At 36.7% G+C, this 57,671-nt stretch carries 44 protein-coding genes and 2 pseudogenes (1 of these 46 cut by a window edge); 11 read left to right on the forward strand and 35 right to left on the reverse strand.

The genetic code is table 11. The annotated features are described in order from the left end of the window. The 3 genes from BN1082_RS00635 to BN1082_RS00645 all read right to left on the reverse strand — a co-directional run. On the reverse strand, nucleotides 1-1,160 hold the 5' portion of the coding sequence (locus BN1082_RS00635) for an APC family permease (RefSeq protein ID WP_090629492.1). 196 nt of this gene lie to the left of the window's left edge; only the first 1,160 of its 1,356 coding nucleotides appear in the window; its start codon is at nucleotides 1,158-1,160; the stop codon falls past the left edge of the window. Between the two features lie 150 nt (nucleotides 1,161-1,310). Continuing rightward, nucleotides 1,311-3,290, reverse strand: a complete 1,980-nt coding sequence (locus tag BN1082_RS00640) for a hydantoinase B/oxoprolinase family protein (protein WP_090629495.1) — start codon at nucleotides 3,288-3,290, stop codon at nucleotides 1,311-1,313. Between the two features lie 19 nt (nucleotides 3,291-3,309). After that, complete coding sequence (locus BN1082_RS00645; protein ID WP_090629499.1) at nucleotides 3,310-5,337, reverse strand: hydantoinase/oxoprolinase family protein; 2,028 nt, start codon at nucleotides 5,335-5,337, stop codon at nucleotides 3,310-3,312. A gap of 204 nt (nucleotides 5,338-5,541) precedes the next feature. On the opposite strand from BN1082_RS00645, the gene BN1082_RS00650 reads away from it, so the two are divergent. After that, a complete protein-coding gene (locus tag BN1082_RS00650) occupies nucleotides 5,542-5,847 on the forward strand; it encodes a DUF3870 domain-containing protein (protein WP_090629502.1) in 306 nt (101 codons plus the stop codon). 23 nt (nucleotides 5,848-5,870) lie between these two features. Here BN1082_RS00650 and BN1082_RS00655 read toward each other — a convergent pair. From BN1082_RS00655 to BN1082_RS00670, 4 genes and pseudogenes are all read right to left on the reverse strand, one after another. Then, a pseudogene (locus tag BN1082_RS00655) lies at nucleotides 5,871-6,059 on the reverse strand (aminotransferase family protein); the annotation flags it as partial. Between the two features lie 378 nt (nucleotides 6,060-6,437). Beyond that, a complete protein-coding gene (locus BN1082_RS00660) occupies nucleotides 6,438-6,713 on the reverse strand; it encodes a hypothetical protein (protein ID WP_090629503.1) in 276 nt (91 codons plus the stop codon). Between the two features lie 280 nt (nucleotides 6,714-6,993). Beyond that, on the reverse strand, nucleotides 6,994-7,521 hold the full coding sequence (locus BN1082_RS00665; RefSeq protein ID WP_342666623.1) for a hypothetical protein: 528 nt from the start codon (nucleotides 7,519-7,521) through the stop codon (nucleotides 6,994-6,996). A gap of 220 nt (nucleotides 7,522-7,741) precedes the next feature. Continuing rightward, nucleotides 7,742-9,595 (reverse strand): sigma-54 interaction domain-containing protein, encoded by a 1,854-nt coding sequence (locus tag BN1082_RS00670; RefSeq protein ID WP_245640259.1) that lies wholly within the window; start codon nucleotides 9,593-9,595, stop codon nucleotides 7,742-7,744. 368 nt (nucleotides 9,596-9,963) lie between these two features. On the opposite strand from BN1082_RS00670, the gene BN1082_RS00675 reads away from it, so the two are divergent. After that, nucleotides 9,964-11,457 (forward strand): aldehyde dehydrogenase family protein, encoded by a 1,494-nt coding sequence (locus tag BN1082_RS00675; protein ID WP_245640260.1) that lies wholly within the window; start codon nucleotides 9,964-9,966, stop codon nucleotides 11,455-11,457. Between the two features lie 110 nt (nucleotides 11,458-11,567). After that, nucleotides 11,568-13,082 (forward strand): APC family permease, encoded by a 1,515-nt coding sequence (locus tag BN1082_RS00680; protein ID WP_090629511.1) that lies wholly within the window; start codon nucleotides 11,568-11,570, stop codon nucleotides 13,080-13,082. Between the two features lie 303 nt (nucleotides 13,083-13,385). Here the strand turns inward: BN1082_RS00680 and BN1082_RS00685 are convergent, their stop codons facing one another. The 17 genes from BN1082_RS00685 to BN1082_RS00765 form a co-directional block, all read right to left on the reverse strand. Then, complete coding sequence (locus BN1082_RS00685; protein WP_218055133.1) at nucleotides 13,386-14,594, reverse strand: C40 family peptidase; 1,209 nt, start codon at nucleotides 14,592-14,594, stop codon at nucleotides 13,386-13,388. Nucleotides 14,595-14,965: 371 nt separating this feature from the next. After that, complete coding sequence (locus tag BN1082_RS00690) at nucleotides 14,966-16,999, reverse strand: OmpL47-type beta-barrel domain-containing protein (RefSeq protein ID WP_176699604.1); 2,034 nt, start codon at nucleotides 16,997-16,999, stop codon at nucleotides 14,966-14,968. A gap of 80 nt (nucleotides 17,000-17,079) precedes the next feature. After that, complete coding sequence (locus BN1082_RS00695) at nucleotides 17,080-21,783, reverse strand: right-handed parallel beta-helix repeat-containing protein (RefSeq protein ID WP_176699605.1); 4,704 nt, start codon at nucleotides 21,781-21,783, stop codon at nucleotides 17,080-17,082. Nucleotides 21,784-21,910: 127 nt separating this feature from the next. Continuing rightward, complete coding sequence (kduD, locus tag BN1082_RS00700) at nucleotides 21,911-22,693, reverse strand: 2-dehydro-3-deoxy-D-gluconate 5-dehydrogenase KduD (protein WP_090629519.1); 783 nt, start codon at nucleotides 22,691-22,693, stop codon at nucleotides 21,911-21,913. Nucleotides 22,694-22,767: 74 nt separating this feature from the next. Then, nucleotides 22,768-23,598: a 5-dehydro-4-deoxy-D-glucuronate isomerase gene (gene kduI, locus BN1082_RS00705; RefSeq protein ID WP_090629522.1), complete on the reverse strand. Its 831-nt coding sequence runs from the start codon at nucleotides 23,596-23,598 to the stop codon at nucleotides 22,768-22,770. A gap of 29 nt (nucleotides 23,599-23,627) precedes the next feature. Beyond that, nucleotides 23,628-24,641 (reverse strand): sugar kinase, encoded by a 1,014-nt coding sequence (locus tag BN1082_RS00710; protein WP_090629525.1) that lies wholly within the window; start codon nucleotides 24,639-24,641, stop codon nucleotides 23,628-23,630. Then, nucleotides 24,638-25,291: a bifunctional 4-hydroxy-2-oxoglutarate aldolase/2-dehydro-3-deoxy-phosphogluconate aldolase gene (locus BN1082_RS00715; RefSeq protein ID WP_090629527.1), complete on the reverse strand. Its 654-nt coding sequence runs from the start codon at nucleotides 25,289-25,291 to the stop codon at nucleotides 24,638-24,640. Before BN1082_RS00715 ends, BN1082_RS00710 begins: the two co-directional genes overlap by 4 nt. Nucleotides 25,292-25,332: 41 nt before the next feature. After that, a complete protein-coding gene (locus BN1082_RS00720) occupies nucleotides 25,333-25,902 on the reverse strand; it encodes a YesL family protein (RefSeq protein ID WP_176699606.1) in 570 nt (189 codons plus the stop codon). 90 nt (nucleotides 25,903-25,992) lie between these two features. Next, complete coding sequence (locus BN1082_RS00725; protein WP_090629532.1) at nucleotides 25,993-26,895, reverse strand: fumarylacetoacetate hydrolase family protein; 903 nt, start codon at nucleotides 26,893-26,895, stop codon at nucleotides 25,993-25,995. Nucleotides 26,896-26,916: 21 nt separating this feature from the next. Further along, the gene (locus BN1082_RS00730) at nucleotides 26,917-27,690 is read right to left on the reverse strand and encodes an SDR family NAD(P)-dependent oxidoreductase (protein ID WP_090629535.1); all 774 of its coding nucleotides are present in this window, start codon (nucleotides 27,688-27,690) and stop codon (nucleotides 26,917-26,919) included. Between the two features lie 68 nt (nucleotides 27,691-27,758). Continuing rightward, on the reverse strand, nucleotides 27,759-28,952 hold the full coding sequence (locus BN1082_RS00735; protein WP_090629536.1) for a glycoside hydrolase family 88 protein: 1,194 nt from the start codon (nucleotides 28,950-28,952) through the stop codon (nucleotides 27,759-27,761). 38 nt (nucleotides 28,953-28,990) lie between these two features. Further along, a complete protein-coding gene (locus tag BN1082_RS00740) occupies nucleotides 28,991-29,818 on the reverse strand; it encodes an amidohydrolase family protein (protein WP_090629538.1) in 828 nt (275 codons plus the stop codon). Between the two features lie 59 nt (nucleotides 29,819-29,877). After that, the gene (locus tag BN1082_RS00745) at nucleotides 29,878-30,810 is read right to left on the reverse strand and encodes an aldo/keto reductase (protein WP_245640261.1); all 933 of its coding nucleotides are present in this window, start codon (nucleotides 30,808-30,810) and stop codon (nucleotides 29,878-29,880) included. Next, on the reverse strand, nucleotides 30,810-31,886 hold the full coding sequence (locus tag BN1082_RS00750; protein WP_090629543.1) for an enolase C-terminal domain-like protein: 1,077 nt from the start codon (nucleotides 31,884-31,886) through the stop codon (nucleotides 30,810-30,812). Before BN1082_RS00750 ends, BN1082_RS00745 begins: the two co-directional genes overlap by 1 nt. 130 nt (nucleotides 31,887-32,016) lie before the next feature. Next, complete coding sequence (locus tag BN1082_RS00755) at nucleotides 32,017-32,898, reverse strand: carbohydrate ABC transporter permease (RefSeq protein WP_090629546.1); 882 nt, start codon at nucleotides 32,896-32,898, stop codon at nucleotides 32,017-32,019. A 16-nt stretch (nucleotides 32,899-32,914) separates the two neighbouring features. Beyond that, nucleotides 32,915-33,823, reverse strand: coding sequence for an ABC transporter permease (locus BN1082_RS00760; RefSeq protein ID WP_245640262.1), 909 nt, complete (start codon nucleotides 33,821-33,823; stop codon nucleotides 32,915-32,917). 101 nt (nucleotides 33,824-33,924) lie between these two features. Further along, on the reverse strand, nucleotides 33,925-36,003 hold the full coding sequence (locus BN1082_RS00765; protein WP_090629551.1) for a hypothetical protein: 2,079 nt from the start codon (nucleotides 36,001-36,003) through the stop codon (nucleotides 33,925-33,927). Between the two features lie 413 nt (nucleotides 36,004-36,416). On the opposite strand from BN1082_RS00765, the gene BN1082_RS00770 reads away from it, so the two are divergent. Continuing rightward, a complete protein-coding gene (locus BN1082_RS00770) occupies nucleotides 36,417-37,922 on the forward strand; it encodes an ABC transporter substrate-binding protein (RefSeq protein ID WP_090629553.1) in 1,506 nt (501 codons plus the stop codon). A gap of 80 nt (nucleotides 37,923-38,002) precedes the next feature. Here the strand turns inward: BN1082_RS00770 and BN1082_RS00775 are convergent, their stop codons facing one another. From BN1082_RS00775 to BN1082_RS00785, 3 genes are all read right to left on the reverse strand, one after another. Continuing rightward, complete coding sequence (locus BN1082_RS00775; RefSeq protein ID WP_090629556.1) at nucleotides 38,003-40,336, reverse strand: helix-turn-helix domain-containing protein; 2,334 nt, start codon at nucleotides 40,334-40,336, stop codon at nucleotides 38,003-38,005. A 418-nt stretch (nucleotides 40,337-40,754) separates the two neighbouring features. Then, nucleotides 40,755-41,702, reverse strand: coding sequence for an aldose epimerase family protein (locus BN1082_RS00780; protein WP_090629558.1), 948 nt, complete (start codon nucleotides 41,700-41,702; stop codon nucleotides 40,755-40,757). A gap of 210 nt (nucleotides 41,703-41,912) precedes the next feature. After that, nucleotides 41,913-45,248, reverse strand: a complete 3,336-nt coding sequence (locus BN1082_RS00785; RefSeq protein ID WP_090633055.1) for a DUF5107 domain-containing protein — start codon at nucleotides 45,246-45,248, stop codon at nucleotides 41,913-41,915. A gap of 181 nt (nucleotides 45,249-45,429) precedes the next feature. Between BN1082_RS00785 and BN1082_RS00790 the strand changes: the two genes are divergently transcribed. Continuing rightward, nucleotides 45,430-46,317: an AraC family transcriptional regulator gene (locus BN1082_RS00790; protein ID WP_090629561.1), complete on the forward strand. Its 888-nt coding sequence runs from the start codon at nucleotides 45,430-45,432 to the stop codon at nucleotides 46,315-46,317. Nucleotides 46,318-46,542: 225 nt separating this feature from the next. On the opposite strand, the gene BN1082_RS00795 is transcribed toward BN1082_RS00790, so the two are convergent. The 8 genes from BN1082_RS00795 to BN1082_RS00830 form a co-directional block, all read right to left on the reverse strand. Further along, nucleotides 46,543-47,250 (reverse strand): M48 family metallopeptidase, encoded by a 708-nt coding sequence (locus tag BN1082_RS00795; protein ID WP_090629564.1) that lies wholly within the window; start codon nucleotides 47,248-47,250, stop codon nucleotides 46,543-46,545. A gap of 28 nt (nucleotides 47,251-47,278) precedes the next feature. Beyond that, entirely contained in the window at nucleotides 47,279-47,776 is a 498-nt protein-coding gene (locus BN1082_RS00800; RefSeq protein ID WP_090629567.1) for a YehS family protein, read from the reverse strand. A gap of 521 nt (nucleotides 47,777-48,297) precedes the next feature. Further along, nucleotides 48,298-49,125 (reverse strand): Cof-type HAD-IIB family hydrolase, encoded by an 828-nt coding sequence (locus BN1082_RS00805; protein ID WP_090629569.1) that lies wholly within the window; start codon nucleotides 49,123-49,125, stop codon nucleotides 48,298-48,300. A 1,161-nt stretch (nucleotides 49,126-50,286) separates the two neighbouring features. Next, nucleotides 50,287-51,063 carry a hypothetical protein gene (locus BN1082_RS00810; RefSeq protein ID WP_090629573.1) on the reverse strand — a complete coding sequence of 259 codons (777 nt, stop codon included), beginning with the start codon at nucleotides 51,061-51,063 and terminating at the stop codon, nucleotides 50,287-50,289. A 32-nt stretch (nucleotides 51,064-51,095) separates the two neighbouring features. Further along, nucleotides 51,096-51,761: a hypothetical protein gene (locus BN1082_RS00815; RefSeq protein WP_090629576.1), complete on the reverse strand. Its 666-nt coding sequence runs from the start codon at nucleotides 51,759-51,761 to the stop codon at nucleotides 51,096-51,098. A gap of 1,096 nt (nucleotides 51,762-52,857) precedes the next feature. Next, on the reverse strand, nucleotides 52,858-53,487 hold the full coding sequence (locus tag BN1082_RS00820; RefSeq protein ID WP_090629578.1) for a replication-relaxation family protein: 630 nt from the start codon (nucleotides 53,485-53,487) through the stop codon (nucleotides 52,858-52,860). Then, nucleotides 53,447-54,313, reverse strand: a complete 867-nt coding sequence (locus tag BN1082_RS00825) for an FtsK/SpoIIIE domain-containing protein (RefSeq protein ID WP_176699607.1) — start codon at nucleotides 54,311-54,313, stop codon at nucleotides 53,447-53,449. Before BN1082_RS00825 ends, BN1082_RS00820 begins: the two co-directional genes overlap by 41 nt. A 194-nt stretch (nucleotides 54,314-54,507) precedes the next feature. Further along, nucleotides 54,508-54,690 (reverse strand): hypothetical protein, encoded by a 183-nt coding sequence (locus tag BN1082_RS00830; RefSeq protein WP_090629586.1) that lies wholly within the window; start codon nucleotides 54,688-54,690, stop codon nucleotides 54,508-54,510. A gap of 154 nt (nucleotides 54,691-54,844) precedes the next feature. Between BN1082_RS00830 and BN1082_RS00835 the strand changes: the two genes are divergently transcribed. From BN1082_RS00835 to BN1082_RS00860, 6 genes and pseudogenes are all read left to right on the forward strand, one after another. Further along, nucleotides 54,845-55,045 carry a helix-turn-helix transcriptional regulator gene (locus tag BN1082_RS00835; RefSeq protein ID WP_090629588.1) on the forward strand — a complete coding sequence of 67 codons (201 nt, stop codon included), beginning with the start codon at nucleotides 54,845-54,847 and terminating at the stop codon, nucleotides 55,043-55,045. Then, nucleotides 55,042-55,623 (forward strand): hypothetical protein, encoded by a 582-nt coding sequence (locus BN1082_RS00840; protein WP_090629591.1) that lies wholly within the window; start codon nucleotides 55,042-55,044, stop codon nucleotides 55,621-55,623. The genes BN1082_RS00835 and BN1082_RS00840 overlap by 4 nt, the downstream gene beginning before the upstream one ends. Before the next feature lie 19 nt (nucleotides 55,624-55,642). Further along, complete coding sequence (locus BN1082_RS00845) at nucleotides 55,643-55,897, forward strand: hypothetical protein (protein WP_090629593.1); 255 nt, start codon at nucleotides 55,643-55,645, stop codon at nucleotides 55,895-55,897. Between the two features lie 16 nt (nucleotides 55,898-55,913). Beyond that, a pseudogene (locus BN1082_RS28010) lies at nucleotides 55,914-56,051 on the forward strand (DUF4440 domain-containing protein); the annotation flags it as partial. Between the two features lie 106 nt (nucleotides 56,052-56,157). Then, on the forward strand, nucleotides 56,158-56,949 hold the full coding sequence (locus BN1082_RS00855; RefSeq protein ID WP_090629595.1) for an endonuclease/exonuclease/phosphatase family protein: 792 nt from the start codon (nucleotides 56,158-56,160) through the stop codon (nucleotides 56,947-56,949). After that, the gene (locus BN1082_RS00860) at nucleotides 56,950-57,366 is read left to right on the forward strand and encodes a hypothetical protein (protein ID WP_090629596.1); all 417 of its coding nucleotides are present in this window, start codon (nucleotides 56,950-56,952) and stop codon (nucleotides 57,364-57,366) included. The last annotated feature ends 305 nt before the right edge of the window (nucleotides 57,367-57,671 follow it).

Below are 57,671 nucleotides of genomic sequence, written 5' to 3' on the forward strand. Positions count from 1 at the left end.
ACCGTACCTTTAAACGACCTTTGTTTTCCTTTTATAAAATAATGGGCGATCACGCTTAGGTTAACAAACGTAAAGGCAATTAAGGCACCGAAATTTATAAATGATGTAACTGTAACAAGGTCTGTAAATAGGGATGCCAAGGCAATGACCCCAACAAGGATGATATTATTCACAGGTGTTCGAAACTTCGGATGGATATAAGCAAAAAATTTCTTTGGAATAACAGAATCTCTCCCCATCGCGTAAAGAATTCTAGAAACGCTTGCATGTGATGCCATAGCGGAAGTGAAACAGCATACAATCATAGCAGCAATGAAAAGGGCATTAAAAAATGTACCACCGATTATTTTTATTACCTCTATCGCTGCTGTATCAAGGTTTTGATAGGAAGTAAAATCCGGATGAACCAGATGCGAAATATAAGAAATAAGGATAAACGTTATGCCGGCAAAAAGTGTAACAAAGATGATGGCTTTGGGAATGGTTCTTTCAGGTTTAATCGTTTCTTCGGCAAAAGTTGTGAGGGCATCAAAGCCTAAAAAGGATAAACAAAGAATCGATGCTCCTGAAAAAATAGCGACTAAAGAAGTGTGTGAATTCATAAATGGGTTAATAGAAAAGATTGTTCCTTGACCGGTTCCATGAAGAAGAGCTTTTACACTTAAAATAATAAAGAAAATCAGCACGAGGTATTGAAATCCAAGAAGAATCATATTCATAGTCACGGTAACCTTCATTCCGATGACATTGAGAATCGTGACAATCAGAATCATGGCGATGATCCAAACGCTAAATGGAATGGATGGGAAATATTGTGTTAAATAGAGGCCCATAACAAGAAAATTAATCATAGGAATAAACATATAATCCATTAGTATGGCCCAGCCCACCATGAAACCAAGGTGTGAATTGATTGATTTTTGGGTATAAGAATAGGCTGAACCTGCAATCGGGTACGCTTTACCCATCCGGCCATAGCTATAAGCCGTAAACAGCATCGCGAAGAGTGCAAGTATGTAAACGGATGGTGTTACCCCCTTTGAAATCGATTCCACGATTCCAAATGTGGAAAAGACGGTTAATGGAGCCATATACGCCAGCCCCAATAAAACTAAATGAAAGAAATTTAAAGACCTTTGTAATTGAACTGGTTTTTCCATATATCACTTTCCTCTCATTATTTTTTAAAATAGAAATGCAATTTCTATGCTTACCAACAATACTGATTATTCAGAAAACAAAAAGAAGGCTGACTCACACAAAATACCATTTTAGATTTAAAAACAGTATTTTTGAGTCAGCCTCATAACTTACTCCCAAAAAGCAAGTGAACGTTTTCTCATAGATTCTCTATATTGTGCTGTCGAATTTAATAGTGCTTTATTGGTTCCATAATCTATAATCACGCCATACCGACGGATTACATCTAACTTATCGATTTCACCATTAAGGTATTTTTCTTCCACCACCATTGGATCAACCTCTAACCAATGCTTCCGTTCTCTTCTAATTTGATTCCTCTCTGCATTTGTTGCTTCGTAATCAATTTCAAATAGATCAAGGTCTCTGTCAATTTCTTTAATTATGACTCCGTAATCTTTCTTTGCTCTTTCGATCGAAACGTATTCATCAATCACATCTTCAAGGACTGCCTCTGGTTCTCTAACAAGAGGATCCCCTAAACCTCCACCTCCTGCTGAAGGTCTTGTAAACGAGTCACCACTCTTTACCTTTACGTTTGAAAAAATGGCCCCTAAATATCGTTCATTTTCTTGTCCAGGATTTAACCATGCTCCATGTGGTGAAGATGGTAGTCCTCCAAATATCCCCCAGGTTACAGAACGGGCACGATCACAGCAATAGGACATGACCGAGTTGTTTAATTTTGTTAGGACACCACCTTTTTCAACGCCACATCCGCCGCGGTATTTTCCGGGTCCGCCTGAATCAGTAATTATTTGATGCTTTGTGGTTATAACTGGCGACAGTCTTTCCTGTCCTTCACATGGCTGTACACTTAAGCCTACGCCAAACACCGGGGATGTTGCATTGGCTCCGTCTAATCCTGAACGGCCACCATGACCTCCTGCCATCCAGTCATACCACATAAAGTAATTTTTTTGTTCCGTTCTTTGATCCCATCCGCCGATTAATAAATACTCAAGATTAAAGGAACATGCTAATGCTCTTTCTGGAAAAATATAGGACCACAATTCGAAGCAAGCATTCATAATTTTTTCATATGCACCCGAACAAAAACCAGTTACAGCTATAGGAGCCGGAGCATTAACAACGGAATTTTCAGGCAATTTCACTTTGACCACTCGATAAAAACCTGAATTCAACGGAATTTCTGGGAAAAAGGTTTTAGTACCCGCATAGACAGCAGATAATGAGGCACCAAATCCAGCATTTAAGAAACAGCTAATATATTCATGTGAACCAGTCAAATCATACACAATTTCCTCATCAGAAATGGTCATTTTAACACGGATTGGAATAAGTCCGTCCCCTAGTTCTGGATCCATGTCAATGAAATCAACAGTCTCCCACGTCCTCTTATCTAAAGAAGCAATTTTCGCTTTTGCCAACCTTTCAACATAATTTTGCACTTCTTCAAATGCAATCAATGTAGTATCAATTCCATATTTATTGACGATATCCAGCAATTGAGTCTGCCCGACCTTGGCAGCCTCGACTTGGGCACATAAATCACCGACTCGTTCCTCTGGAACACGCATATTGGCAACCAATACATTTACTACATCTTTTAAATAGGTGCCCTTGCTATAAATCCTTACCGGCGGAATCCGAACTCCTTCACCAAAGTGTTCTTTTGCGGTAATATCGAAAGAACCCGGCGTTGATCCGCCCATATCTGCCCAGTGACCATTCGTTTGCATGAGTGCGATTAATTTTCCTTCATAAAATACAGGTAAGATAACTCGAGTATCATTAAAATGGGTTCCGCCACGGTACGGGTCATTGACAAGGAAGACATCCCCAGGGTGGATATCATCTTTAAAATCCTCTAAAACAGCCTTTGCTGTTAAATGCAATGTCCCCACATGTACAGAAATGTCCTGTGTTCCTTGCATCACCGTATTCCCGTCTGCATCACAAAGGGCACAGCTAAAATCTCTGCTGTAAATAACAAAGGAATAGCAAGTTCTTAAAATTTGTTCTGCCATTTGGTCTACAAGGTTAACAAATCCATTTTTTAAAACCTCAAATGTAACGGGATCTAACCGATTGGTTTGGACATGACTAGCCGTTTGAATTTTGCTCATGCTCTTTTTCACCTCTTCCTTATTTGTTAACAGTTATAATGATATTTTTATACTCATCAACAACAGCAGTAAACTCTGGTGGAATTACCGTTGTTGCATCAAGCTGTTCGACGATAGCAGGACCATGAATTTCAGAAGTAACAGGGATTCTTTCACGATCATAAACTTTAGTTGGAACGAATTCGTTATCAAAGTAAACTTCTCTTATCTCTTTAAGGGCATCCGCTAAACTGCCTGATGGCCCATATTTAGGAAACTCCGGCTTTGGAACAGTTCCGATCGCCGTTAATTGTAGGCCATAGATTTCAACAGACTGATTTCGATTAGAAAACGCATATTCACGTTCATGCTCCTGGTGGAAAGCTTCTAGTGTTTCGACTAATGAAGGAGCCTTTGAACTGATTGGGATCGCTAAAGATCTCCACTGACCGCTATATCTCATTTCGATATAACGCATAAGTGTGGAGTTTTCCTTTGCTACTCCTTCATCATCCAGCAGCTGATCTGCTTCTTTTTCCAATTCGGAAAATTCAATGTCTAATTCTTCTGATGACACCTGATCAAATTTTTTCACGTATGTCTTCGATAAATCGTGGCGTACATCCACTAGCAGACATCCCATCGCTGCAGCAACACCTGGGTGAGGAGGAACGATAACAGTCGGGATTTCCATTTCCTTCGCTAAATATGCACCATGTAATGGACCTGCCCCGCCGAAGGCAACTAGGGCAAATTCTCTTGGATCATAACCGCGTCTTACCGAAATTAATCTTATTGCATCACACATATTCGCATTGGCTAATTCGATAATTGCATTGGCTGCTTCAAGAGTTGAATAATTAAACTCTTTTGCGATTTTATTAACAGCTTGAAGGGCTCTCTCTTCATCCAACTGCATGCTTCCATCTAATAGATTTGCCCCAAGCCGTCCCAGAACTAAATTGGCATCAGAGTTAGTAGGTTCTTCACCGCCACGCATGTAACAAGCTGGCCCCGGGACAGCACCTGCACTTTGTGGACCATTACGCAGGGAACCTCCCTCATCCTTCCAAGCTATACTACCGCCGCCAGCACCAATCGTTAAGATTTCAATACTTGGAAAACCAATTGGGTAGCCATATTCGATAAACCAATCCTTCGTGATTCTTATATCCCCATCGTACATGAGAGAAATATCAGTACTTGTCCCTCCCATATCAAGACCGATGGCGTTATTAAAACCGCATAGCTTTGCAATATGCTTACTGGCAATTGCACCGGCTGCAATGCCGGAGCTCGCAATCCTTGCTGCATAACGGGGAACAGTGCTTGAAGTCATAACTCCACCGCCGGAATGGAGCACAAGAATATCATCCATATAACCTTTTTGTTCCATCTCTCCTTCTAATGTACTAATATATTTACTAATAATAGGTCCTAAAACTGCATTTACAATCGTTGTACTCATCCGCTCATGTTCAAAGATTTCTGGTAAAACTTCACTAGAGGCACAAACATAAACATTTGGCAATTCTTCTTGAAGGATCTCTTTCACTAATTTTTCATTTTCACAATTTACATAGGAATTCATGAAGCAAACAGCAATAGATTCAGTTCCGCGCTTTTTTAATTTTTGGGCAAGCAGACGAACTTCCTCAGGGTCAACCGCTATTAAAACATTCCCGTTAAAATCAATCCTTTCATTAATTTCAAAACGATCCCGGCGTTGAATATATGGTTTTGCAGTATCCTTATAAGCATCCCATAAATCTAGTTTTGTTCCTCGGCGGATCTCTGGGACATCTCGGAACCCTTTTGTTGTAACTAGAGCAGTCTTAGGAAGTTTTCTTTCAATTAAAGCGTTGGTACCAACTGTGGTCCCATGAGAAAAGACCTTTATGTTTTCGCATTTTACTTGGGCTTTTTCAATACCATCTAATATTCCCTGTTCCGGATTGGATGGGGTAGAAGAAGTTTTAGTGACTGAAATATTCCTTGTATTTTCATCAAAAACAAATACGTCTGTGAATGTTCCACCAACATCAATGGCAAGTCTAATCTGTTTCAATGTCGTTACCTCCCTAATTTCAATAATTATGTAGAATATAAATATGAATTAGCATTTTGTTTGTTAATCCTGTTTTCCAAAAATCACTGCAACCGTTTCCAATAGTTTTAACTTAAATGATAGTTTTCTTTAAAGACTTACTATTTTACATCACCTCCTTATTGTATTATTCTAAAAATAAAAACTATTCGGGAGATAGATAAGATGAATACCATATTTATCGCCGGTCATGCTAAGCTGCCAACAGGTATGGCTGCCAGTAATGTTTTTGAAACTTTAACAATTACTGCAGAAATTGATAAACAATATGGAGTAATTGTGGATGCTTCCTGTACATTAGCTACTGAACATGGCAGGGATTATATCTCCAGGGTCCTAAAAGGGTATAGCTTACGCAATGGAATCGAAATCCCTCTTGATCAGTTAAAAAATTACTATTTAGGTAAGGCAAATAATGCGCTGATTGCTGCATTAAAAGATTTATATAGGCAATATGAATCTCTTACATAATGAATAATCAGTTCCAAGTCATAGCCTTTTAATTTCCTATAATACCTTACTAGTTTGTATGTGGTGTCATTGGATTTAGTGCCGCCAGAAGTAAAGAAAACAGCATTTAGGTCACCCGGTGTGATTTTTGCTAGTTTTGAAGCAAGAAGAATTGCCGGTTCGTTACCTAAGGATGAAAAGGAGTTAGTAAAAGCTAGCTTTTGCATTTGCTCACCCCTGATTCATGCTGTGGCTTCAATGAGGAAGTAGGATGGATAAAGTTTTTTAATCTAAATAAATTAAAGTGTCCATAAGTTCGGTAAACATAAAAAGCCAGCCCAAATACACACAAAAGTGGTATGGACTGGCTTTACGATTCCATTTGAACCAACCGGCTAAGGCTGGGAGTGGAAAATTAACAGTCAAATTTAATTTGATTTTTAAAAGATATCTTCACTACCTTCCACCGAAAAGGCGAATAGGATGAAGTTAAGATTTATTTTATAAGAATCTTCTGAATTGTTCAAGGGTTTTTGTAAAAAAATACATTAACACGTTCAAAATAATGAAATAGAAAACATTTTTGTTAACTAAAATGTTAATAAAATCTCCTAATTCGTTTTTTTTAACATATTCTCTATTTTCTTTAACTCTGTTTCGATATAAGATCTAGTATGGTCAAACCCAATAATGGCCAAAACTTTTCCGTTATGATCCATTAAGGGAGCAAAACTCGTTTTCCATTCTCCGTAAATATCTTTATATAAAGGGGTTACTCCTGCTTCTCCATTCATAGCCTCAAATGCTACTTCCACCATTTCAAGCGGTCCTTCATATAAATTTCCAGTTGGAATCACGAATTCATCACTTGCTACAATTGTCAGCATTTTGTTATTATCTAAAGCTTTAAAAATGTAGACCCACTCAAACTTTTTTTCTTTTTAAAAGAAACCGGAAAGGTCCCCAGTTTTATTTCATAAGGCTGTGTTAAACTTGTCTGTTGATTTGCGCTCCAGGCGCTTCGCTTTCCGCGGGCGTTCCGGGGAGCCTCCTCGTCGCTTATGCGCCTGTGGGGTCTCCCCTGCCCCGTACTCCCGCAGGAGTCTCGCGCCTTCCGCTCCAATCAACATTGTTTCAAAAATCAACAATGACCTTTAACACAGCTTTTCATAAAAGGTTCTTTCTGGTAAATCCAGTAATAAACAAACAGGTCACAAATGCCACAACCGTTACTATTATTGAGAAAAATAATCCAATTGCTCCCATAAAAGTATCGTCACCTGGATAAGATGGTTTCAGTGTCACTAACCTATAGACAAAAATTAGTGTTAAGAATAGATAAAAGCCGCTTCCAATAGCCCCCATTTTCAAACGATTTCTTTTCGTACCTTGCCAAGCCCTATTGATGATTATCCAGGTAAAAATACTGCCAATTACTGCAATAAACATCACAATTAAATGAACGAATGGAATAAAGAAATACATCAATACATAGAGGACAAGAACTGTTAAAAAAAATAAAACAGCATTTATAACGAATAGGAATGCTCCAGAAAACCAAGGATTTTGAAACCATTTGGCATTTCTTAGTTTAATAATAAGGTTATTATTTTCCCCGATCAAACCTATGATTGGGTTTTTAAATAATAGTACAAGGAATATTCCAAGCAGACCAATTAATAATATCAACGACATCGACATATTCCCCCCTTAAATATGAATTGTATGTTAAACAATACCCAAACAGCCAACCTGTAATATTAATAACAGGATACATTATCAGCTAAAACCTAAACAAGCATTGAACAGTATTGTAGAGATAAATGATTAACAACTGACTTAACAAGTCGCTTCCCTATACCCATACGTTAATAATCTTTTAAAATATAGATTGCATATAATTCCGAATCATCTCTTAATTCGTTTTTAACATATTCTCTATTTTCTTTAACTCTGTTTCGATATAAGATCTAGTATGGTCAAATCCAATAATGGCCAAAACTTTTCCGTTATGATCCATTAAGGGAGCAAAACTGGTTTTCCATTCTCCGTAAATATCTTTATATAAAGGGGTGACTCCTGCTTCTCCATTCATTGCCTCAAATGCTACTTCCATATTTTCAGGCGGACCTTCATATATATTCCCAGTTGGAATCACGAAATCATCACTTGCTACAATAGTAAGCATTTTGTTATTATCTAAAGCTTTAAAAATGTAGACCCACTCAATGATTCCTTCTTGTTCTCTTATTTTCGTTAATTTTTTCTGAAGCTTCTTAAAAGTTGGGTTGGATGGTGAAACAGGATGATTCACTAATTCAGAGATTTCTTCTGGATGAATGACAGCAGCTGTAACAATAGCCATTGATCGTAATTGTTTATTTAGATGTTGCTCCAAAATGTATCTTTTATATGAAGGAGAGAGAGTTTCTTGTTGAATTTTTTCACGAATTTTTTTATATTTTCTACTCATTGTAGGTTGACTTAGATCCAGTGCTTTTGATGCAAGTTTAACCGATTTATATTTTTCCATAGCCATTTTAATTAACTGTTCTTCAATCATATCAACTGCTTCTTGCAGCGGAATAATGTGATCAATAATAGGAGGTTCCTTAACAACATCCTTTTTCCATGGAATGTAATTGTAAACTAAGCTTGAGTCTACGTTCAATTCTCTACTAGTCACAACTATTCTTTCAATCGTATTCTCTAATTGCCGAACATTTCCCGGCCAATCGTAAATACAAAATAAATCAATAGCATCTGGTAAAATATTGATGTTTCTATTATACAACGTATTATACTTTGCTATGAAGTGATAGGTTAGGTACGGAATCTCTTCTACTCTTTCCCGTAACGAAGGGATTTCAATTGGTACTACATTTAAACGATAATATAAGTCTTCTCTGAATCGTCCATCTCTGACCATTTTTTCTAATGATTGATTCGTTGCAGCTATGATTTGGACGTCAATATGAATCCGTTTTGAACTACCTAAAGGGGTGACTTCTTTTTCCTGTAAAATCCGAAGTAACTTTACCTGCAAGTTCAGTGGCAATTCAGCAATTTCATCGAGGAAAATAATCCCTTTATTTGCTTGTTCAAATTTTCCGGGAGCACCATTTTTGTTTGCACCACTAAATGCTCCACCGACATAACCAAATAATTCACTTTCTAATAAATTTTCCGGAATTGCACCACAGTTAACTGCAATAAAAGATTTAGTCCTTCTTTTTCCTAATTGATGAATCGTTTTAGCAACCATTTCTTTTCCTACACCAGATTCCCCTAATAAAAGAACTGTTGTTGAAACTTTTGAAACCATATCTATTATGTTAAATACATCTTTCATTTTTTGACTATGTACCACCAGTGAAGGAGTGTGTTTTGTTTCCGTTTCATCGGGTATTTCTGTTGACTCTATTAAATGATTGGAAATACTTTTTAATCCCCATATCATTAATTCCTCACTATTTAATGGAAACACGGTTATTAGAATACTACTGCCATTCCAAGCCTTTAATTGAAGAGAATGTACCTCTCTATTTAATAATAGTAAAATGGGATCACCAAAGAATGCAATTTCCTCTAGTTCAGTAAACCTTCCTTTAAAAGAGGTAGAGTTTGTTGACCAAAAGTTTTTCAGTTCTCCACTTCGATGTAAAACAGTTCCCTGTGAATTTGTTACAATAATTTCGTCGTAAATAGATAGAATACTCGATTGATAAGCTTGAAGTAGTTGTTCATTAGATAAATTGTTGGACCCCACCCATATTACACTCCCTTATTCGTAGCTAAAACAATCAGACTAGTTAGAAAAATTATTTCATATTTGAATAGAAATTTCAATTTTGAAATTATAATTTAACAAAAATAAGTGAACATATTATGTTTTCAATATTGGATGGTTATTTTTTAAATGAAATATTCGCAATATAATATAAATTGAGAATATATAGAGAACAAACGACATTAAATTTGGCACAAGAATTGCATTAATATTTAGTGAAATAATATTATTTTTCAATTATTCATTCGAAAAATTATTTTAAAGTTCATAGATTCTATGGTCTGCTAATTAATGCATTGCGGCCCAATATAATATACTCAAATATAAAATAATAGGAGGCTATTCTTATGACAACAACCACTCAAGTATTAGAATTAAAGATGTTTATTAATGGTGAATGGAGACTTTCTACTAATCCAGAAACCAATAAGGTTATTAATCCGGCAAATGGTGAATTAATTGCCATAGCTCCTAGAGCAACAATTGAAGAAACAGAAGAAGCAATTAAAGCGGCTAAAGAAACCTTTGAAAGTGGTGTTTGGTCAAAGTTAAGTGCACAAGAACGTGCGAATTACCTTTTGAAAATTGCTGATAAAATTGATGAAAAACACGATGAACTAGTAGAACTTGAAGTAAAAGATAATGGAAAAATCAAAGCCGAGGCTGATATTGATATACACGATGCTGCATCTTGTTTCCGCTATTATGCAGGTCTAATTAGAACTCCAGATGGAGAAACATATCATGTTGCGGATCCAATGCAAGCAATGGTCGTACGTGAACCAATTGGCGTTACAGGGTTAATTGTTCCTTGGAATTTCCCATTCCTAATGAGTGTTTGGAAATTTGCTCCTGCATTAGCGGCCGGAAATACGATTGTGTATAAACCAGCTGAAGTAACTCCAATAACAGCGACGAAATTAGTTGAAATTATTGATGAAGTTGGTGTCCCAAAAGGCGTAGTGAATTTGGTATTAGGAAAAGGTTCAGTAATTGGTGATGTAATTGCAAGCAGCCATGAGGTAGATATGGTTTCTTTTACAGGGAGCACTGAGGTGGGAAGAAGCATTATGCGTAACGCTGCAGGCAATATGAAAAAAATCTCCCTTGAACTAGGTGGAAAGTCCCCAAATATTATATTTGCTGATGCTGATTTTGAAGCTGCTGTTGATAATAGTTTAGTAGGTATTTTCTATGGCTCTGGTCAAGTATGTTCTGCTGGAAGCCGAATTATTGTGGAAGAAAGCATTTATGATCAATTCATTGAAGAGTTCGTAAGACGAGCCAAAAATATTAAAGTAGGACCAGGATTAGAAGAAGGATCCGAAATGGGTGCAATTGTAAGTCAAGCACAACTTAATACAATTCTAGATTATATTCAAATCGGTAAAACAGAAGGCGCAACATTGGCTTGCGGTGGAAATCGTATTACTGAAAATGGTTTAGATAAAGGATTCTTTGTTGAACCAACAGTATTCATTGATGTAACTCCAGAGATGCGTATCGTAAAAGAAGAAATCTTCGGCCCTGTTGCCGTTATTCAAAAGTTCAAAGATGAAGAGGAAGCGATTAATCTCGCAAATGACACTATATATGGTCTTGCCGGCGGCGTATTCACTTCAGATGGTGCAAAAGCAATGCGAGTGATTAAACAAGTACGTGCTGGTATTACTTGGATTAACACTTATGGACCAACTTATAATGAAGCTCCATGGCACGGGCATAAACAAAGTGGTATTGGTTCAAGCCTTGGAACATTTGGATTAGACGAATTCCAAGAAGTTAAACAAATTAACATCAATCTTGCTGTAGGACCAACAGGCTGGTTTTCCAAACAATAAATAAATATCATAATTGAAATATATATCTATCTATGTAAATTTCACTGAATATTACCGTAATTCTGTGTTAACGCAAGAATATAACTACTATTTTAAGGAGGATAATATACATGCAAGAAAATCTCAACAGACCTGCGTCAGAACATCATGATAGTGATGCTGCACATCTGGCGTCGCTAGGATACGAATCAGAATTTAAACGCGACATGAGTCCGTGGGCAAACTTTTCCCTTGGATTCACCTATCTTTCTCCTGTTGTAGGTGTTTACACAGTATTTGCCTACGCACTTGCGCAAGGCGGCCCACCAATGATTTGGAGCCTTATCATCTGTGGCCTTGGACAATTACTTGTCGCACTTGTCTTTAGTGAGATAGTTGCACAATTCCCAGTCGCAGGAGGCGTTTACCCTTGGGCCCGAAGATTATGGGGGCGGAAGTATGCGTGGATGACTGGCTGGGTTTATTTAATAGCTTTGTTTGTAACGATTGCCAGTGTTGTATATGGAGCTGGACCTTTTTTGGCACAGATTTTAGGTTTTAAAGAATCAGTGGACTCTACCATTATTTGTGCAATTATCATTATTGCACTATCGACGATCATCAATTTTCTTGGCACAAAGGCTCTCTCAGCTGCAGCTTTAATTGGTTTTACAGCTGAGATTATTGGTGCACTTGCAGTTGGTGGTTGGCTGCTTATTACACAAAGGCATCATGGTCTTAGTGTGCTCTTTGATTCTTTTGGTGCTCAAGGCAGCCATAATTACTTTTATGCGTTTGCTGCAGCTGGATTAATTGGTACTTTTCTATATTTTGGGTTCGAAGCTTGTGGTGATGTTGCGGAAGAAGTACCGAATCCAGGCGTTCTGATCCCAAAGGCAATGCGCCGAACGATTTACATTGGCGGTGCTGCAGCCACTTTTGTTTGTCTTGCTTTAGTACTATCAGTTGCCGATATTCCAGCAGTGATCGCTGGTAAGGACGCATCACCTGTTGATACATTATTAAAAGATGCTTTTGGTGTTGTTGGCGCGAAGATTGTACTGGGTATTGTGTTGATTTCTTTCATTTCATGTGCAATAAGTTTACAGGCGGCAGCCAGCAGACTTGCCTATTCTTATGGGCGTGATGACATGATTATAGGAAGCCGATTCTTAAAAAAGTTTTCATCTGCTCGTCACATTCCACCTTATTCGCTGCTTCTTGCAGCTATTGTTCCAGCAATCATTGTGCTTGGCTCAAAAGTGTCTACAGATGCGCTTACAAAAATAATCAGTTTTGCGTCGCTTGGCATTTATATTGGATTCCAAATGGTTGTCCTTGCTGCACTTCGAGCTAGACTAAAAGGATGGAAGCCAAGTGGCAAGTACCAATTGGGCAAGTGGGGCCTGCCTGTCAATATCGGTGCACTTGTCTACGGCATCATCGCAATAATCAACATGTGTTGGCCAAGAACGCCAGATGCACCTTGGTTTGATAACTATATCGTCCTCGTTTCAGGAGTTGTAGTTATTGTTGTTGGTATACTGTATATGATGATTCATCGTAGCTATGGACATAGCAATATGCCGTATAATGATGCAATACCGAAAAATGTACAAAACGAGCGCAATGACATTTCAATGTAGGTTTATTGCTAACTCATATTAGAATGGGTTGCTATATGATCGCCACTATGTTTATTCATTCAATTTTATTGAAGGCGCACTAGCGTCCGTTAGTATTTTGAACTGCACCCCAATTGTTGGACACACCTAACAATTGGAGGTGCAATTTTTCTATAGTCAAATATTCATTTAAATTAAAACTACAGGCAGTACTATATCACTTATGGAGAAAAGGAAAGGAAAGAAAAAAGAAAAGAAACGGAAGTGTTTTCCGTTTCTTAGTTAGATTATCAGATTACGTTTTAATATTTTTACAGTTTATTACTATTTCAGCACCCTAGAAGCACTAGTGAAATTAGCAGGATTGTAAGGAGAAATTTTCACCACATCCCCCGTTTGAGGAGCTTGGATAATCTGCCCGTTTCCAATATACATGACGACATGGTATGCAGGTTCACCATTGAATACTAAATCACCAGGCTGTACGTCATAAGGAGAAATTCTTTTACCAACGTTTTGTTGGTCTTGTGCTACCCTAGGAAGATTAATACCAACCTGACGATACACGTATCCCATTAAACCTGAACAATCAAATCCGCTCGGTGATGTCCCGCCCCAAACATAAGGAACACCTAAATATTGTTTGGCAATCGCAATTACCTGACTTGCCGTTGCAGAGGACGTATTATTATTATTATTGTTATTATTGTTTCCGCCCGTTGGTGGCTTGGATGTGCTGTTTCCCGAAGTTGGTTGTTGAGCCTGTTGCTGTTGTTGTGCTTTTTGTCTAGCCAATTCTTCAGCTTGTTGTTGAGCCAACTGTCGTGCTTGTTCTTGGGCTTTTTCGATTGCTAATTGTTCTGCTTTTTGCTGATCCTGCTGTTGTGCCAATTGACCTTGTTGCTGTTGTAAGGTATTTTTCGATTGAGCCAATGCCTGTTCTATTTCTTGTTTATTCGCTTCAATATTCTTTTGCTCGGACGCTAATTCATTCTGAGTCTTTTTTAAATTGTCTAATTCAGTATTTAATTGTTCCTTGGCATCTTTTAATGCTTGTTCTTTTTTATTGAGTTCCGACATTAAGTCGGAATCGCTTTGAAGAATTTGTGTAACAGCAAAAGAACGAGTGAAAAATTCGGATATATTATTAGACGAGAGTAAAACTTCTGCGTATGTACTAAGAGTCGATTGCTGTGACTGTAAACTTCTTAGTCTTGAAAAATAGTAGTCTTTGCGAATATCAAAGTCTTTTTGTGCTTTATCAATTTCAACCTTTGTCTTATCGATTTGCCCTTGTTGTTTTTTAATTTCATCGTTTAATTTTTGGGCTTTATCCATTCCGATGATAATTTGGTTGTCCAATTTTTGAATCTTCGTTTCTAAGTCATTGATTTGTCCTTGCGTCTGTGAAATAGCCCCTTGCGTTTGTGAAATTTTTGAATCTATTGGACTTGCAAAAGACGGAGTTGTTTGCATGACAGTAGATAAAACAGCAACCGCTACCACTGAATATTTGAGTGATTTCTTTTTCATAATTTTCCCCTTTTCCTTGCCTTCCATCTTGAAATTGAATTAGACATTCTAAATAAATAATACCACACAAATTGGCACATTTTGTTTGTCGAAAAGAAAAACGAGTCGAATTTCCTACTTTTAAAAAGTTTATCTGTATCCAGTAGTATAACCGAAGATTTTTCTAAATCCCTGCGTCTGCACATCGCTTCTTCATTTCCTTGATGGATTGTTTTATTTTCTCTAAATTTGTGTTGTTCCTTTAATTGTTCTTGTTCTCTATTTCTTGTACCGTAAAAAAAACACCAGCATAAGCTGGTGACAAATTATTACCAAATCTTTATATTAGTTTAATCTCTAAATCTGGCTGCAATCGAAATGGAAGGATTCGTTTAGTTATTTAATATTTTTTGAGCATCTGCATTCAAAACAGTTTTAGCTTTTTCACTGCTGCAATTACTTAATGCTTTATTATTAAGGTGGTCTGCAAAATCCTGTAAATGCTTAGCTGCATGATCAAGTCGGCCAATATCTAGCTGATGCTGAACCTGATTAAGATCATTTGTAAGCTGTGGTATTATCGGACCGTAGAGGTCGCCTGAATTAATATAGCCGTTTACCAACTGCATCATTGAGTCAATACTTGTTGTGACATTAAAGCTAAGCGTAGTTTCTAGCTTGTTGCCAGCTACATCCTCTAGTGTAACTAGAGCTGTAAAACTTCCTAGTTTCCCTGCCATGTCAATATCTACGCTCTGCTGTGTTTTAGTGTCAACAGTATAGACCTCACCGCCTATATTAATTTTTGCTGAAGCAATTCCAGATAAATCATCTGATACTTTAAAGGAAAGTGGTAAATAGTCATCAAAGGACGCTCCATCATTTAGGTTATTACCATTTACCATAAGATTAAAATACGGCATAGTTTTATCAATTTTTATAAACTGCTGCTTTGTCTCTTCAATATTACCTGCTCTGTCTATCGAGCGATATTCCAGCGTATAAACTCCCTCTTTATTTATGTCAAATGGCTTATTATAAGGAATCCAATCTCCGCTCTCGCCTATTCTGTATTCTGTCCTGTCAACGCCGGACAAGTTATCACTTGAAGTTAAAGTAACAGTAACAGTCGAATTATACCAATCATTCGACCCGTTTCCAATTACCTTCGTGGAAGTTACCGGTGCTGTATAATCTACTACAATTGGGATGTTATTTGATCGTATTATTGTACCATATAGATTAACAATTGCAGTAATAACTGCATTTCCTTCTTTATTAGGTGTTATTACTCCGTTGTTATCTACAGATGCTACCTCTGGATTACTGCTTACATACTGAATGTCAGCTTTTGTTAAATCTGCATCTATACCACTGTCAAGCTTTCCTGATATACTAATCTTTCCTTTGTTTGTCATGCCTAGCTCTGTTTTATCAGCAGCTATGGTTACAGCATTCAATTTATCAACTGTAAAGTTAACATTGTATGTCTTTGTGGAAGTTCCATTCTCAGCCGTTACTTTAATAGTTGTAGTACCTGGTAATGTTATTGCAGATGTTACCAATGCACTTGCATTACTATCTGTTGTAGTTGCAGCTATCGTTGGAACGATGGTTGTTCCTGCCGGTAATGTAAGATTGTATTCTGTTGTTCCCGCTGCAAAGCCGGTTATTGGTGTTCCGCCTACCGTAATTGAACTTAAGGTTGCATCTGTACTCTTTGCAACTGTAAAGTTTATTGTGTAGGTATTTGTTGTTGTTCCATCTTCTGCAGTTACAACTATGGTGGTTGTTCCTGATAGTGTTGCTGCATTTGTTATTACTTCTGTAGCATTATTATCAGTTGTTGTTGCAGTTACTACCGGAACTGTTGTTGTTCCTGCCGGCAATAATGCAGTGTAGTCTGTAGTTGTTGGTGCAAAGCCATTTATTGCGGTTCCTCCTACTGTAATTCCACTTAAAGTTGCATCATTGTTATTTACCTTAATGCTGATGGTAGCATTATTTGCGGCATAAACAGTTCCATCGGAACCGTTCCAAGTAAAAGAATCCGGTCCGTAATAATCGCTATTCGGTGTGTAAGTTAGATTCATCAGCTTATTGGATGGTATTACATCTCCTGCAGATACTGCCGTACCGTTAAGTTTCAATACTCCATTAGTCGGTAAACTGTCAATACGAACATCTGTCATAATGTTGCCGTCCGGATCAGTAAAACCAAAACTTGAATCACTAATTGCATTTGTTACACCAGTATTTACTTTCACATTGGTATTCGCCAACACCGGCGGGTTATTTGAACCTTGAAGAAGTACGTCTATTGCAGTAGCCTGTCCCATATTGATGCCATCAAATCCTATTACGCTGATTGTGCGGCTTAAACCTGTGGGTGTTGCACTTGTGTTCCGATACTGTACCGACTGCAACGCTGCCTGCCACTGCGCTTTTGTGGCACCGGCGGCAGATGTCAGGGTCATTAATCCTGTAGTACTATCATAAGTGCCAGCTATATCGCCGGTATTTGCATAACCAGTGAAGGACAATATATCCTCTGTCGGCATAAAGCCTTTTGAACCTCTGCAGTAGCCGGTATAGCCGCTGTGTCAACATCAGAGAAATTGATACCGCTGTCAATGGTTACACCATTTGAACCATTTAGGTATGTGCTTGTATTGCCAGATGCTGTTATACTTGGGCCTGCTGTATCAGCTAAACCTGTAATTTTAAAGTTATCCCAGTAATAAGTTGGAGTTGTGTCCATACCATTTGTCCAAAAACTACCTAATGCTATTTGTCCGCTGCTTCCTCCATTCAAAAACAATGAATCGTTTTGATTATTAGGTGAAGTATACAAAAGTTGATTGTCTACATATAGATTTACGTTACCATCTGTGGCAGTAGTAGAAAAGTCAATCTTAAATTGATGCCATCCCGTGCTCCTTGGAATTAAACCAACAGTAACTGGTAATCCTGCTGTAGTGTTATTTATAGGTAAAAATTTTGTACCATAAGTAGTTCCAAGGGCTGTTGATCTGAAACAATAATAATCGGACGATCCATTTGTAGTTCCACTAGCCGCATCATACGCGGTTCCAAGGAAAAAGGTATTATTTGCTCCATATATAGCCAATACTTGATCTACACGCTTGGCACTAGTATTATATGGATCGTAGAACCATACCGATACTGTTTTGCCCATCAGACCACCTGTAGGAATACCGCTGGCAAGCTTCATAGCATCTATATTCGCATTTGTAGCATTAGCAGTCGAGCTTGCTTGATACTTGAATGCTCTATTACCATCATAACTGCCACTTGTAGCTACTGATGGGGTTTGGTGACCAGCTGTATTAGACCCATCCACCCAAGTGCTTCCAGACAAAATGGAACCTGTATAACTCTCAAAGTTGTCAAAAACTGCCGTCTGTACGACGTTAATCCATATGTTCTTGATGGCAATGCTGCCGCCATTTGAGGTATCATCAGCCTTAACGGTGATTGTATGAAAACCGGTACTGAGCTTGCTACCCGAGCTGAAAGGTGTTGTTCCGTCCACAGTCATACTCAGAGCCACTGGATTTGCGGCATTAGGTATACTACTGGCAGCACTCACACTTAAGTTCACCGCCGCTGTGGTATCACTGATAGTTTCAGTACCGACTGTCAGGCTGCTAGGGGCGGTGATTTGGGGCAATGTGGCTCCTGATGGAGAAATGAGCAATCCGTTGGTTATACGTACATTGTCAAAATAGCCTTTGCCTTGTATTCCATCAGCAAAGAAGTCACCCATTGCTATGGTGTTAAATCCTGTAATACTACTAGTGGATGCAACTAATGTATTGTCAATATACATGTTCAGTCCTTTTCCCGACGAATAGTCAAAGGTCAGGGTATGCCAACCCTTGGTACGTTTGACTGATGATGTCTTCCATGTAGTGCTTCCTAGATTATAGGAATAATTCTGTATGGAATTAGCTGTAATGACGCCCATTCCGTACATAGAGGACTGGTTTCCGAAATTTGTGCTTCCACTTTGATCCACATGTGCGCTAATATTATTGTTATATGAAAAGTTATCGTAAAAATCTATTGTTGCAACCTTACTGTATGTTGAACCAAATACCTTGTAGATAGCTCCCTGGTCCTGTCCTCCTACTTGATAACTGTGAATGCCTTCATTGAAAACAGTGCTGCTTAGAGCCGGTGCTCCGTATCCCCACGACCATGAAGAGAAAGTAGGATCTTCAAAACCATCCTTATATTGGGTTAATGTAGATCCAGGACCAAATGGATCTTGCAGTATATCCTCAGCTAATCCAAAGGCATCAACATAGCCTAACAAACTACCGCCAGCCTTGCTTGCATATATAGTTGCACTTGTAGAATTTGGTCCAGTTACGAATTTAATAGTCTTTTGCTGCAATTGACCTGATGAATTAACATAACCAACCCCATTAGTGCCAGTTACAGTTGCTGTAAGGTCATGTCCGCCATAACCTGTTACTCCAAAAGTAATATCTTCAGTGGTCGGAGGAGCTGAATTATACAGCTTGAAGCCGTCAAGATATCCAGATTTTCCTGCACCTTTAAACACAAAGTATAATTTATGATTTGCTCCGTCTGTTGGCACTCCTGTTAGTGTAAAATCCGTATACATCCATTGAGTAGTTTTACTTTGATATGTTGCGCCATTAAAATTAGACATCAATGTGCCAGTTGGACTATCAAGATGTACCTCTATAGTACTTGCTGTAGTCTTACCGTAAGTACCGATAGATATGGAATTGTCCAGGTCCCCTGGAACACCGAAATTTATATTATCAAATTCAAGATACGGAAAAGGAGCTGCAGAAACACTATTTACATTTGTTAATCCTGTTTCAACTCTATAATTCAATGTATCGAAATCCGATGCATTTGATTTAGCGTCAGCATTTTCTGCTTGATATAATTTGCCATTAATTCTTCCCCAGGAAGTCATTGTATACGAAGTATTTGGCTTAAGGCCTGTTATAGTCTGCTCTATTTTAGCTCCTGCAGGAAGAACTGCTGAGTTACTGTTAAATCTGTTTAGGGACGTAATTTTGTAATCCCATGCATTTTGTGTATTTATATAAGGAGAACCACTATCAACTGTCCAACCAGCTAGTGAACCCGGGCCTGCAAATCCCGCTCCAGTCAGTCCCAAATCTTTTGGTCCGTTACCTTGTTCAAAACCGGGATTTTTAACAAGGTTTTTATAAGGAATTGATGAATTTAACTGGAATGCAGCATTTACAGAAGATGGATTACTAAGGTTACAACCCACTGACTTTGTCCAATCAGGCCCATTTCCAACTGCCCCAATATTAGGTGCTGCGCCTGTATACCCATCGGTTACACCGGGTATAACTTTGCCTTTACCAAGGGCCGGTGAAGTAGCTGTCAAGCTAAAGTCCGGAGGAGTTGCTGTTGGCGCTTTCCAACCAGTTGCTGGAAAATTTGCCAAGTTTTTGGAAGTTACTTCAGTTGAATTAGTAGCTTCAGTTCCACCGGCAATTTCATTTATAACCTTTGTACCAGTAGAATCAACGTAATCTAACGGGCCAGGATTAGTATACTCAGTCACATTACCTTTAATCGTATTATTTTCCCAAAGCTGATATTCATTTGGACCGTTTTCCAGCGCTGCAGAAGTACCAGCGCAATTATAAACGATGTTGTTATAAATAGCTAAATTATGGGTTGAGTTATCAGTATATATACCGCTGCCACCTAAGCCCCCTGGACTAGCTATATCATGAACTATGTTGTTGTGTATTTCACTTCCGCCATAATCACTATCAACTAAGTATACTGCTCCTCCATCACTTGATAGCTTCATACAGTTGTTTATATCATTATATTGTATTACTGAGCTGGTGAAAGTACCACCTATTCCAGCACGTGCGCAATTTGAAATAGTATTGTTGCTGATAAGCTGATTATAGCCGAATATTCTTATGCCATCGGCATAATTGTGGTTAAAATCAACATCATGCACATAATTATTTATGGCATTATTATCATGTCCACTAAATACTATACCTGCACCATACATATTGTGTACTTCGCAGTCTCTGATTGTATTGTGGTCACCGTCCAGAGTTAACCCTTTAGTGTAACCTTCGTTGTAGTTAATTCCAACAGGTTCGTTGTTGTCAACAGCTTGGACATCAGCACCCTGCAATGTACAATAGTGGGAGTTCGCAAAGTTTACACCGGCAGCTCTTAAGTTGATTCCTTTTATTGTTACATTTGACCTTCCAGATAATTCAAATGCGTAATCTCTTGCTTTTGCTTCAACAACATGACCATTAGGGTCACTCTTATCCGGTGTGATGAAATACAATTTTTGATTGGTAACATCCTTGTACCACTCAGTTGCGGTATTCAATACTGCCTTAATCCTGGTTATATAATATACGGAATTGCCAATAGTAGGATTATATCCCGTTGCAGTAAAAGGCCAGTTAATAGTAACTGTACCTGTAGTTACTGTAGATGTATTACCTGTAATAGCTGCAGTTAAGCTTGAATAACCGTTTCCTGATACAGTCCAAAGCATGGCTCCTGCCAGTGCATTGTCAGCAAATACGGCGTTCTTTAAGTTGTTATCATTAAAGGAGGTCATTGGGCCAGTTACCGGAGTTGGCACCACTGTGGTATACTTTTCATAATTTGTCTTAGTAAGTAAACCTGAAACCGGTATGTCCGGCCAGCTTGCCTCTTTCATTAATTGGCCATCGCTGAATATGATGTTACCGGCGCCGTTATACATATCCCAATTCATAGGTGCAACATAAACACCTAATGAAGAGTAGTTGGTATCAGTATCAGGAGTCCACCCGGTAATAAGATTACAGCCGGATATTGTTACATTGGCACCTTGATAATTGGTATATGTAACATTGTCAGCCTTAGGTGTTACATCTTCCCTATACACGCCTGCAAGGATATTTACAGTATCTCCCGACACTGCAACATCCGCCGCTTTTTGAATTGTCTTGAAAGCAGTACTTGGACTTTGTCCATTATTGGCATCGTTTCCATTTGATTCGTCAACATAGTAGTTGGTTGTAGCTGCCATAGCTGGTACTGCCGGTATTGATATGAATGACGTAAATATCATCAGCAATGCCAAGAGTATGGCTATATTCTTTTTTACCAATTTAACGGTTTTTTTAATCATAGTTAACCCCCTTAAATATTTCTTAAGGAACCATACTACCCCCGGTCCGCCCAAATGAGGTGGACAGCGTTTTTCATTTGCTCTATTGGGCATCGGTAGTTGATATTTATAGAATGCTAATATAAATTTATCGCGCCAACCAGCCTCCATCGATGGCTAAAACATGGCCGTTCATATAATCGGAAGCTCTACTAGATAAAAATACCACCACACCCATCAAATCAGATGGGTCTGCCCAGCGGCCTGCCGGAATACGAGACAAGATTTCAGCATTCCGCTTCTCATCTGCACGGATAGGAGCTGTATTATCCGTTGCAATATATCCTGGTGCAATGGCATTGATTTGAACATTATGTTCTGCTAATTCGTTTGCAAATGCTTTGGTAAGACCAGCTACTGCATGTTTACTAGCAGTGTATGGCGGTACAAATTTACCGCCCTGAAAAGAAAGCATGGAGGCAATATTGATGATTTTTCCACTCTTTTGCTCAACCATCACTTTGGCCGCTTCCTGGCTTAACAAAAATAAAGAATTCAAGTTAATCTCTATGACCGCATCCCAGTCTTCTTCCGTGTACTCTAATAATGGAGAGCGGCGGATGGTACCGGCATTGTTTACCAAAATATCAATCTTTCCATATGCTTTCAGACAAGCTGCTGTCACCTGTTTTACCGATTCCCTGTTGCTTAAATCTGCCTGAAAAAACTCGATCCTCTTCCCTGTCTCTTCTATTAATGCTCTTGTTTCATCCAAATTTTCACCCCTTGAAACTACAAAAAGGTCGGCACCGGCCTTAGCAAGTGCAACAGCATACGCCTGCCCCAACCCTTTATTGGCCCCAGTGACAATGGCTACCTTACCGGCAAGACTGAAATAGTCAAGTGAAAAAGCTATGAGATTACTGGTCAATCTATTAACCTCCCATTAAATAAATTTAGAAAATGCTTATTATCAATTAATAACCGCTCTGCCAGTTTTAAAAACTAGCGCAATTCTTCCATCTTTACATGGTCCATGTCACTATACGTAATATTTTCACCACACATCCCCCAAATAAAGGTATAGTTACTGGTTGCTGTTCCTGTATGAATCGACCAGCTAGGTGAAATCGCAGCTTGTTCATTTTTCATCACTAAATGTCTTGTTTCATCTGGTTTTCCCATAAAATGAAAAACACGGGTATCGGGTTCCATATCAAAGTATAAATATACTTCCATCCGTCTCTCGTGAGTATGACAAGGCATCGTATTCCATACGCTTCCTGGTGCAAGCATCGTCAACCCCATTTGCAGCTGGCAACTCTCACAAACATTTGGATGAACGTATTGATAGATTTTCCGCTCATTTAATGTTTCAGGAGCACCCATTTGCAGAGGTTCAATTTTGTTCATATTAATTTTTACTGTTGGATAAGTATTGTGTGCAGGAGTAGAATTGATATAAAATTTTGCGGGATTACTGGCATCCTTGGAACGAAATAAGACAATCCTTGTTCCTTTTCCAACATAAAGACCGTCCCGCTGCTTCATGTCATACTCCATTCCGTCTAAAACAACGGAACCTTCGCCGCCGATGTTAATGATTCCAAGCTCACGGCGTTCTAAGAAATACTCCACTCCTAATTCTTTATCAAGCTTGATCGTTAACTCTTTTTCAGCCGGAGTTACCCCACCGAAGATCATACGGTCAACATGGGTATACGTTACATGAACATGCCCAGCTTCAAACAGAGTTTCTACAAGAAATTCCCTTCTCAATTCATCTGTTGTGTATTTTTTTATATCTTCAGGATGGTGTGCATAACGTGTTTCCATTATTCATTTCTCCTTTATGATTACATATTTTAACGTTTGATTTTACCGGGTTCAGTATCTGTAAATTGAAGAACCTCTTCCTTCGAAAATGGATTACAATCTCCATGAACGGTATGTTTTAATGCTGAGGCTGCTGTAGCAAAAGAAATGATCCGTTCAGTAGGGAGCCCATCCAAGATGCCCGACAAAATTCCAGCTATAAACGAATCACCCCCTCCAACACGATCAACTATCGGTTCCAGACAATGAACTTTTGATTGGTATAGCTCCCCATTTACATACAAGTTGCCCAGCAGTCTATTATTAGAAGCATTTATCACTGTCCGAAAAGTAGAACACATATATTGAATATTCGGATACATTTTCATGATTTTCTGATAGTAACATTTCAGTCTTTCCTCTTGAGGTAATGAACCGCCAACTAAATCAAGTCCAAGTAAGTGAACCGCGTCTAATTCCCCGCAGGAACAAATATCAATATACGGCAGCAATAGTTTGATCACTTCAGAAGCCTCTTGTTGGGTCCAAAGCTTAGCACGGTAATTAAAATCAAAACTTGTTTTAATTCCCATCTTCTTTGCCTTCTTCAAAAAAAGGAAAACAAGTTCCCTTAATGAAGTGGATAAAGCAAGAGTAATGCCAGAAATATGAAATAACGAAGCTCCTCGCAAGATTTCTTCAATAACTACTTCTTCCGCTTCAAGCTTTGAAAAGCTGGAGTTTTTTCGATCATAGGCTACCTGGGTACTTCTTTCGCCCACTCCCGCTTCTAAATAGTAGGCTCCTAGACGCTCCCCGCCTTTTAACAGGTAATCTGTGCGGACTCCATGGGATTTCAAGTGCCGTTCTACTGCACTTCCTAATGGATTCGCTGGAACCTTGCTTACAAAAAAAGCTTGGTAGCCGAAGTGAGATAAAGAAACCGCAACATTCGCTTCTGCACCTCCATAATGGACTGTAAACTGATTCGATTGGTTAAGCCGAACCCCTTCAGCTGTAGAGAGGCGAAGCATGATTTCTCCAAGTGTGACAATTTTTTTCATCCCAATGCCTCTCTTGCTTCTTTAACTTTTTTAATATATTTGCTTGCGTACTCAGTAATTTTTTCGTAATCTCCTGTTTTAGCAGGTGCGACAAGATTGCCGCTTACCCCAACGGCAACACTTCCATTTTTAATCCATTGGGCCACATTATCCAGGTTTACTCCCCCTGTCGGCATAATATTTACCTGTGGAAGAGGTGCTTTTACTGTTTTTATAAATTTGGGGTCATACACATTACTAGGAAACAATTTGATAATATCAACACCATGCGCTAAAGCATGTTTCATTTCCGTAATCGTCATGCAGCCTGGCATATAGGGAACTTGATATAAATTGCATAGCTTTGCTGTCTCTCCATCAAAGCAAGGACTAACAATAAATTGTGCTCCAGCTAAAATGGCCATTCTCGCTGTTGAAGCATCGAGAACAGTCCCCGCTCCAAGTACCACCTCTCGGTTGTCAGCAAAGAGAGAGGTTAATTCTTTAAGTACCAGATCTGCCTCAGGAATGGTAAAGGCAACCTCAATGCCTTTAATCCCTCCTTTTACACAAGATTCAGAAATTTCAATAGCTTCTTCTTTGGAATCCGCTCTAATAACCGCGACTACACCACACTCTACTATTTTGCTTAAAACATTATACTTGTTCATTGGAGCCTCCTTCACTGAAAAATAAAATATAAATCTATCAATTATGAAATATGAACCTTTTTTTCAATGTGAAATCCTCTGCTAACTATAGAGTAGATCAGATAGGCACCTATGCTGAAACTCAGCATCATTGCAGCAGGAATATAGAAACACAAAGCAAAAGCCCCTATAATGATAAGAATAGACAAGATTGAATAGTGCAAGTAACTTACCGAAAATAACAGCGCATTCTTTATGGCGTTTTTCCAAGATACTTGGTAATGAACCATTACAGGGAAGATATAGATAGATACAAATAAGTATAATATCCCCAAAAAGAGAAAGAATGGAAATAAAGTGTATTTCATATTGGCATTCAAGTGATTAATGATAATAAAGTCTCCTAAAAGTAAACCAGCAAGAAACATCCACAAAAAACCTATCAGTAAGCTTTGTTTAAAATTTTCTCTAAAAATACGAAAAAAGTCAGAAAATATTTGAATATCGCCTTGTTTTTGCCACGCTCGTACGACACCGAACATCGCTGTTGTCGCAGGGAAAACAGTTAGGATTGGCAGACACATTACCAGCCAAAGGATATTCAGCAAGAAAGCATTCTTAATAAATTCCATTACTTTATAAATCCTTCCATTCATCATCTCCATCTTTTTCCTCTTTTCAAATAAATTTATTATTCAATCGTTTCCACAAAATAGTAAACCCTATAATGATTTTTCTTCAATAAATGTATTGGTTAGCGAGCCTAATTTTTCAATTTCAACCGTTACCTCATCACCCGGCTTCAAGTACACTTGTTTTTCTAATGGGTACCCTAAGACTACTCCTTCTGGGGTTCCAGTCAGGATCACATCACCAGGTGAAAGAGTCATATGCTGTGAAATATAGCTGACAATTTCATCTACATAAAAAATCATATCAGACGTATTGGAATCTTGACGTACTTCTCCATTTACATATGTTTTTAATTGTAACTTGTTTGGATCGCCAACTTCATCAGCTGTCACTAAGTAAGGACCGATTGGACTAAAGTCATCGCATGTTTTTCCGAGCAGCCATTGTGGTGTTTTCAATTGTAAATCGCGTGCTGATAAATCATTTACCGTACAATAGCCAAAAACATGGTCTAAAGCATCTTCTTTACTTACGTTTTTTGCTTCTTTTCCAATAACGACTCCAAGTTCAACTTCGTAATCTAGCTTTTCGGTCACTTGTGGGACAGCTATTTCACATTTGTGACCAGTTAACGTATTATTAAATTTATTAAATAAAATAGGTACTTCTGGATAGGATGCATTTGTTTCATCAGCATGTTTTCGATAATTTAATCCTACACAAATAATTTTGTTTGGTTGTGTGACACAAGGTCCCCATTGAATTTCTTCTTCATGTTTGATATAAGATGCTTCAATTGATGTTGGAAGATGATTAATATAGTTTGCAATTGCAGAAATAGCCTCCCTGCCGCCTGCTATTACTTCCATGATATTTGTTCTTACATGTTCATTTGGTCTTTCATATAATGCCGATTTAAGATCGACAATTCCATTCTCCATTTTTACACCTAAAGTTTGCTTACCGTCTTTTATAAAGGTTAAAAGTTTCATAGAATACTTATCCTCCTTTGTTTATGCATCCTTCCCAAAAACAACGCCGCCATCAATATAAAGCGGAGAGCCCATCATAAACTTCGATTCATCTGATGCTAGGAAAAGTGCAGCATATGCCACATCCTCAGGCTTTCCTAATTCCCCACTTAATTGGCGTTTTTTGATCTGTTCAATTGCGGCTTCGGGGTTCTCATACGATTGTTTTAAATAGTTTTCTACAAAAGGAGTAAGGATGGTCCCTGGTAAAATAGCATTTACACGAATATTATAAGCAGCATAATCTACCTGCATCGATTTTGTTAGTGCTAATATCGCTCCTTTTGTCGTAGAATAGGAAGCACGATTAGCTAGTCCCATTTCAGCAATACATGAAGACATATTAATAATGGACCCTTTCCGCTCCTTCATCATATATGGCAAAACATATTTGCTTGGCAACATGACGCCGTTAATGTTTACATTCAGTGTTTTACTCCAAGCTTCCAGATCTATTTCATGAAGTTTGCCAACACCACTAATACCAGCATTATTAAATAGAACATCTATTCTTCCAAATTTATTAATGGCTTCCTCAACCATTGCTTTGACAGACTCAGCATCTGTTACATCCGCATGAATAAAGCAGGCTTCACCATTTGCTTCGTAAATTTCTGCCACCGTTTTTTTGCCGTTTTCGGGATCCACATCATTTACAATTACGATTGCGCCTTCTTTTGCAAAAAGCAATGCTGTACATTTTCCAATTCCAGATCCTGCACCTGTTATAAGGACCACTTTATCCCTCAATCTCATTTTCTTTCATTCCCTCCCTCTACTATTCTAATAAGCATCATCTAATAACCTTTAAAACAGCAGTTTGCTTAAAAATACTTTCCTCCTAATCGGTAATACAATGCTTCAACAAAATAATAATCTCCCCACGTTGTATAATCATCAATGTTCCGGTTTCGCGGGCGATTGGCACATACGTGGGCTAGTAACCCTTCAATTTGATTATCTTCTTCCCAGCATGTTTCAATTAATTGAGCCAACAGAATGTCATTTGCTTTTTGATATAGTAATGCATTTGAACAATCAGGCTTTACTTTTAGTAATTTTTGCAAACCTACTGATACAAGCGCAGCGGCTGAACTATCTCGCGGTTCATTATTTCCTGCAATAAAATTTAAATCCCAATTAGGAAGGCAATCAGAAGGCAAGTTACTTAAAAAGAATTGATTTACCATCTCGGCAGCATAGAAAACCTCTTCGTCACCTGTGTACCGATATAAATCCGGCAAGCCCCATGATGCCCACCCTGAGCCTCTGCTCCAAGTAGAGTGTAAATCGAATCCTTGATGAGGCAAATGTTGAATATATTTTCCGTCTCTTTTATCAAACTCTGTTAACTGAATAATAGAACCATTGTCGCGTATGTTATAGCGAAGCAGTGTATAGCCATTTCGAATAGCCGCTTCAGTGAATACAGGGTTTCCACTAAATTCACTCGCAAAGTACAATATCGGTATAACCGTAAAACTGTCAATTATAACGCGGCGCCCTTCGTAAGGATCGTCCATTTTTCCAGCCATATGAACAAATCCTGGATTTGGAACATAGCGATCTAACATGATTTCTCCTGCCTTTACAGCAAGCTCTTTGAGATGGCTCTCCCCTGTAAAACGATAGCCCCATACCAGTGCTGGGTCTGCTTCACAACCAACACAGTGTGTCGAATCATAATGTTCTTTTGTAAGTGTTTTTTCAAAAATAGTCGTATAATCAAATGCCGTTTCTTTAAAGACATCATCATTTGTTAAAGCATAAAGAAGCCAATGAATGCCAACCCAGTAACCAGCTCCCCATGTTCCTTTTTTTACTTGTGGTAACTTATCATATATTCCGTTTTTGGATTCATCTCCCGGGAAGTGTCCTTTAAATCGATTAAGATTTTTTTTCATTCTGTCTGCAATTCGATCAGCAGCTTGAGAGAAAATCGCTTCTTTAATTTCTGTTTCTAGGAATCTGCTTGCATATTGAAACTCTACCTTGTTATTCCGTATCCCTTTACGCATGGTTTTTGTTCTCCTTATTTACAACTTAAAATTGGCAATCACATGCTTAGATGATAATGTCGAATGGCATTCTCCCGGATAAGCTTGCGGATTTGATCACTATGCAATTTTTCTGGTAAGACATGATAAAATAGATCAATCGTTTCTTTATAGTTGCCACCTAATAAGCAAACAGGCCAATCACTGCCAAACATAAGGCGATCTATCCCGAAGTTTGCAAAAAGATGGGCAATAATAGGTTTGAATACCGACCAATCACATCCCTTGCCTAAAGTGATCATTCCGGAAAGCTTGCAGGTTGCCTGTTTATGCTTCGATATCTCTGTCATCATTTCCATCCACGGCTGAATCCTTTGATTTATTGGCGGAGCGCCTAAATGATTTATGGTCACTTTTAATTCTGGCAAATATTCAAGCAATCTAAGAATATATGGGATATTTTTGGGATTAATTAACAAATCAACAATATAATCATCCTTTTCCAGCAATTGGAGATTACGAACAACAATTGGATCAATTCTCCATTTATTTGTATCATAAGTATTTAATGGGTAACGAATCCCTTTAAAAAGCTTATTATTGTGTAAACGTTCATATAAATTGGGAAAATGCTCTGATGTAACATCAAGCCAGCCGATTACTCCTTTAATAATGGAATATTCTTCTGCAATACTTAATAAGAAATCAGTTTCTTCAACCGTGTTGGCAGCTTGTACAGCAACAACACCATCAACATAATTCCCAATTTGGTGCTGCAGTAGATCTGGCGGTAAATAATTATTATAAAGAACGGAGTCATTAGGATTTATCCAAACATAATCGCCACGGGACAAATTCCAAAAATGAACATGACTATCGATAAACATGGTATAGCCCTCCCCGCTTAAGAAATTGTTATGTTATTTTTTTACCCTTAAGGGAAAAATTAATATGCGTCAAATAGCTTTTTCCCTTCAAATAACTGAAATATTTTTTGGTTTTCATCTTCGGTAAATCCTCTTCCGTCACAATAACTAACATTCCGTTTAAGAGACATTGTGGACGTGGTGCCCGTTAATGTCACAGCAATATCAGGACAAGTTAAGCTAAACCGCATAGCTGGCTCTGCCAGTCCCTTTGGCCCTGATTTTCGCAAAAATGAAAGTTTTTCTTTTCTGCGCTCCGCTTCCTCTAATAATTTCTGATTCTTTTTTATAAAAGGAGCCGGGGCATCTGCCAATATTCCCATTCCTAGGACACTTCCGTTAATAACCGCAACGTTCCACTCTTTTGCGATGGGAAATAAGCTATCTTTTGCAGAATAATCAATCAGCATATAGCGTCCAAAAGTTTGAACCGTATCAACGATCCCTGTTTTAATATAAGGAATTAGTAAATCAACATTTCCGGCGTTTACACCTATGGCTCGCACTTTTCCTTCTTCCTTGAGTTTGGAAAATGCCCTAATGGTACCATCCATTGCCTCCTCGAATGTTGTCATATCAGCTTCATGCAGTTGAATGAGATCAATCCAATCTGTTTGCAACCGCTTTAGGCTTTCTTCGACTGATTTTATGGTGTTTTCATACGTATATGGGTCGCCTCTCATCACAGCTTTGGTCGCCAGAATCACTTGATCCCGTTTTCCCTTTAAAGCTTTTCCTATTCGGCGTTCACTTTCTCCCTTTCCGTATAACGGGGCAGTATCAATAAAATTAATGCCAAGATCCAATGCTGTCTGGATCACATTAAACACAATTTCATCAGACGTTTCTCCAAAATCCCCGCCAAGTGGTGCTCCGCCTAAGCCTAATTTTGAAACTTTAAATCCCGTTCTTCCCAAAACTGTATATTCCATATTGGTCCACCAGCCTGTCATTAAACTTTATAAACCGCTTTTTTCTCAATCTCGTTCCAGTCAAATATATAGCCAATCCCAGGTTCTTGCGGTGCAGTAATAAAACCGTCAGGCTCAACTGGATAACCAAAATCGACAGGATCAGTTCCAAAAACAAGCACTTCAAAAAATGAACAGTTCGAAATTCCGCAAGCTAAATGAACATTGGCTTGATCTCCTCCATGTATTTCCGCTTTCATATTAAAGCTGTCTGCCAAGTGAGCGATACGCATAGACCCGGTAATTCCCCCTTTAAGAAGGGTTCCTGTCCTGATCATGTCACATGCGCCATTAACGATAAAATCTGCTGCATTATAGTGACATCCATCAGATGTTTCAGCAGCTAAAACTGGAATGGATAATTCATCACAAAGCTTCTTATAATTCCAAATACTAGACTCTCTCATTGGCTCTTCATACCAATAATAATCTGCTTCTTCTAGTGCCTTTCCTAAATAGATAGCATCATGCAAATTAAAACCTGCCGAGCCGTCATACATTAACTTAATGTCATTACCTACATGTTTTCTTAAATTCTGACATAACTTTGCATCTTTACGCGCATCTCCCCAGGCATGGAGTTTAATAGCCTTGTACCCCCGATCGATACAATAATCAGCAATGGTTAGAAACTGTTCTGTGGTATCATAGGTAACCGTTGAAGCATAGGCTTGTACACGATCTGAATTCCCCCCGAGCAAATGATAGAGCGGCATCCCTGCCTTCTTCGCCGTAATATCCCACAATGCCATATCAACAAGTCCCATAAACATAATTTGAAATTCTTCTAAACGATCCATTTCCCATATCTCATGCCAAATTTTCTCTTTTAACAAGGGATTTTTTCCAATTAATAGTTGCTTAAAACACCTTGTTACGTAATCAACCGTCATTCCGGCACGCTGCGTAACCGCCACGCCCTCAATGCCCTCATCTGTGATAATTCGAAGTATTCCCTGTTCTCTAATTTCCCCGGAACCAGGAAGACCCTTTCGCCACTTGAAAGGATTTTCTACCGGATGATGTAAACCATATGCTTTAACATCTATAATTTTCATTCCCTGCTCCCCGCTTTCTTATTAGGAGATTTTCCGGACTAAGTATTTGTTATTAACCGGAAAATCCTATTGCCGCTTTACAATGAAGAACTGCTGTAATGGTCAGACAAGATTCTTGGTTTCATATCCATTATTCTTTCACCGAGCCGACCGTAATTCCTTTAACAAAGAATCTTTTGAAGAATGGAAAAACGAACATCATTGGTCCGGCAGCTAAAACAGCCATTGCCATTCGCACTGAATGGGATGGAAATTTACTTAAATCAATACTTACATTTGCTGTATCAGCATTGTTCGCTAAAAAGTCTATCGTATTCATTATTCGATATAATAAGAGTTGCAATGGCGTTAAATTCTGATTATCTATAAATAATAATCCGAGCCACCAATCATTCCAATAAAGGAAAGAAGTAAATAATCCCACTGTCGCCAATGCTGGAGTCGATAATGGAATAATAATTCTTATAAAAATCTGCCATTCACTCGCTCCATCAATCTTAGCTGATTGGATCACTTCAAAAGGAATTCTATCCAAAAATCCTTTCATGATTAAAACATAAAATGGATTTAGCAAATACGGTAAAATCAATGCCCAAATGGTGTTTCCTAAGTGTAAATATTGCGTCATTAATATATACATCGGAATGATCCCGCCGCTAAAAAGCATGGTAAACATTAGATAAACCGTTGTCATACGTCGATATCGGTAATCACGACGAGAAATGGTATAGGCTATTAAGGTTGTGATTAATAAACTCAAAATTGTACCAATAACTGTGACAAAAATGGTTACACCGTAAGAAGTAATTAATTGATAAGGTGACTTAAAAATAACTTCATACGCCAGTAAACTAAAATCTTTCGGTATGAATTGGTATCCATTCTTTAGCAGCGACTTTTCATCCGTTATAGAAATCGAGATAACGAGAATAAATGGCAATATCATTGCCGCGGAAATACATAAAAATAGGCAATTTATGGCGAACCTGGAAAGTAATCGTTTCTGTTCCATCATGCTTCCTCCCTATTCACCATAGTGCATGGTCCTTATTTATTTTTCTGATAATATAATTAGTCGAAACTACCAAAATTAATCCAATAATGGATTGATATAAACCGACGGCTGTAGCCATACCTAAATCTCCGACAACACGCAGCGAACGATAAACATACGTATCAATTACATCTGTGCTGGAATACAGGAAGCTAACATCATTCGGGACAAAATAAAACAAACCAAATTCCGCGCGGAAGATCTTCCCCATATCCACAATAAATAAAATAATAATCAGCGGCATTAACAAAGGAATAGTAATCTTTTTGATCATTTGCCATTTGGAGGCACCGTCTATCTTTGCTGCTTCATAATAGGTTGAATCAATGCCCATCAAACCTCCATAATAAACAAGCGTCGCAAAACCAATATGCTTCCATAAATGAACTAGAATAATGATAAACGGCCAATATTTTGCTTCTTGATACCAGTTAACCGGGGAAAACCCATATGTTTCAAAGAGTTGGTTGATTAAACCACTCTTACTATCTAAAAATGCCTGCGTAATATATCCAACAACGACCCAAGATAAAAAATAGGGAAGAAACAAAAGAGTCTGATGAATTTTTAGCCACTTACTTGTCATTTCGTTCAGTAAAATTGCTAAAGTAACCGATATGACAGTGGTCAAAACAATAAATGTTAGATTATAAAGAACCGTATTTCTTGTTATGATCGCAGCAGCTTGCGAGGTAAAGAAAAATTTAAAATTATCTAAACCGACCCATGGGCTCCCTAAGATTCCCAAGTCAAAACGAAAGCGCTTAAATGCAACGACAAGAAATAGTAATGGAAGATAAGCAAAAATAAAAGTATAAATGACACCTGGCAATGAGAGGATAAAAAGCTCTTTATTTTTTTTAAAATATTTCCATTCAGTCATTTTGTTTTTTTTATGAGATTTCTGTATATTTTTAGATACATTATTTATTAATGGTTTTGATTGCATATAATCACCTCTATTTGCTATAAATGATCCTGTCGCTAAACAAGTTGGAAATGTAACCGAATACTATCTGAATTCAAGCTAGTAAATTGTGCCGTTCTATAATAGCCATTCCGATTGGGCATTAACCCAGGATATATTCGTAGTTCAGCAAATGGATTGTTACTTTGATCCTCAACAATATATTGATGGTCTAAGTAGGAAACCGATACCCTATTTGCTGCTTGGTTAATTTGAGAATTTACTTTTCCATTTGTAACAAGCAGTGGAACCGTGATACCTATTGCAGTCAATTCGCCGCTTTTTGAAGGAGTTAAAGTCCATGTTATCGTTACACCCTCCGACCTTATACAATACGTTTCTTTAATTTCGATACAGCTGTCATTTTCGGGGCGTGGTAGTATATCAGCTAATGCACGTTGCTGTGTTTCCTCCATATTTGCACCTGACACTGTAATTTCTTCCCTTTCTATCTTTCTTCCATCATCAGAGTTCACGAAATAACGAATGGAAAATTCGAGAGAGTCTTTTGTATGAACAACATCCTCTACAGAGGTTTTCCAGAATTGTCTTTCTCCGTTCAATGGTTCCCCTTTTTCATTAATACGATGGAAAATTTCATGGTTTCTCCTTCCGTAATTTGCCAGGCGGTGCCATGTTCCATGTTCATCACACCACATCGGACCGATCGCAACTGGATATTTTGGGGAAGGAATTTGTGACCTTGCCGAAAAAAAATACCATGGAATTTCCAATGTCTTTGTTGGGATTCCAACTGAGAGCGCAAGTTCACTAGGAATATTCTTTTTATGAAAACGAACTAACCCTGTCGCATCATGCCCCATTTGTGCATTTGTATCAAAACCTAGATGATAATTTCCTAATTCATAACCAGAGGTTGTAAAAATGCGATGAAAGGATGGAATGGATACAATATACCCCCCTATATCACATGGAGCAGGTGCTTCCTCAATCTGATGGTTTGCCGCTTCATAACAGGAAGCTGCTATTTGCGCCGCGTATAGACTATACGTGGAATAAAATGCATAGAACTCCCATCCCTCTCGTTTCTCTGTTGGAAATGAATTTTTAAACAATTTAAATTCTTCCACTTCATTTATCCATCTTGATATTGAATTAAATGCTCTATGTGCTGCTCTCTTAAAAATACTGGCCCATTCTGGATTTCCAAATCTTTGATACATACTGGCCTCACTCTCACAAATATGAGAGAATGTCAGTTCATTCCAAATTAACTGATTACTTCTTCCCCCAAAGCTCACTTCACCTGTGGAGGATTGCATCAGCAACATGGTTTTTGCTCCTCTTCTAAGTAGCTTATTTAATAGTGCAGCATGAATTCCGTTATACCCTTCCTCCAATAGTCCATTTAGTTGATCTCTTGCAGCCAGATCATATGCTGCTGGTAGATTGGGATCTCGATAGAGCCCTTCGCTGGTAAATCTTTTGAGTTGTGCGGGCAAATATTTCTCAATAAATGTAGTATAATCAGTTAATTTATCTCGGTAACGCATCATTTCCCCATGCATTGCATACGTTGTCCAATTTCTTGTTTGATCAACAGGATAATTTCGTTCTACTTGGGTATAGGTTTCTTCCGGTTCAATGTTTCGTAAATATGATTTCCATTTTTCAATCTGCTTTTCACTTGCAAAAGAAGTCAAATTTCGTAGTGCTTTCATTAACATATGGGTAGTAAAGTCTGAATGGTCATCAGGCACTTTATTTGTCCCTAAACAGTAACATGACCAGTCCATTGCTTTGAAAATGGATTCCTTCAAATCGTTACAGCGTTCTTCTTTTAATAAGATGGATCCTGCTTTAACATATGAAGCGGTAGAATATTCACGTTCGTTTTGGTCATATGGATCAATAATCGCACCCTGATCGTTTTGGAACTGGGCAAATTGTCTTACACGGTCTTCCGCAAAAACTAAATAATCTTCATCTACCACATTTATGTCTTTCCAGCTGCCAATTTCTTTATCTTTTAAAAACGCACGCTGACGCTCGATAAATGATTGCAAGATCGATTCCATTTCACATTCATTCGATAATAAATGAAAGTAAGTCTGATAATTTTGCAAATCTGGCATTGTATCAAAGCCTCCCTTTTACTGTAATATGAAACTTACCATTACGTTCTCACACTTCCATTCGTTTCACTACTGTAAAGATTTGATTTTTGTATAATAAATAGTGTAAATATTGAGATATTACCTGTACATGTTCCACAAAGAAGCAAAAGATAAATGACTAAAAATTAGGAATGATAAGTTTTAAGAGTGTGTATAGTTTTGTTTAAATAATACAGTTTAAAATATAGTAATTATCCAATTGTACAATTTCCTATGCAATGCAGGTATGACATTATTAAATGAGAGTCACGAGCAATACATGCTACCTTAAAATAAGTAGAGGAGGGATCACGAAAAACGTTTTAATTCATTTACTTGAATTTTTGAAAACGCTTTAATCAGGAGAGAATAATTAATTGGAGGTCAATCAAATGCAAAAAGGGAAAAAGACGAAGCGCATCCTATTTACCATCATTACAATCTTCTTTATTTTTATTACATCTGCTTGCAGCAATAATACCAATGGGCAAGCTAGCGTTAAAAATTCTAACAATAACAATGCTTCTAAGCCCGTTGAACTTACATTTTACTACCCTCTTGCTCAAATACCAGCGGATGTAAGCACCGTTGAAGCAGAAATAAACAAAATTACCAAAGGAAAAATTAATGCGACTGTCCATTTAAAACCACAAACATTTAGTGACTATACACAAAAAATGAATGTAGTTCTTGCTTCAGGTGGAGATGCAGATATTATCTGGACATCTAATTGGAATTTTGATTATGTAACAAATCAGGCAAAAGGCGCTTTTCTTCCATTAGATGATTTGATTAAAAAATATGCACCTGAAGTTAAAAATACACTTCCTCAATATGTAATGGATGCAACGAAAATCAACGGAAAAATGTATGCGATTCCAAACTATCAAATCGAAACTCAAAAAGTAGGATTTTATATTCAAAAACGTTTTGCCGATAAATATCATTTTGATCCTAGTTCGATCAAAACCATTAAGGATATTGAGCCTTTGTTAGCAAGCATAAAGCAGGGGGAATCGAAAGAAGTCGTTCCATTAGCTATGTCCAGTATTGGTAACTGGGATCATTTACTGCTGGCTTATAATCTCGAAAAGATTCAGGACAAATTGTTAGTTATTAACTATAATGACCCTACAAAAATATTAAACATGTATGAAACCCCAGAGTTTGAACAATATCTTGAAATGGTAAGAGATTGGTATAAAAAAGGCTACATTAATCAAGATGCAGCAACAATTAAAAACGTTAATGATCTTCTAAAAACAGGAAATGTTGCTGTACAAATTCACAATGTATTAAAGCCAGGTGCTGAAATTGCACAGAAAAATGCAAATGGTGGGCAAGATATTATTCAAGCAGCAGTCACCAAGCCACATGTCCTAACAAATAGTATCATTACTACGATGTTGGCTATTAACCAAAAGTCACATAATCCAGAAGCAGCGATGAAGTTTATTAACCTTTTAAATACAGACAAACAGCTTTATAACCTAATTTGCTATGGTGTAGAAGGAAAGAACTATACAAAGATATCTGACAATATGATAAAAATTAATCCGGATGCTGGGTATAATCCGAATGCAAATTGGGTATTTGGGAATACATTTAACAGTTTTCTGAAAGAGGGTGAAGATCCAAAAGTCAATGAACAGACACTTGAAATGAACAAAACTGCCATTCCTTCACCAATTTTAGGGTTCAAATTTGTTGCGGAACCGGTCACTGCTGAGATCGCAAATCTTCAAACTGTAATTGACCAATATTTACCGGGACTTGTCACAGGAACAGTTGATCCTAAATCTAAATTGAAAGAGTTTCGTGATAAACTAAAAGAGGCTGGAATTGATAAAGTAGTTGCAGAAGGTCAGAAACAGCTGGACAAATTTTTACGAAAATAGTAGGGTAAAAAAACTTATAAACAAAAATCGGGGTTGCCGAAAAGTCGTTCTTTAGACTTTTCAGCAACCCCTGCTCTTTCTTACAAATCTCTTAAAAGCTTGGAACGTTGGTACTCTTTTGGTGTTGTACCAAACTTTTTCTTGAATACTCTAAAGAAGTAACTTTGATTTCCAAACCCTACCTCATCCATGATTTCATTAACTGTATATTTTTTCTTAATAAGAAGCTCAATTGAGCAGTTTAGCCTGACTTCTTTAATATATTCTCCTATCGACAACGATTCCTTTTGCTTAAAAATTCTATTTGCATGTGTTGGTGATAACCTTAACATGTCTGAAATTCCTTTTAAGCTTAAGTTCATGTCTTTATAATTCTCTCCAACAATCTCCTTAATTGTGTTGACTATCAAATCATTCGTATCCATATTAACAATGCTTTTTCTATGTTCAATCACTTCATCTAAAAGCCTATTAATCATTTCGTATATTTCATCTAACGTTTCCAAATCTAAAAGATTTCTATCGTATAATTTCAAATCAACAGTAATCGGATGGATCGTATTTTGATTAATTTCCATAATTACCCTCTGGATAACAGCAATTATGTGAGTGAGAAAATAAATAATATTATGGTAGCTTAAATGCTTCATATAAGAAAACAAACCATCTAATTGTTCATCTACAATATGTCTATCGTTTGTTTTAATCCCCTCAATAAACTTACGCTCCGTTTCAACCGGAAATAAACAATCAAAATTATTAACATTTTCTTCAACCATCTCAGGAGTAATAATTTTCCCATGTCCATGGATCAGTCTGTACATCGAATAATCATATGTTTTTGAATAGCTTTTTGCTAGATGTTCATAATGTTCGATAGGACCACTTACCGTTGCCGAAATGGAAATACCAAAAATTTGGTTTATCGTTTGTTGAATTTCCCGAAACTTTTCCATGATTATTTCATTATCGTTGCCATCAAGGTTCATATTTATTACCATGACAAAATGATTGTTTCTCATATGAAAGATTTCATTTTTAAAGTTGTTAGAAACAATTTCATGAGCAATATTGACAATTATAAATTCGTTTTCTTTCTGCTCCTCATCGCTATATGTCTCTATATATGAATGATAGTTGTCAATTGTTAATATACATAACAGCAACTTACTCTCAAAATGAATCTGTAAATTTAAATGTTTTTGTTGTTCTTTTAACTCAGAAAGCTCCGATTTAGAACTATTTATAATAAACTTTCTCAATAAGTAATTTTTGATGATATTTTTATTACTTTGATTGTCTTTTTTTAACCTTGCAATGTTTTCCGATATGCTCATAAAATGATTATTCATATAAGCCAATTCATCTATTAAACCAACAGAATGTTCGGTATGTGAGGAGTTGGTAATTTTATTCATTATAGTTAAAATCGGTTTATAAAGATTATAAGCAAGTACAAGGGCCACAATCATAGCTACTATTAATATGCAAACGGTTACAACAATCATCATATTTTGCAACTGATTAACATTGGTCATTACTTTATCATATGGCAAAATATTTATGATGGTCCAATCATTATTTGTTGACTTTTTATAGCTTATAAGTTTTTTTTTCTTATCAATCTTAGCAATGAATGTTCCTTCTTTTTTATTATCCTGGCTTTTCATCAATTTCTCTAATTGATTTAACTGCTGATCACTTTCGTTCTGCTTGTTTAAAAAACTATAATTTGAATCCATTAGCAGGATGCTGCTGCCCTCATACTTTATAAGGTGATTTAAACTGTTTACATTATCAAATAGCCATTCTGGCTTAATATTAATAATAATTGTGCTAGCTTGTACGGAAGTATCATATGCCCCATAAAAAAACATTGAGAAATAGTCTAAACGGTCATCCTTGATGCTTTTATTATTATCTTTCATTATGGGAACCAATTTTAATTTAGGAATAGTCCCAATATTTTTTATATAGCGATCAATTTCTTGGTTAACCCCATCCTCATGGCAGGAAGTCTTATAATTAGTTGAATAATAACACTTATTATTATTATTATAGATAACAATGGAATCTACAAACGAATATGTATTTACAATCTTCCTTAATTCATCCAATTTTGGATATAATTCATATATTTCAATCTCTCTACTATTCATTAACGAAATCACATCGTTATTAAAATATAATGATAACATCAAATTTTGTGTAATCTCATTCATATAATTTATGTTGTAAAACAGCTGATTTATAACTTTATTGTTCATCTCTTTTTGCATCTGTAAGGTCGTTTTATGTGATGTATATATCATAAGCATAGATGAAATAAGTAAGAAAACGAATAATAATAGCAAAATTGATATGGACATCTTCATTAAGTACTTTTTAGTCATGTATTTTTTTAATAAATTCAAGTTTGTCGCCCCTCTGCAATTTCGCTAAAAAGTCACACTATTCATTCAATTATAACAAATTAGGTAGTTAAATTTCCACCTTAAATATAAAAATCATTGCTCGATTGTTCATCTATATTCTTTCAAAAAATTATTGTAAAACAACAAAAAAACATCCCTTCTTGGTAAAATGTGGTCACGACACTCGTAACCAAAGAGAGGATGTTTTATTGACTTCTACAAACTATCTAGTTTTATCTGTAAAGCGCGGTCATCAATCCAGATGGATTTCCTTATAGGATGACATTTCTGAGTATATTGTTGTCCCTGCCTCCGCCAATTAGAATCGGCCGGTACACATCAACCAGTAAACCTTTGAAGCCCCTCCCCAGATTTGCTTTATCAACGATAATAAGTTTGCTCTTTGTGACAAAACCAATCACTTTTCCTCCGATTCTATTGCTACCTCCAAAAACCAGCAATAAGTCGAATGACCTTCAACTTTGGAAATTTTATTTTCACCTATCGCATAACTCAGATCATCAAGAAACCCAGTCGATGGCTCAATGGCCACTTGATAGTTTCCATCAAATCCACCATAGTTTGCCCAAATGGCCAAATAGGGAACTCGGTCTACCGGAAAATGGAACGTCAATCTTTCCCCTGTTTCGCTATCCCGAAGAGATGCCCATCCTTTGGATAACTTTGAATTAAAATAAAATTTTTCTGCTACTTTCGAATTCTTCCATTCAACTTTATTTAGACAAATATGTCCATTTTTAGATTCTGCAATCGGCCAATCAACCACATCTCCAAATTTACCAAGTCTATTACTAAAAGAATAAGAAACCATTACTTCGGAAAGGTCATCTGGAACTAGAATCTCCATTCCTTCTTTAATGTTAAACAAAGGGTGGGCTGCCCATAAGAAGAAAAATGGAAAGGGGGAGAGATTATGTAAGAAATAATCCATCCTTATCACTTGGGGAGTAGGAAAAGAAAATCGCTTTTCTAAATAATAAGGAAAACGTATTCCATTAACGGAGCAACTTAACCCATTAGTCCCCATCTCCGCTTCCCATGGAATTGACCATACTTCTCCATGGTCCGGCACCTCTATTCCACTCCACGGGCCTTTAGAATACAAGCAGGGATTTATACTAGGGAACATCTCATCCCAGCCTGCCCCATCTCCTCTATTAAAAGGAAGACCATAACCGGGTACTCCCAAAGGACGTTCACCTCTCCACAGCCACTCTCTCCCTGTCAACCGATCCTTCAAGGAAATTATTTTGCTTCCTAATTCAGGAATAATTTGGATGCACAATCTTTCGGTTTTTCCAATCCAATATTCATATTCGCCTTTCTTACTTTTTTCCCAAGTCATGATGCCCACCTATTTACCATTTGGTTTAGGACCTGTCCTGGTTCTAATATACAGGATATGGACATTGATGGTCGAAATACTATTTCCCCTAGTAACTTCATCGTAAAGACTCCTTTTATGAAAGGTATATTATTGGGAAAATAAAAAATATACGTCTTTTCCTTTTTTTATTTTTATTAATAATTGTGCCTTACAAATTTCTTCTATTGATTATTTCAGGGGACAATATGCTTGATGCACTCTGGCACCTTGATGATTCGGGTCAAGACTCAGTACCATTTTTAACTGTGCATTTGCTTGTTCGTACTTATTTAAACCAATTAGACCTAGAGCCATCATGTAACGACAATGAATTTCATTTCTTTTTTTAAGGTCATCTTCAAACACAAGAAAGTCTGGAAGCGATACAGCAAAATAATCTATTTTTGGATCGTCAAACAAATGGTTTTCACCATAATCTATTAATTTATTAAATCGACGTTTCGCTTCTTTATCATTTTTCAACTTCAGCATAGATAATCCTTGATAAAATATCGTATCTGGTGGTGCGTCATTGTAATACATCGCACTTGCGGGTTCCTCTAATCCTTGAGAGGCAAGGGAGAAGTAAGCCTGTGAGTTCTCGAAATCCCCTATTCCCTCATAAGCACACCCAAGATAATAATGGATGTTATTATCTTGAGACCCCTGAAGTTTACCTTCTCCCAAGTTGTGTGGATAAACCAAGGCTTTTTTCAAGGTTTGAATTGCTTCTTCACAATTCATCTCTGAAAGGTATTGCTTTCCAAGTTCAATTTGTGCAAATACATATTGACCAGTAACTTTTCCTTCTCCACCTTCCCATGGATGAAAAATACGATTACTAAGAAATTCAATGGATTTCCGGAATTGCCCTAAAGTATTTAAAAGTGTAACGTATTCAAGATACAAGTCATCCCTAGCTTCAACTAAATGGAAGTTAGAATGCAAATGCTCGAAACGCTTTTCAGGAGCATATCCCAACTTTTTGTATAATTGATCTAATTCATACAATACTCGAGCATCTAACTTATTGCAGGCAAATGCTGTTTTTAACGAAGCAAGTGCCCTCTTATAATCCTGTAATTGATTATAATAAGCAAGTGCCAAGTTACGATGAACTGTAGCAAAGTCAGGATTCTCTTTCCTGGACTTTTCCCACAATACAATTGCTTCTTTGTATCGTTTTTTATCATAATATAGATTACCTAAATAATAATTTGCTTTTTCGTCCCTTGGATTAGCGCAAATAGCATCTTCTAAGACAATCAATTCAAACAGACTATTAGGGAAACAATAATCCGACGATGCTGCATTCCCTGCTTTACGATAGACACTTGCCTTTTCAAATTGATTCATTTTGGAGTATAAATAGCCCATTGTGTAATGAAGAAGTGGATAAACATCACTAAACTCATCGGGAACAAGACGGTTCAGTACTTGAATTGCTTCTTCATAGAGCCCGCAGCTTTCATAATCAGCTGCTAAATGAAGATAATTATGAACATCGTCCCGCATTAATTTCCGAAGTTCGTCTAAAGTAACAAACGCTTCCTCTGTTTTGCCAAGTTCCAACAACACTAAGTAAAGCTCGTTATAAGCTCCAAAATCTGCAATATCCATGCGTAGAGTTTCTTCAGCAAAATCTTTCGCTTCATTAAAACGTTTGAGCTTACGAAGAATAGCCGTTTTTAAATGACGCCCTTTAAAGTTTCGAACATTGCGGTTAAGTGATTTTTCTATAAGCTCTAATGCCTCTAATAAGGATCTATTCACAACAGCAATTTGTGCCAATGAAAAGTAACCACTATCCTGCCATGCTGAGGACCAGACAGACTTATAAAATGCTGAGAATGCTTCCTTTAGCTTACCTTGCAGCTTTAAGGATACCCCCAGTTGATAATAAGCTTCAGAGTCATATGGATTGGGATTTCTCCAAGTTAATGAACTAATTGCAGTTCGAAAGTATTTTTCACTTACTGCAAATAAACCTCTACGTAATAATAACGTGCCATATGCGACATTTAATCGACTATCCTTGGAATCACGCTTTAACCCCTCTAAGTAATAGGCTTCAGGTTCAAATGTAGCATGGCGATATTGTTCTAAATGTAACCCTGCAAGAAATAATTCTTCTGTCGTTTTTAATTCCTCTGGAAGAGGTAGAGGTTTTGCCGCATCAGGTATTTCCTCTATTTTATTCTTCTCGGGCTGATAGGAAATTAATATAGTCCCTTTTTTGTCTCTGACTGTAACTTGCAGATCATGTTCCTGTTCTTCATTTTCAAGTGTAATGACAGTTTGAAATGTATTAACAGGCGACAAATTAACTGTTTCCTTTAGATAATAGTGTCCATTCCCTTTCAGTTCTATGGTAGCCCCTTCAAATACTGCTGTAGTATAAACACAAATAGAAGCTTCGTTAGACAACTCATCCACTTCCAAGTTCACAGCTGCATTAATGGAAGCATTTTTTACAACACCAATATTTTTATACGGCATGAAGTATTGGGTGAAGGTTTTTTCCTCATATGGCTGCAGCCAAGAGAAATCTGGTTGATTGTCGGTATACACCCCTGTCATCAATTCAATGTATGGCCCATCTTCATCTGTTAAATTGCGATCCCAGGCTTGCCCAAAATCACCATTCCCCCATGTCCATTGTTTTTTCCCGGGAGAAATGTGATGATTCGCAACATGAAGTAATCCTGCCTGTACACCATGGTCATATCCACCCACAAAGTTGTAATCTGATTTGTAAGCCATATAAGAGGTTGGAACAGGGATATTTTTATAGCGTGAAATATCGACTCCCTCAGAATAATCCATCTTATAATAGGTTCCTGTAGCAATCGGAAACCTTGAAACATCTCGCTTGCCATGATCAAAAACAGCATGAACATCCGGTGGAAAGACAGATTGCGTATAATCATTCACGGCTACTGCTGGATTTGCCCACCATAAAAATGTTTGGGGCTCGGCTGTCCGATTATATAATTGGACGTTGATTTCCAAGTATGCTTTACCTGGATATAAAGTAAAACCAGCTGTTACCTTTGTACCATACATACGATCAATTTCGCTTACCCAAACTGTTGCACTGCCGTCCTCATTTTCGGAAGTCTTATATTCCACAGGGCCGAAAGTATTTGGACGATGATGCTGTGGCCAGTTGAATTCAATACCACCAGAAATCCATGGACCTGCCAGGCCAACAAGGGCTGGTTTAATGACACGATTGTAATAGACAAAATCATAATTATTTGTTTTATCAAGTGCCCTGTAAATACGCCCTCCTATTTCTGGCATGACTTCAATATGAATATATTCGTTTTCTAAAATAACCAGTTTGTAGGTTTGTAATGTTTTATTATCGTGAATTTTATCAATTACTGGATATGGATAAACCTTTCCTGAACTTCCCTGGTAAACTCTTTTTTCAAGAAACATTGGGTTTTTTTCAGGCTCTCCGACACCGTATGTAGGAATCTCTCTGCTTTCCTCCCAAATACGTACTTTTTGTTCCATACTTTTCAATGGACTCACTCCTTTTTATTGCTTGTACTTCAACAATACAAGGTTAAAAGGGATCTAACAATTAAAGAAATTCTGTTTATGATGGACAATATTCTGATTAACTACTAAAATAAATAAAAATTAGATTTGGAAATATAAAAGCATTTTTTGCAGTAAATGGAGTGGTTTTTTAGTGGATACTGTAAAGAAACAGGAAGGGTTTGAATCAGAAAAGCTCCTGGTCCTACCAGAATATATAATCATGGAAATGATTGAAAATCCTTTGCTTCAAAGTTTGTATGTAACAGATATCGGTTACTTCCCCCATGCAAAATATCATTATCGTGAACGGAGAGATGGTTGTGACACAACTATTCTTATCTGTTGTGCGGATGGCGAGGGCTGGGTGGAACTTAATGGAGCTGAACCGCTAAGGCTTAAAGCAAATATGCTGATTGTCATACCAGCAGGAACTCCACACTCATACGGTGCAGCTGAGCAGAATCCATGGAGTATTTATTGGTTCCATATAAAAGGATGTCAAGTTAAAGAATTGGTTGAATGGTTTAGATTAGATGAAGGTCTTTTACAAATTCCAATAAGTGGTTTTGTGAAATTTGTAGAGTTATTTAATCAATGTTACGATACTCTCTTAAATAAACTTTACTCTCCAATGCATCATATAAGTGTTTCGCAAACTATAAAATATCTTTTGAGCACGCTTGGTATGTCAAGCGTACTTACAGAGAAAGAGGAAAGAAGAAAGCTCTATCTTGAAAAAGCCATAAATTACATGAATGATAACATTAACGGTACGATTAAGCTCCCAGAGCTTGCACAATTTGCTGGTTTATCAAAGCAACATTTAATTCACCTTTTTAAACAGGAAACAAGTTTCCCACCAATTGATTATTTCCTTCGATTGAAAATGAATCGGGCGGGACAAATGCTAGATCTAACTAATCAAACCGTTAAACAAATTGCTGTTTCACTTGGGATGGATCCTTATTATTTTTCGAGAATCTTTAAAAAAGTTATGGGTTGTTCACCCTCTGATTATCGGTTGATAAAAAAAGGCTAATACAAGATAATAAGCCACATAGACGAAAAAAATGATATTACTATTCTCAGGACCAAACCGCAAATTGTTGGCTAAAGTTTAGAAAAGCTGTCCTTACGATGTTGTAGGGGACAGCTTTTTCCTTTATCTTTATGCACTCGGAAATATTGATATATCAAGCTTCCTTACTTCCTAGTGTTTGCTTGTGATTTGTAGTTTTAAAAATATAAACTGGTAATAGAACTGCTAAACAGTCATTTTCCAGCTTGATAAAGTCAACCAGTTTTCCTTTTCCTTATAATCAGGCATTATTTTACCAACAAGGCGCCAGAAGGATCGGTCATGGTTCAGATGAACCATATGGCACATTTCGTGAACGACTACATAGTCGATCACCTCTCTTGGTGCCATTGCCAGTCTCCAATTGAATGTTAACTGCTGTTTTGAATCACAGGTTCCCCATGTAGTTTTGCTATCCGTGATACGAAAAGAACGTGGTTTTGTTTTAAAAAGGCTCTGATACGAGGATATGCTCCTCTCCACTAAAGCCTTACACTGCTGGTAATAAAATCGTTTTAAAGCTTGTTTTATTTTTTCAGTGTCAGGCTGCTTTACATATATATGTAGCTTTTCTTCTTTAAACTCGACATGTTCTTGCGCTATATTTATATCTTGAAAGATCTGTATGGGATAGGTGTTTCCTAAATAAAGAAAACTCTCACCATACTCATAGACCTTTTTCTGTGGTCCCAGCAGCCTATCCTTCATTTCTTTTAATTTTTGCTGAATAAGATCCCATTTTTCCTCTAATAATTGAAGTACTTTTTCATCAGGTGTCCCTTTTGGAGCCTGGAATTCAATATTTCCATAACTATCTATCGTAATTCCTATTGAGGTACGGTTTTTGTACTTGATCTCAAAACGTATTGTCTCACCTAAGTAGGTATGTATCATGTCATCACCTATAAGATTCTTTAATGCATTATCCCCTGTATTTTACAGCCAACCCTTTTAAAAAATTCCTGGCGTATTTATCTCCGCACTCTTTATAATTCTTATGCCCAACTTTTCTTAAGAAAGCACTAAGTTCTCCTTTTGAAACCGTGATTCCTACTTTTTCGAAAATATCCAGCATATCCTCAGTAGTTAATGCTAATGCTATTTTTACTTTCTTCAACAGGAGATTATTAATGTTTGCACTTTTCTTTATAGACGGTTCTGGCGTATCAGGCTGTCCTGGTTTGGGCTCTTGTTTTCCTCTTTTAAAAATAATAAAACCATTTAAAAATGAATCTAACATACTGTTATTACATTTTATTTGATCGTCACTTTCTGCATCATACTCGTCTGATTTTGTGAGAATCTTTATTACTTCTGGTACTGTTACATCCACGCCGCCAAGTTTAAATATCTCTGCCATTTCTTTATTTTTTATTTCCATTGCATATCTCAATCGAATTAATATATCGTTATTATCCACAATAGACCTCCTATATTTAAAATTAGTGCCTGTCCCTCGAAGCAACAGGGACTATTATTTTAATCTAACTTATTCCAATCTTTGTATCTGCCTCGACCTGTGTTTTAGTATTAAAGCGATAGTAATACGCAGATGTAGTTAGAGTTTCCATGCTTTTAATTTTATAACCCACATACTTCAAACCCGTCCAAACAAGCTATATTATTGCTGCTTATACCATAGATAGATATCATCCTATTTCAGTCTCAACAAAACTACCAGCACATTTGATTAATCTAATACTACCTCGTCGTAAATAGGATATCAAAAAAGGAAATAGGCAACTCCCCGAAGAGGATTAGTTGCCCTTCTTTAAAATGAATTGCGAGGTACACTCCACATGGCTTAAGTGGTGATAGCAGACAACGGCGATGTAGTTAGTGTTTACCTAATTGTTAATTTTAGTAGAAGAGATATTGATTAACAATAGCACCCGTTCGTAATATAAGGTTAGCCGGATTTCTGGTTGACCATTTTTATATTTATTGAATTCTAACTAGTTCTGTTTTTAAGATAAACTCTTCAACAACTTTAGCAACGCCGTCGTTCATATTGGTATCTGTTATAAAATCAGCCTGGGCTTTTATCGCTTCAGATGCATTACCCATCGCAACTCCAAGGCCGGCAAATTGGATCATCGATAGATCATTATTGCCGTCGCCAATCGCAATGACTTCATCCCGGATAATGCCAAGCTGTTGTATGAGGCTATTTAAGCTTGTCCCTTTTGTTACACCTGATTCAGTAAACTCCAGAAAGAACGGTTTTGAACGCATAATACTTAAGCTTCCTGCAAATTCCTTTTGCAGCTTCTTTTCCACTTTTGCAAGAATCTCAGGTTCTTTAAGCATTAATACCTTGACAACAGGATCTCTCACTGCATCGACAAAACTGTCGACCACTTTTATTTGAAGCTTTGTCAGTTCCCCTTCAATATCTGTATACTGATTTGGTTCTTCCGTAACAATCGTCTCGCCGACATATGTATGAATCCACACATTTTCACGGCGGCTGATTTCGTATAATTGATGAACTATCTCTTTTGGCAATGTTGAGCTAAACCATTCATCTCCTGTTTGGCAATTGATGATTTTTCCTCCATTAAATGAAAGAATAAAGCTGCCGTATTCTTTCAAATGCAGCTCTTCGGCAATGGGTAGCATTGCGCTTGTTGGCCGTCCAGAAGCCAGCACTACTTTTACACCGGCTTCCTGCGCTTCCATCAGAGATTGCTTTGTCCGTGGGGAGATGGTCAAATCATCACGAAGCAGTGTATCATCTAAGTCTAGGACAATCATTTTATATGTCATTCTAGTTGTTTCCTTCCTATTAAAATTCTTTATTATTTTACTATAAAACTATGTTATATAAGAAAAATATTTTCCCACTTGTTACAGTAATTGATATTAAATTTTGAAAATAACTGCAAAGGGCTGGTTTTGTGGACACAGTACCTGCATCACACCCTCTCTATTCATTTTCCGATTAATAGGTATAAAAAAATCCACCTTTCTTAACGAAATAGTGGATTTAACGGACTAGTACTCAATGAAAAAGTACCTAGTTTTATGTAACTTTCAGAAGTAATACTGGTGTATGTTGGTAAGTAAATCAACGGTCAAATCACGGTTTAAATCTCTGTTAGAAAACCATATGAAGCCCTGATAGCACTGACTTTTTTGGCGGTACTGCGTGGGAATCGAACCCACCAGACCTAGCACGCAGGTCTCAAGCAGTTTTGAAGACCCGATGTCTTCACTAAGGTATCTTGCAATGTTCATTAACAAGATGAATTCCCGCCAAATCAACATTTAATGAATTCTTATCAGGAAATGTCACTAGTGTTAGTCTAAATAATTCACTTGTACCTTGGTCAAATTCACATTAGTATACATGTATTGAGACATATAGGTCTATCATATTGTCAATAGGGATTCACATTAGCGATTGCAGTTATCTCTAATGCAGATCCGTCCTCATTGTTTAATTAGCTTAGCTATTTAAAAAAATGCAAAACTTTATATTTTGGAAGATTTATCTAGAAAATATTTGGTCTCATAAAGTTATATATTTTGAACACTCCCCACGCTCAATATCACCTAAGGCCTTTTTATTTTTAGCAGTATCTTTTATTAAAAAACAGAGTCTCCTACCTAATGCTTCTTGAATTCCTTATTTGCATTTTAAATATTTAGGATTTGATTTTTTAATGGGTTTTCATGAGGAATACCATATTTTTCAGCTAAAACTCATTACAACCACATCCTTAAATTAATCATTTTATCGATTAAACTTAATTTTTTCTCCATAAAAAATCCCCTCCTGTGGTAGACAGTACCGTTTATTTTTCATATGTCTACAAAAGAGGGATAATATTAACTATTTAGATGACTAATAATTCCTAAATATGAAAAGTCGAACCTAATGTTGGCCATAGCTTTGCTTCATACATTTTTAAAAGCATAAGTATTCTATCGCCAATTATTTCTATAAGATAGTTGCCCGTAATTATTAATCTTATAATCCCTACCAAAATATAATCCAGATCCTCTGAATATTAAATCCCTCCGCTCATACTGTACTCCTTTTTTAATGAATCGTAATATAATTTGTAATCTTTCTTTATCATCAATGTTTCCTCTTGCCCCAACTTCCTTTTTAACATCTTTATATTGAGGAAAACTTCCATCATTAACTATCTGATCGAAACTAAAGGCCAATCCCTGTGTACTTTTGATTCCTAATTGCTGCGAGATACCTAAAGCTAATTCAATATAAACGAGGGCATACTTTCTCTGAATTTGTTGATTTTCCTTTGTCTTCCCCATCTGCTCGAAAGCCTGCTGCCAGTCTGGTTTAAGTTTATGGGCTTGACCTGGGATTGAGATTGTGGTGGCCCACTTCCTTTGGGTATTGTGTGACTCTTTTAATATTTGTTTTAAAGTCTGGGACTTCTCTTCACCAAAAATGGTTTCAAAATCTCTAGGGTAATTTCGTATATATTCTTCCAATAGAGGTTCCAATGTGTTTTGTCCCAAATTAAATTGTAAAATTCCAAATGAGATTCCTTGACCATCAAAATTGCCAGCTACTGTTGAATATGCCTGCTCACCTTCAAAAAAACCAGTGTTGAGTAACAAGTCCTCTCTAAGGTTATTAGGAAGAGACTCGGCATCTAACATTTGAGCAGATGTGGATATTGGAAATAATAGTAACAGTAATAAACATATGTATACTTTTCTTTTCATAAGAAATACCCTCCTATCTATTTTATTTCAAATTAATCACCCATCACTCCGTGTATTGGTTGTGGTCCTAGTTCTGGTTCCTCAGTACTTGGAGGTCCTTGCACTATGGGAGTGACTGAAAAGTTTTTTTCATCATGGAAACGCAAATTATGAAATGGGTGAGTATACTTTCCATTACCAATCTCCTTTGGACTAACCGTTTTAATCTTTGTAAAAATTTTTGTAGCTTTAGGGTCAACTTTTAAAGAGTAAATTGTATTTTTTGTTTTTCGATGACCTACTTGTTGTGAAGTTACTATTGCCAACTTTTTTTTCTTTGGTGACATAACAGATTCTTGGTAAGTCGCTCTCTTTTCCAGTAAAACCCCTCCCCATTTTCCTGTCCCAGATTTCTTTTGGAGTGCGCTAAGATTACAAGATTTGATTCCACAAGCATAACCGATGATTAGGGTATCTTGATTACTATTCTCCGGTACCCATGCCCGTAAGTTTTTCTTTTCTAATTCTTGCAATTTCGGAGACAATTCAGCGAGATACTCTTTAAAGCCAGGAATGTCAGCCACATTAATATTGTGTATCACTCCTTCAGCTTTTACTTGTATTTGAGTTGAATCTTTGTCCAAGGCAAACGCTGGGAAAGAATGGTAACTCATTATAAAAAAAAAGACAAAAGTTAATAATAGAACATGTTTTAACATTTAATTCTCCTCCTATAAAAGTAGTCTAATTAATACAACAAGTATTTTTAGCAAAGATACTAAAAATATTCTTATAAAAAACACAGGGCAAAAAAAGAAAGGACTTTTCATTTTAGAAATTTGATTAAAAATTAGCACTCTCTTGTTTCTATTACTTCGGATTCTTGTGTTAGATAATTCAAAAGGTATATTAATGCAATTGTAATTCTATTTACAGCATCATTTAACTGTGTTGTTTGGCACCTTCCCAATCGCTGACCACTTCTTACTATATGTGTTCACTGTATAATTCAACATCTTCTTTAAGTAATTTTTCAAGAAAGAAAACGGGAAATTTTATATCGTAGGAAAAAAATCATTTTCTTTGGATTAACATAACTTTTGGTTTTTTAATTTCAAAATTCTTTATGCTAAAGAAAGGATTTATTCTTTAATTAAACATTGTGTTTTCTTTATAGAAATAGACTGCCAAATGTAGCCTTTAGAATGCCAAATAACCTTCCGTTAATCTAATATCGGAAGGTTTTGTGTTATTAGTTAAATTTAGTAGAGAACTATATCCTGGAAAGTTGTTCTATTAAAATAAATGGTTTGCTAAGAGGCTAATGTCCGCAAAAGATTGATTTTTAACGCGCCAGTGAATAATAGGTGTTATACGCCCCGATGGAATCCAAAAGTGTAGTGGAGCATTCAATATTAAAGGAGATGCTAATTTAATGCCTATCCATAATAATATGTATTTTTTCAATCTATTTCGGTTGATTGTCTAATAATTAAATTATGATATTTGATAATTCTATACATAATTTTTACGGATTCAATTGAAGCCATTGCAGTGGACTATTTAGATAAATTGCTTTAATAAAATAACTTCAAGGGTACAAAGTTGAAAATGGCACTTTTTAGCCACTTGGCCATAAAAAAAGACCAGTATTCTCTGGCTGTTCTACAAAAGGAATTCGTTAGAAACCTTGGTATAACTGTGTTGGCGGGACTGCGTGGCTGTCTAACTCAACCTTTATAAGTGTTGATATGACTACGTTCGCCATATGTATCCTATTTTTAAGTGCAAAATAAATGCAAAATTATTTTTCGTTCATATTTCACTAAACATCTTCACTTCACAAGGGAGTTTCTCGCACATGTGTGCAAACTCCTTTTTTCGTTTATCGCCCATTGTGAAAACACAAAGCTTCGGCTGAACTCCGAATTGCTTTTTAATTTCAGGCCATAATTCCTTATACTTATTAACCTTTTTTCGATTGTCCTGCATCGCCCTAGTGTTGTCGATCTCAATTAAGTATACATAGCCGTCTCTAGTAAAGAGAGCATCAGGTATGATTTTCTTTTTGGTCGCTACTATTAGCCCTTTAACTTGTATTGCAAATCCGTATCCAGGCTCCTGTGACGTTTCGATAGCATATTCACGTTTCCAGTCTGCTGGACAATTATAGTAAATATAAGCCTGGTTAGTCAGCAGCATGTGGTCAAACAAAATAGATTTCTTTACTTCTTTTTCAGAACCGATCAGCTGGCGACCTTCTTTGTTAAGGTAAACGATTTTTTGCTGAGACCTAGATACATTAAGATACGGTTCCAATTGACCTACAACCCTGCAAGTATGTCGGTAAGTGCCGATCCGTAATATCTCATGCAGCTGCTTAACACTTACTACCCCAAGCTGATCAATTACTTGTAATATCTGTTCTGTCCTTTCCAAGTTCATTCAAATACCCTCCAATCGTCTTATCGCTAATATAAGGACACTGGATCTTGTGTTTTTCTGCTAATTTGTAAATGGCTCGCCCTGGAACTGGCTCCAATTCTTCTGCCCCTGTCTCACCTAAAATTACTCTGCTCCCTATGTTATCAGCGATTCTAAAAGCTAATCTAGCCACCATGTTCATCTTTACCTGTTGCGGTACTGCTTCAGCTGTAGGGTATTGGGTTGCATAAATAAGACGGTACCCTAATCCGCCCCCGATCCTGGCAATCTCACCAAGATAGACCTGGCATAGTTCTGCGTATTTTTTAAAATCCTTACTTACTAACTTAGGCGATAACTCCGCCCCTTCATCCACGATAATAAAGGTGCGCTCTTTTAATGGTGTATCGGTTATATTGCTCCAACCGTTTTTCCTGAATCGTTCTTCGTCTAATTTTATTAATTTGTAAACATGATCAAGAGCTTTTGCAGCTTCCAGTAAATCCGGGGCAACGGTTAATACTTGAGGAAGGTTTCTATATTTCCAAAACTCTAAACCGCCCTTAAGGTCCAAAATTATGAATCGTACTCGATCAGGATTGGTCATAAGAATTGATACAAAAGTGCTTTTTAAAAATACTGTCTTACCAAACCTGGTTGTTCCACCCACAAGCAAATGCGGATAGTGTTCAAAATTATGGTACATGACGTTGCGCTTTTTACCGATCGGTATGATCCAGGAGTGATGGTACAAGTGTTTATTAGTCAGCTCCCAGTTTGCCAAGCGTTTATTTGGTACAAGCGCTGCAGCTCCGAATAGGACAGGCGGTATAAACCATTCCAACATGTCAGTGCCTCCTTCTTTGTATTGGTCAGTCTCTTTGGCATTTTCTATCCTGGTCCTTGTCATGGTCACTTATTATTACATCAACCGTTCTAAAAGGTTTTTAAATGTCACTTCCCGAGAAACTAAGAATACTTATCGTATTCTTCCTTCCCCGCTGTCTACTCCGTATCCATCGGTGAAGGCTGCTCCACATTTTAAAAGAAAAGCTTACTTAAATGCTGCAATAGATAAAGTATCCCGCCAAATTTTGTTGTCTCTAAAGCTAGCTTTATAGCAGTCTCATTGATACTAATTCCTAAATGCTCCATGATAGTTACTAAACACAAACTACCGCCAGCTACTCCAATTGCCACCATACCAAAAGTAATCGGGTCCATTTATCTGCCCTCCTTTGTCACTGTCTGATACAGTGTATTAGGCACTTGCCTATATATTGCCTGTCCTTTAAATTTGATTTTGATTTTTCTCGAAATTAAATTTACAAAGGAATTTACAATGTTTGTTAGAATATACATATAGAGGTGTTTGCGGATGAAAAATCGAATTGGAGAATTAATTGATGCAGCTGGATATAAGAAAAAATACATAGCAAAAGAATTAGAAATCTCACCAACACAACTTTCAAATTGGATTAGTGGTCGCTCATCCCCTCCAATCGAAAAGGCTTTTAAATTAGCAAACATTTTGAATGTGAAAGTGGATGATATTTTTGAAGCGGAGGAAGAAAATTGAAAAGGGTTTTGTTTGTTTTATTAATTGCTGTATTGTTAAATGGGTGCGGTCAGAATGAAAACGGGAAGCCAGTCGAATCAAAAGAAGATAAAAAGGCAACTCAAACAGCTGCTAAACCGAAAGAGGAACCAAAAAAGGAATTAACGTTGGATGAAAAAGTAACGCAAGATATTAATAAGAAACTCGGTAAAGACACAAACATGAAGAAGAAGAGAATTGTGGAATTACAGGTAAATGATAATCTCGGCACAGATGAACCAAACGATAAAATTGTGCTGCTTACATTAGCAGGCGATGAAAACTTGTCTTCTAAAATGACTGTCAAAGGAATGCTAATGAAGAGTAGCGATGCTTTTAAGGAGATATTTAAAAATAAAGAGGTGTCAGAAGCAACTCTTTTTTGGAAATTTCCTTTAGTCGATACATATGGAAAAGAAACAGACGAAAATGTAATAAAGATACAGCTAAAAAAAGAAACATTTGATAAAATCGAATGGAAAAACTTCGACTATAATAATTTTGAAAAAATTGCTGACCAATATTGGATGCATCCAGCGTTGAAAAAAGAATTACAATAAATTTTGGAGAGTAAAAATCATGAACGCTGTAATAAACATACATTACTTAGGCACTGGAGGAAAGATGCTACAGAGTGGATCATTTCCATTGCGCGGTAGAAAACCAGAACAAATAGCTTTAGAATATTGGAAGCAGATTCAAAAAGAATCGTCTTACCATGCTAAGTTAGAAAAAGTCACTTCTGACGGAGAAGATATAACTGATTTGGTTAAGGATTTAGAAGAACAGGAATTAAGGAAAAAATTTGCTGAAAGTGAAGATTTACCTTTTTAGCATTTGAGTAGATTGGATTAATCGAGGTAAAGAGGAAATTAAAAAAGCATTTATAGCAATTTCAAAATACTTCCATGACACTCTTGTACAAACTCAGCGAGAAATGATTATTTTAGAAGCTGGTGATATTGCCTTAGTTATTTCCCAAACCCTACAGTACATGGTGAATGATGGAGATACCTTTAAGTTACGAAATCACTTTAATTTTAAGGTAAGAAATAATACAATAAATAGAAGATTAACAAACTTTAGGTGAACTTATGAATTGTTTATTTTGGAACGTTAATTTAGACAAACTAAATAGTTACATTGTGGATATAGTATTAGAAAATCAAATTGATATATTAGCATTGGCTGAATATGAAGATGATATGGATGATTTGAAAAGAATGTTTATTAGCAAAAAATATGATATTTATGAATTGGAAAATTTAGGAAGTAGAATTACAGTTTTAACAACATTTCCACCAGGTTCAATTGAAAGAATTGTAGATAAAAGACACTACCTTTTATTTAGAATTCAGCATTCAAATGTTGGAAAGATTATGTTTGGATTTACTCACATTTTCAGTAAATCCATGAAAGATGAAAATGATTATACTTCTAAAGTGGGAAGGATGATCAATATGATTGAGGCTAAGGAAAGTGAAAATAAATCAGACTATACTTTATTAGCTGGAGATTTTAATATGAATCCTTTTGAAAAAGGTATGCTACAAGGTGGGAGTTTTCACGCTTTCCCGACTGTTCATGAAGCAAAAAAAAATAAGCGTACAGTGGATGAAGAAGTATATAAGATGTTTTATAATCCAATGTGGAAATACTTTGGAGGAAATAATGGAGTTCCAGGTACATACTATACAACCCCAACGCATACATATGGACTATATTGGAATATATTTGACCAAGTTTTATATAGACCTTGTTTAATGGATGTTGTTGATAATATTGAAATTAAAACAAAGATTAAGGGTAAAGATTTAATTGAAGAAAATAAAATATTAGTAAGCGATCATTTACCCTTATATTTCAAATTAAAGGAGACATTATAAATGGGTAAAAACTTTTGGGGAGATTTATCTGAATTAGAAGAAAAACGAAATCCTTTAGACATTCTGAAAGAACAATCAGGTTATTTACTTAATGCAACTAATAATTTAATTTTTGCTGATTTAAAAAATAGAGAACCAATACCTCTTATAGGAGAACCAAATAAACAATTTGCTACAATATTTTCAATAAGAAGTAAGATGATGGAAAAGTATGTATTTGAATTATTTACCTTATTTTATAATATTACATTTTTCCCACTGATTGTTGAATTAGATGAAAATATCTCAGAGGCCCTAAATATTAGTACTACTCTATCGATTAATAATGAAGATGAGTTCCATCAATTATTAGAGGATGTTTTAGGAAACAGTTTTACAAAGAATGTAATTGCGTCCTTATATTCAATGTCTAAATAATATGTTTAACAAAATTTAAACTTTTGGTGTAGTAAAAAGTAGAGGGGATAAAACCCAAGAATTAGAATTAAAACAACGGCTAAAAGGTGCTTTAATTGAACAAGGAACCTGATCGCCACAATGAAGAAAACTCGCCAATATTACGGCGAGTTTCTGCGTTTTTAAATACCAATGGTTACGTCAAAAAGTTTGACATTTCAGCTTTTAATTTCAGAAAAGCACCTCAAAACGGAAACAATTATTATGAAAAAGGGTCCTTTTGTTCAGGCATTTTTGTTTAGGCTTTTTATTCACATAACTTTCAC

This window comes from Neobacillus massiliamazoniensis (assembly GCF_001048695.1).
Taxonomy (GTDB): domain Bacteria; phylum Bacillota; class Bacilli; order Bacillales; family Cytobacillaceae; genus Neobacillus; species Neobacillus massiliamazoniensis.

Coding starts and splice junctions, on each gene's coding strand:
- BN1082_RS00720 (WP_176699606.1), bottom strand. CDS start 25,902: ATGGAATTTATTAAGAATGCTTTCTTGCTGAATATCCTTTGGCTGGTA.
- BN1082_RS00780 (WP_090629558.1), bottom strand. CDS start 41,702: ATGACTTGGGAAAAAAGTAAGAAAGGCGAATATGAATATTGGATTGGA.
- BN1082_RS00735 (WP_090629536.1), bottom strand. CDS start 28,952: ATGCGTAAAGGGATACGGAATAACAAGGTAGAGTTTCAATATGCAAGC.
- BN1082_RS00835 (WP_090629588.1), top strand. CDS start 54,845: ATGAAAAATCGAATTGGAGAATTAATTGATGCAGCTGGATATAAGAAA.
- BN1082_RS00665 (WP_342666623.1), bottom strand. CDS start 7,521: ATGTCGTTGATATTATTAATTGGTCTGCTTGGAATATTCCTTGTACTA.
- BN1082_RS00845 (WP_090629593.1), top strand. CDS start 55,643: ATGAACGCTGTAATAAACATACATTACTTAGGCACTGGAGGAAAGATG.
- BN1082_RS00830 (WP_090629586.1), bottom strand. CDS start 54,690: ATGGACCCGATTACTTTTGGTATGGTGGCAATTGGAGTAGCTGGCGGT.
- BN1082_RS00805 (WP_090629569.1), bottom strand. CDS start 49,125: ATGACATATAAAATGATTGTCCTAGACTTAGATGATACACTGCTTCGT.
- BN1082_RS00660 (WP_090629503.1), bottom strand. CDS start 6,713: ATGCTGACAATTGTAGCAAGTGATGAATTCGTGATTCCAACTGGAAAT.
- BN1082_RS00680 (WP_090629511.1), top strand. CDS start 11,568: ATGCAAGAAAATCTCAACAGACCTGCGTCAGAACATCATGATAGTGAT.
- BN1082_RS00820 (WP_090629578.1), bottom strand. CDS start 53,487: ATGAACTTGGAAAGGACAGAACAGATATTACAAGTAATTGATCAGCTT.
- BN1082_RS00765 (WP_090629551.1), bottom strand. CDS start 36,003: ATGCCAGATTTGCAAAATTATCAGACTTACTTTCATTTATTATCGAAT.
- BN1082_RS00715 (WP_090629527.1), bottom strand. CDS start 25,291: ATGAACAAGTATAATGTTTTAAGCAAAATAGTAGAGTGTGGTGTAGTC.
- BN1082_RS00855 (WP_090629595.1), top strand. CDS start 56,158: ATGAATTGTTTATTTTGGAACGTTAATTTAGACAAACTAAATAGTTAC.
- BN1082_RS00815 (WP_090629576.1), bottom strand. CDS start 51,761: ATGTTAAAACATGTTCTATTATTAACTTTTGTCTTTTTTTTTATAATG.
- kduI (WP_090629522.1), bottom strand. CDS start 23,598: ATGGAAACACGTTATGCACACCATCCTGAAGATATAAAAAAATACACA.
- BN1082_RS00710 (WP_090629525.1), bottom strand. CDS start 24,641: ATGAAAAAAATTGTCACACTTGGAGAAATCATGCTTCGCCTCTCTACA.
- BN1082_RS00860 (WP_090629596.1), top strand. CDS start 56,950: ATGGGTAAAAACTTTTGGGGAGATTTATCTGAATTAGAAGAAAAACGA.
- BN1082_RS00745 (WP_245640261.1), bottom strand. CDS start 30,810: ATGACAGGCTGGTGGACCAATATGGAATATACAGTTTTGGGAAGAACG.
- BN1082_RS00770 (WP_090629553.1), top strand. CDS start 36,417: ATGCAAAAAGGGAAAAAGACGAAGCGCATCCTATTTACCATCATTACA.
- BN1082_RS00675 (WP_245640260.1), top strand. CDS start 9,964: ATGACAACAACCACTCAAGTATTAGAATTAAAGATGTTTATTAATGGT.
- BN1082_RS00795 (WP_090629564.1), bottom strand. CDS start 47,250: ATGATACATACCTACTTAGGTGAGACAATACGTTTTGAGATCAAGTAC.
- BN1082_RS00810 (WP_090629573.1), bottom strand. CDS start 51,063: ATGAAAAGAAAAGTATACATATGTTTATTACTGTTACTATTATTTCCA.
- BN1082_RS00725 (WP_090629532.1), bottom strand. CDS start 26,895: ATGAAACTTTTAACCTTTATAAAAGACGGTAAGCAAACTTTAGGTGTA.
- BN1082_RS00755 (WP_090629546.1), bottom strand. CDS start 32,898: ATGGAACAGAAACGATTACTTTCCAGGTTCGCCATAAATTGCCTATTT.
- BN1082_RS00640 (WP_090629495.1), bottom strand. CDS start 3,290: ATGAGCAAAATTCAAACGGCTAGTCATGTCCAAACCAATCGGTTAGAT.
- BN1082_RS00825 (WP_176699607.1), bottom strand. CDS start 54,313: ATGTTGGAATGGTTTATACCGCCTGTCCTATTCGGAGCTGCAGCGCTT.
- BN1082_RS00730 (WP_090629535.1), bottom strand. CDS start 27,690: ATGAGATTGAGGGATAAAGTGGTCCTTATAACAGGTGCAGGATCTGGA.
- BN1082_RS00650 (WP_090629502.1), top strand. CDS start 5,542: ATGAATACCATATTTATCGCCGGTCATGCTAAGCTGCCAACAGGTATG.
- BN1082_RS00785 (WP_090633055.1), bottom strand. CDS start 45,248: ATGGAACAAAAAGTACGTATTTGGGAGGAAAGCAGAGAGATTCCTACA.
- BN1082_RS00695 (WP_176699605.1), bottom strand. CDS start 21,783: ATGATTAAAAAAACCGTTAAATTGGTAAAAAAGAATATAGCCATACTC.
- BN1082_RS00750 (WP_090629543.1), bottom strand. CDS start 31,886: ATGAAAATTATAGATGTTAAAGCATATGGTTTACATCATCCGGTAGAA.
- BN1082_RS00685 (WP_218055133.1), bottom strand. CDS start 14,594: ATGAAAAAGAAATCACTCAAATATTCAGTGGTAGCGGTTGCTGTTTTA.
- BN1082_RS00760 (WP_245640262.1), bottom strand. CDS start 33,823: ATGACTGAATGGAAATATTTTAAAAAAAATAAAGAGCTTTTTATCCTC.
- BN1082_RS00740 (WP_090629538.1), bottom strand. CDS start 29,818: ATGTTTATCGATAGTCATGTTCATTTTTGGAATTTGTCCCGTGGCGAT.